The following is a 44,822-nucleotide window of genomic DNA, read 5'->3' on the forward strand; positions in this document are numbered from 1 at the left end:
GACGGTTTTGATCTAGACAGTCCAGATCATCGCAGGTGGGAGGCACCCTTCTTCCGCCGGAGCGTCAGGTCACGGCCTCAGCTGAACACATGAGGCCAAGGCTCCTGCCGGTCCCCGATCATCTGAGCGACTCCAGTGCCTGTCAGCTCGCCGTCAACCCGTTGACCGCGCTGCTCCTGGTGACTCGCGAACTCGACGTACAGCCGGGTGAATGGTTGTTGCAGACGGCCGCGGGCTCCACCGTCGGCCGGCTCGTCATTCAGCTGACCAGGCATCTGGGTATGCGCACGATCAATGTCGTGCGGCGGCGCGCTGCCGTCGAGGAGATCAAGGCGTTTGGTGGTGACGAGGTCATTTGCACTGAGGACGAGGACCTGTTGCAGCGTGTGGCCGAGATTGCAGGATCGGCCGGCGTGCGCAAGGCCATCGACTGTGTCGCGGGCCAGGTGGGTGCCCAGGTATCCCAGGCATTGGCTCCGGGAGGAGAGGTCGTGGTCTACGGCGCGCTCTCCACCCATCGGCAGACCGACCCGGCAGCGCTGACGATCCCGCTGCCGGCACGCTCGGTTATCTACGAGACCAAAGCCGTCCGTGGCTTCTGGCTGCACCGCTGGTTCGGCACTGCCTCACCTGCGGATGCGCTGCGCGCGCTGTCCCAGGTTCGCAGTCTCGTCGCTGAGGAAGTGCTGAGCATCCCCCAAGGCGAGCCGTTCCCGCTCGAACGCTTCGCTGAAGCGATCTCGTTCGCCGAAGCACCCGCACATGGCGCAAAACCGCTCTTCGTCTTCGAGGATGGCCGGGGAGTCAACCCGACCACGCCGTGACGTCGCCGTCGCTGGAGAGGTCGTGTGTCGGCCCTTCGGCGTCTTCATGGGTGTCGAAGGTCTCCCGAACTCCGTGGTGCGGACCGCTCGGCAGTGGCCGGCCGCGACAGCCAGTGACAGATCAACTACGAGGCCGACGGACGGTGAACGTCCAGGTCACGGACCCTCGGCCGAACGGGTTTCCCCCGAGGGCTGGCCGTCAGGCAAGATGGGGTGTATCTGCCCACTGCCGATTTCAAGCGTCCGGACGGTTTCTCTTGGCTGAGTTCATTTACACCATGCGCAAGACGCGCAAGGCGCACGGCGACAAGGTGATTCTCGACGACGTCACCCTCAACTTCCTGCCGGGTGCGAAGATCGGTGTGGTCGGTCCGAACGGTGCCGGTAAGTCCACCGTTCTCAAGATCATGGCGGGGCTCGAGCAGCCCTCCAACGGTGATGCGTACCTGTCGCCCGGTTTCAGCGTCGGCATGCTGCTCCAGGAGCCGCCGCTCGACGAGTCCAAGACGGTTCTGGAGAACGTCCAGGACGGCGCCGCCGAGATCATGGGCAAGCTCAAGCGCTTCAACGAGGTCGCCGAGCTGATGGCGACCGACTACTCGGACGCGCTGATGGAGGAGATGGGCAAGCTCCAGGACGACCTGGACCACGCCAACGCCTGGGATCTCGACGCCCAGCTGGAGCAGGCCATGGATGCGCTGGGCTGCCCGCCCGGTGACTGGCCGGTCACCAACCTCTCCGGTGGTGAGCGCCGCCGCGTCGCGCTCTGCAAGCTGCTGATCGAGGCCCCTGACCTCCTCCTCCTCGACGAGCCCACCAACCACCTGGACGCCGAGTCCGTGCAGTGGCTGGAGCAGCACCTCGCGAAGTACGCGGGCACCGTCGTCGCCGTCACCCACGACCGGTACTTCCTCGACAACGTCGCGCAGTGGATCCTCGAGCTCGACCGCGGTCGCGCGATCCCCTACGAGGGCAACTACTCCACGTACCTCGACAACAAGGCCTCCCGCCTCAAGGTCGAGGGCCAGAAGGACGCCAAGCGCGCCAAGCGGCTCAAGGAAGAGCTCGAGTGGGTGCGGTCCAACGCCAAGGGGCGCCAGGCCAAGTCCAAGGCGCGTCTGTCCCGCTACGAGGAGATGGCGGCCGAGGCCGACAAGATGCGGAAGCTGGACTTCGAGGAGATCCAGATCCCGCCGGGCCCGCGTCTGGGCTCCATCGTCGTCGAGGTCAACAACCTCTCCAAGGCCTTCGGCGAGAAGGTTCTCATCGATGATCTGAGCTTTACGCTGCCGCGTAACGGCATCGTCGGTGTCATCGGCCCGAACGGCGCCGGCAAGACCACGCTCTTCAAGATGATCCAGGGTCTGGAGACCCCGGACTCCGGCACGATCAAGGTCGGCGAGACCGTCAAGATCTCGTACGTCGACCAGAGCCGCGAGAACATCGACCCGAAGAAGTCGCTGTGGGCCGTCGTCAGCGACGAGCTGGACTACATCAATGTCGGGCAGGTCGAAATGCCTTCCCGCGCGTATGTCTCCGCCTTCGGCTTCAAGGGTCCCGACCAGCAGAAGCCGGCCGGTGTTCTCTCCGGCGGTGAGCGCAACCGCCTCAACCTGGCGCTGACCCTCAAGCAGGGCGGCAACCTGCTGCTCCTCGACGAGCCGACCAACGACCTGGATGTGGAGACTCTGTCTTCGCTCGAGAACGCGCTGCTCGAGTTCCCGGGCGCCGCTGTGGTCGTCTCCCACGACCGCTGGTTCCTGGACCGGGTCGCGACGCACATCCTCGCGTACGAGGGCGAATCCAAGTGGTTCTGGTTCGAGGGCAACTTCGAGTCGTACGAGAAGAACAAGGTCGAGCGACTCGGTGCGGACGCGGCTCGCCCGCACCGCGCGACCTACAAGAAGCTGACCCGGGGCTGATCTTGCGGCACATCTACCGCTGCCCGCTGCGCTGGGCGGACATGGACGCGTACGGCCACGTCAACAACGTGGTCTTCCTCCGGTACCTGGAGGAAGCCCGTATCGACTTCCTGTTCCGCCCGGAGAAGGACTTCAAGCAGGGGTCCGTGGTGGCACGCCATGAGATCGACTACAAGCGGCAGCTGGTCCACCGGCACACGCCTGTGGACATCGAGCTGTGGGTGACGCAGATAAGAGCGGCGTCGTTCACGATCGCCTACGAGGTCAAGGACCCTGACCAGATCTACGTCACGGCCTCGACGGTGATAGTGCCGTTCGACTTCGCCGAGCAGCGGCCGCGCCGGATCACCACCGAGGAGCGCGAGTTCCTGGAGGAGTACCGGGACGACGCGGACGAGGCCGTCGCGGCATGACCGCGCTGCACCTCGCCGACGAGGGGGAGGCGGCGGACCTCGCCGCCTTCCTCGCCCGGCTGATCCACTACGACCGCGCGGCCGCCGTACGCCTCCAGGCGTCCGGCACCGCGCTCGCGGTCTTCGGGCGGCCGCCGTCGTTCGAGGTCCTCGCGATCCGTACGGCACGACTCGCCAAGCCGTACGAGAACGGGCTCGACGTCACCCTCGACGTGACCGTCTCCGCCGGTGAGTTCCTGGAGTCCATCGACGAGCCGGCGGCCACGGTCGCCGTTCCCGAGGCCGTCACCGGGCCGCCCTGGGCGGGAGTTCTGCCTCCCCGCGGCGGCTGGCAGCAGGAGCCGGGGCTGCCGACGCCGGACGCCGTGCGCGCGATGGTCGCCGCTGCGGTGGCCGAATTCCGGTCCCGGACGCAGGAGTTGACGCCCGAGCGGCGTACCCGTGCCGAACTCGACCGTATCGGGCGGGAGATCTGGTCCCGGCCGATCGGTGACACCGGCCTGCCGGTACGGGCCGCGCACGCGGCACAGTCGCTCGGGTTCCTGCGTCCGGCGCGTCAAGCCGTTCCGGACGAGGGCCTGTTGGGGCTGTACACGTCCGGTGCGTGGCTGCGGCTGCGTACGCCCTATGGCTCGATCGCCGTACGCCGGGCGGGACTCGGAGCGCTGGACGTCAGCGTTCGCTGACGCCCAGCGGCCGAGGAGGGTGCGGGCTGCGCCGTACAGCGCGGCCCGCGTCTACACCAGGGGCCAGAGGGCGGCTGTCAGGCCGAAGCCCATCACGCCCATCGTCGTGGTGAGGACCGTCCAGGTGCGCAGGCCCGTCGCCACGTCCAGACCCGCGAGCTTGGTGAACATCCAGTAGCCCGCGTCATTGATGTGCGAGACGGAGAGTCCGCCCGCGCCCATCGCCAGTGCGACCAGGGAGAGCTGGCCCGTGGACAGGTGGGCGCGCTCCAGCAGCGGGGCGAGGATGCCCGCCGTGGTGATCAGAGCCACCGTCGTCGAACCCTGGGCCGCGCGCAGCGCGAGGGCCATCAGGAAGGCGAGGAAGAGGGCGGGCAGACCCGTCCGGTCCAGTACGTCGGCGATCGCGTCGCCGATGCCGCTCGCCACCAGCACCTTGCCGAAGACACCGCCCGCGCCCGCGACCAGGATCACCATGGCCACGGGCGGGAGGGCCGAGGTCATGACGTTCGCGATATGGGCGCGGTCCCAGCCGCGGCGGGCGCCGAGGACGTACGCGCACAGGGCCACGTCGATCAGCAGGGCCACCATCGGGGCGCCGAGGACCGTCAGGATGGCGCGGAGGGTGGAACCGTCGGCGAGGAGGTTCTCCCCGAGCGTGCCGACCAGGATCAACAGGATCGGGGTGACGATCAGAGTGAGGACCATGGCGAAGGAGGGCGGGGCGACGCCACCGTCCACGTCCACCGCCGCGGGGGCGGGAGCGGACTTGGTGAGTACGGCGGTGCCGTGTCCGTCGGGCGCCGACGCGTCGGGTGCGGACGCGTCCGGTGCCGCTCCGCCGGTGGGCGGCTCGTCCTCGCCGTACACCTCCGCGTACAGCGCGGGGTCCATCGGGTACTCGCGGCGGGTGATCCGACGCGAGACCAGGTAGCCGAGCAGGATCACGGCCGCGGTGAGCGGGATGCCCATGAGCAGGACCAGGCCCTGGTCGGCGCCGATGGCCTCGGTGACGGCGACCGCACCCGGGTGCGGGGGCAGGAAGGCGTGCACGGTGAGCATGGCGGCGCCCATCGGTAGCGCGTACACCAGGAGCGGCTTGCGGGAGGCGCGGGCGACGCCGTACGCGATCGGCATCAGGATGATCAGGCCGACCTCGAAGAACACCGGGATGCCGAGGACGAACCCGGCGACGGTGAGGGCGAGCGGGGTGCGCTTGGAGCCGAAGCGGTCGATGAGGGAGTGCGCGAACGCCTGGGCACCGCCGGAGAGTTCGATGATCCGGCCGATCATCGCGCCCAGGGCGATGATCGTCGCGATGTGGCCGAGCGTGGAGCCCATGCCGTCCTCGATGGTCTTCACCAGGTCGGCGGCCGGGATGCCGGCGGCGAGCGCGACGGCGATGGAGACGACGACCAGGGCCACGAAGGGCTGGACCTTGGCACGCAGGATGAGCAGGAGGAGCGTGGTGACGCCGCCGGCGGCGATCAGGAGGAGGGCGGTGTGGCTCATCGGACCTCTCCCGCTGGGGAGTGGGCGGACTTGGGGGAGAGGACCGTCACCACGGACGAGTCGTCGTGGGCGGCGAGGCCGGCGCGTTCACCGAGGAGGTAGAGCTGTTCGGCGGCGGCCGCGAGGGGGACGGGGACGTGGGCGTCCCTGGCGATGCCGGTGACGATGCCCATGTCCTTCACGAAGATGTCGAGGCGTGACTTCACCTCGGGGGCGACGTCGCTCTCGTACGTCTCGACCATGCGCGGGCCGCGGTCGCCGAACATGAACGAACCGGCGGCGCCGTGCCGCAGGCTCTCCACGACCGTGGCCGGGTCGAGGCCCAGGCCGCGGGCCAGCGCGATCGCTTCCCCGGCGGCGGCGATGTGGACGCCGGCGAGGAGTTGGTTGATCGCCTTGAGGGCCTGGCCGTCGCCCGGGCGGGGGCCGACGACGGTGAGCGTGGAGGCGAGCAGGTCCAGGACCGGGCGGGCGAGGTCCAGCGCCTTGTCCTCGGCGCCGACGACGATCAGCAGGTCGCCGTTGCCCGCGCGGACCGGGCCGCCGCTGACCGGGGCGTCCACGGTGAGGACGCCGAGCTCGGCCAGGCGCTCGGCGGTGGCGCGGGCCGCGTCCGGGCCGACCGTGCTGGTCAGGATGACGGTGCTGCCGGCGCGGAGGGTTTCGGCGGCGCCGTTCTCGCCGAAGAGGGCGCCGTCGACCTGGGACTGGTCGCGTACGGCGAGGAGGACGACGTCGGCGTTGCGGGCGGCCTCGGCGGGGGAGGACGCGTCCGTGCCACCCGCGGAGGCGATCAGGGCGCGGCGCTCGGCGGCTATGTCGTAGACGGAGAGCGGGAGGTGGGCGGCCAGGTGGCGGGCCATGGGGAGGCCCATGGCGCCGAGGCCGATCACTGCCGTGTGGGGACGGGGAAGGGGCTGGGGTGCGGCTGAGGGGGACATGCGGGTGCGCTCCTAGGGGCGAGCGGGTTCTTTGCGGGTGGTTCCGGGTGGGGAGCCCGGGGGTGGGGATGGGGGTGGGGATGCCGGGGGGCGAAGAACCCGCGGCTACGAGGGCGTGAGTTGGGTGATGATGCGCGTCGCCGCCTCCGTTACCGCGGCGCGTCCCGCCGACCAGACGCTGACCACGTCCGAACCCGGGAGTGCCGTGGGGAGTTGGGCACTCACCGCCTGGAGGTAGGCGCGGCGGAGTTCGGCGTTGACGTTGACCTTGGCCACGCCTCGGGCGAGGGCACCGAGGAGTTGTTGCTCGGGGAGGCCGCTGGCGCCGTGGAGGACCAGCGGGACCGGGAGGGCGGAGTGGATGGCGGACAGGCGGTCCAGGTCCAGGTGGACCGGGTTCGCCGTGAAGCCGTGGACGTTGCCGACCGCCACCGCCAGGGCGTCCACGCCGGTTTCGGCGACGAACTCGGCCGCTTGGGACGGGTCCGTCATCGCGGCGGCGGACGCGTCCGCGTTCGTCGAGACGTCCTCGTCGCCCGCCAGCGCGCCCAGCTCCGCCTCCACCCAGGCCCCGTGGTCGCGGGCCCGGCGTACGGCCTCGCGGGTCAGGGCGATGTTGTCGGCGAAGGGGAGGTGGGAGCCGTCGACCATGACCGAGGTGTAGCCCGCTTCCAGGCAGGCGGTGATCTCGTCGAGGTCGCGGCTGTGGTCGAGGTGGACGCCCAGGGGAGCCTCGGAGTGGGCCGCGGCGTCCAGGGCGAGGCGCATCAGGGGTTCGCGGCCCGCGTGCTTGAAGGGGCTGGAGCCGGCCTGGATCAGGACCGGGCGGTCCGGGCGGGCTTCCGCGGCGGCGACGATGCCCTGCACCGTTTCCAGGTTGTACGCGACGAAGCCGGCCAGCGCGTGCCCGTTCTCGTATGCCGTCGTCAGGGCCTTCAGGCCCTCGGTTCCGGTGAGCAGCATCAGGCGGCGCTCCTCAGCAGGGCGAGGGCGTCGGCGAGAGCGTGGTCGCCGCCGACGTTCCCGGCGAAGACGATGTACGGGATACCGGCGGCCGGGCCGTCGACGGGCTGCCACAGCGAGACGATGCCCGGCAGCAGGGTGCCGCGGGCCCAGGCGCGGCGGATCTCCAGACCGTGGGTGGCGGTGTCGCTGGAGGTGATGCCGCCCTTCGCGATGACGAAGGCCGGGCGGCGGGTCGCGTTGATGCGGCGTACTGCTTCGACGAGTGCGGCCGAGACGCTGCGCGAGATGGCGAGGCTCTCCTCGGGGTCGTCGGCGGTGACCACCGTGCGGGTGGTGCGGATGACGGTGTCAGCGCTCTCCAGGGCGGCGGCCGCGGCCGTGGCGATCTCGTCCAGGTGGGCGTCGCGGCGGGTGGCGTCGAGGAGCTGGGCCACGTCGAGTTCGAACTCCGCGAGATCGCCCTGCTGCGCGCGCAGGTGGTTCAGCTGGCGGGTGGTCAGGGAGACATGGGAGCCGACCACGATCAGACCGTGGGGGGCGTCGGCGCGCAGGGGGCGGAGTTCGGCGGCCGTGAGCGGGGGGTGGGCGGACTGGCCCGCTCGGGCTCGTACGAAGGAAGGGCCCACGCGGTAGAGGAGGCGCGCGCCTTGCTCCTCGGCCTCGGCGAGGGCCAGCGCGAGGACGCGGAGGTCGTCGTCGCAGAGGGCGTCGACCACGGCGGTGGCGCCGTCGCGGAGGGCGGTGAGCTGTTCGGCGACGTGGGTGGGGCCGCCGGTGCGCAGGTCGCCGAGGGTGATGCGGACGACCTTGTCGGCGGGGATGCGGCCGCCGGTCTTCTCCTCGACCCAGTCCGGGAGGGCGGAGGAGGTGTAGCCGAAGGTGGCGTCCTTCGCGAACTCGCTCTCGCCGACGGGGAGGAGACCGTCGGGGGTGCGCATCCAGTGGACCGAGTCGATGGTCAGACGGCCCGCCTCGATGTACGCGGGAACGAGGACGACTCCGTCGGGGGCGCCCGCGCCCACGCTCGTCAACTCCTCCGCCAGTACGTCGGTCTCGAGGGGGAAGTGACCGCGCAGGGTGGAGTCGCCGCGGGAGGCGATGGCGTACGGGACGCCCTCGGCCAGGGAGGCCTCGTGCAGGGCGCGGACGATGTCGCGGTTGCGGGCGGCGGCGTCTTCGGGGGAGAGGCTGCGGGTGTTGGTGAGCACGAAGAAGGCGGTGCTCTCCTGGCGGAGGGCCCAGCGGAGGTCTTCCGTGGTCCAGGTGGTGAGGACCGGGATGCCGGCGACCGTCTGGGTGCCGGTGGGGTCGTCGTCGAGGACGACCAGGCGGGGGGCGGTCGTTATGCGGGCGGCGACCTCGGTGGCCCCCACTGCCCTGACGGGCGGGAGGCCGGAGAGGACCTCTGACTCGGGGAGGGCATGGCGGGGTAGAGACATGGCGGTTCCTGGTGATGGGGGTACGTAAGTGGGCTGAGGTGGGGGGATCGGTGCCCCGGCAGTGCGGTCGGCGTGGTGGTGGGACGGCGAGCCCTCGTCCGGCGGGACGCCTGCCCACAGTTGTGCTTGTCGGCCGGGGCGGCCGGTGCCGGGGTCAGCTGTGGCCGGTGTCCTTCACCACGTGCGTGCGGTAGTCGTCCGCCGTCTGGTTCATGTGGGTGTCCATGGCGCGGCGGGCCTGGTCCGGGATGCCGGACTCCAGGGCGACGAGGACCTCCTCGTGATGCGCGATGGCGTTGATGCGGATCTGGGGGACCGCGGAGGTCTCGCGGCGGCCCTCGGCCAGGAGGGGGCCGAAGGGCTCGAAGAGGAGCGGCACGAAGAGGTTGCCGGTGGCGCGCATCACCGTGTCGTGGAAGTCGATGTCGGCCTGCACGAACTGTTCCGTGTCGCCCGCGTCGGCGGCGACCCGCATCGCGGCGAGGTGCTCGCGCAACTCGGTGAGGTCGGTGTCGCTCCGGCGGACGGCGGCGAGCTCGGCCGCGCCGTTCTCGATCAGGCGGCGGGCCTCGATGAGCCGCTCGGAGAGCGAGGCGCGGGAGGAGCGGGACGCGGCGCGCACCACGGCCTCCAGCGCGGTCCAGCGGTCCGGCGGGTTCACGTACGTGCCGCGGCCGCGGACCACCCGTACGACGTTCTGCGCGCGCAGCTGCTTCACCGCCTCGCGGACGGTCAGACGGCTCACGGACGAGCGCTCGGCGAGCTCGGCCTCCGGGGGGAGGACGGCGTCCGGCGGGTACGTGCCGTCGATGATCTCGCTGAGGAGACGTTCGGCGAGGTCTTCGGAGAGCGACATCGTTGGGCCTCCGCAGGCGGGAACGGGTCGGGCAGGGCGACCGTACGCTGACGGCCGGGGTGTCCGATGCGGGGTGCCGGGGAGGCTCCTCAACATCTGACGTCAGACATCTGATGTCTCGATGCGGGTAACCATGACACCGGGGTCGGGGTGCGTCAATACCCTTGCCGGATTACCGTTCGGTTACGAGAAGTGATCTTTGGGTGGATCGGCCGGCGGTTCTGCCGTCCGGCGAGGTGCCGATGTGGCGGCCGACAGGCGTCAGCCGGCCGTGTTCACCATCGAAGCCGCCGCGTACGTCAGGTAGTTCCACAGCGTGTGCTCGTGCTCCTCGGAGAGCTCGAGCTCGTCGACGGCGACGCGCATGTGCTTCAGCCAGGCGTCGTGCGCCGCCTGGTCCACGGCGAAGGGGGCGTGGCGCATCCGCAGCCGGGGGTGGCCGCGGTTCTCGCTGTACGTCGTCGGGCCGCCCCAGTACTGGATCAGGAACAGGGCGAAGCGCTCCTCGGCCGGGCCAAGGTCCTCTTCGGGATACATGGCTCGCAGCAGGGGGTCCTCGGCGACACCCTCGTAGAAACGGTGCACGAGGCGGCGGAAGGTCTCCTCGCCGCCGACCTGCTCGTAGAAGGTCTGCTCCTGAAGCGTGCCGCGCCGAATCTCTTTCACCTGTCCATGGTCTCAGACCGCGTTCCAGGAGCGGAGGCATTGGGCCTCCGCTCCCGCGATTGAGCGCTGTGCACTCGCCTCCGTGGCTGCATCGCAGCACAGTGGAGGTGTGACTCCGCTCCCCATGAAGGGGGCTTCCAACCCGGAGGTTGCGGTCCAGCCCGAACCGACCCGGAGGGGCGTGAGGAACGTAGCATGATGCGGGGAGACATGATGGGCGCTTTGTCGAAAGAGCCGGGTACGGTCGCCGACCTCGCCATGGCGGCGCGGGCCGCCCTGGTGGGCGAGATCGACAGGAGCGGGGCCTGGGACGCCGATCCGGCCTGGCGGGAGGCGTTCGAGGCGGTCCCACGCCACCTCTTCGTGCCGTACTACTACGTCGGGGTCATGGGAGGCTTCGAGCGCGTGTGGGGCCAGGACCCCGACCCGGGGCAGCGGGAGCGCTGGCTGCGCGGCGCCTATGTGGACGCCCCGCTGGCCACCCGGGTGCGCGACGGCGAGCTGGTCTCCTCCAGCAGCCAGCCGTCGCTGATGGCGAAGATGCTCACCGAGCTGGAGGTACGGGACGGGGACGCCGTCCTGGAGATCGGCGCCGGGACCGGCTACAACGCGGCGCTGCTCGCCCACCGCCTCGGCGACGGCCTGGTGACCACGGTCGACCTCGACCCGGAGATCACCGAGTCCGCGCGGCAGCATCTGGCCACCGCCGGTTACCACCCGGCCGTCGTCACCGGGGACGGCGCCCGTGGGGTCCCCGAGCGCGCCCCCTTCGACCGGATCATCGCGACCTGCCGGCTGCCCTCGATTCCGCGCCCCTGGCTGTCCCAGTGCCGCCCGGGCGCCCGCATCCTGGCGCCCATGGCCACCGGCCTGATAGCGCTGCACGTCCGGGACACCAGGCACGCCGAGGGACGCTTCCTGCACACGCCTGCCTATTTCGTGCCGCTGCGCGGCGACACCCGGCTCGAACCGGAGGCGCCGTACCTGGGCGCGCTGCCGCGCCGGGCCCGCGGCCACGAGCTGTTCCGCTTCCTGCTGGCCCTGACGGTGGACAGCGTCGATCCGTTCGAGGCGTACGCGCTGTGGGAGCGCGAGAACCGACCGGTGCGCGAGCGGTACGGGGTCACGGTCAGCGGCGCGGACGCGTGGGCGTGGCTGGACGACCCCGAAGGGCCGCACGTCTGGCCGCTGCCGTGACCCCCGAGGTCAGCCTCGTCGGATCGTGATCGTCGTCCAGGCGCCCACGTGCACCCGGTCGCCGTCCTGGAGCGGCACCGGCACGAAGGGCTGGATGGGCTCCTCCCCGCCGTTGACCGTCGTGCCGTTCGTGGAGTTCTGGTCGACGACCGCCCAGCTGCCGTCCGGCTGCTGGACCAGCATCGCGTGCTGGTGCGAGACGCCCGGGTCCTCCGGGGGCACCGAGAGGTCGATGTCCGGGGTGTCGCCGGTGGAGTGCCGACGGCGGCCGATGGTCATCTGGTTGCCGGTGAGCGGGCGCTGCTGCTCCGGGGAGTACGCGGGCAGGTTCAGGCCGGCGGCCTCCGGGCCCGAGCGCTGCATCATCGCCAGGAAGTACTCACGGTCGGGGGCGATCGTCGCCGTCCAGGACAGCGGCTGCTGCTGGCGATAGGCGGGGCCGGGGCCGGGCGGGGCCTGGGTCGAGCCGGGCTGCGGGTAGCCGTAGCCGCCGCCCTGACCCGCGCCGGGGCCGCCGGCGGTACTGCCCGGGCCGCCGGCCGGCGGGGAGATCACCCAGTCGTCGTCACCGCTGCCGAAGGACGGACCTCCGGGCTGCGGGCCGCCGGGCTGCGGGGGGCCTTGTGCGGGGAACGCGGGCGCGGCCGGCTGCTGCATGAAGGCCTGCGGGAGGCCGGGCGTGGGCCCGGGCGGCGGCGGAACCGGACGCGACGGATCTCCGCCGAAGCCGGGAGGACCCGAGGGGCCTCCAGGACGCGACGGGTCGCCGCCGAAGCCCGAGGGGCCGGAGGGGCCGGGCGTGCCGGGCGGCCCCGGACGCGACGGGTCGCCGCCGAAGCCGGAAGGACCCGAGGGGCCTCCAGGACGCGACGGATCTCCGCCGAAGCCCGAGGGGTCCTGCCCGTACGGCGGAATCGGTTCTGCGGGCCGATTCATCTGCGAGGGCCGCGAGCCCTGGTACTCGAACGGGTCGCGCCCGGGGCCGGTGGGCTGCCCCGGCGGGGGCTGCTGGAACCGCTGCGCCGGATGAGGCCCACCAGGACCACCAGGCCCACCAGGACCGCCGGGCCCACCAGGCCCACCAGGACCGCCGGGCCCACCAGGACCGCCGGGTCCGGGCGCCGGCGGGCGCGGGGCCGCCGGGGTGTACGAGGTCGCCGTGTTCGTCAGGAAGTTCCACCGGCACTCCTCGCAGAACGGCGCACCGCCCTCACGGGGCGTACGGCACTGCGGGCAGAGCTCCGGCTCGGCGGACAGACGTGGGCGCCCACCGGGGCCGGGCGGCGGCGGGGGCGAGCCGGGCGGCGGATAGCCGTAACCACCGGGCGGGGGCGGCGGAGGGGGCGGAGGCACGGCACCGGCCATGCGGTGACCGCAGACCTCGCACCAGTCGTCGGAACCCGACTGGTGTCCGTTCGGGCAGGTCGGCATGTCGGCGCTTCTCCCTCTCCCTTTCCGGCCGTTGTGACCGGGTTTATCCGGCTCCTCGTGGGAACCGGGCTCGCTACTTCTTTACACGAACAGTCTTTGTGGAGCGTGTCTCGAGGGTCATCTCATCAGCCTCTTCGACCCTCGCTTTCAATCGCACAGTACCTGTCGCGGCGTCGACCACGTCCACCACCTTGGCAAGCAGTTTCGCAGTATCGGCGTTGCCCGACGCGCTCGCGAGCTGAACGGCGCGGCCCAGCTTGGCCGTTGCGCCGTCGACATCTCCCGATTTACGCAGGTCAAGGCCCTGTTGGATGACCTGCGCCAGTTCCGCCTGGCCCGTGTAGTGCGCGACCTGCGCGTTGATCCGCGTCGAGGCCGCCATGTCGTCGGTCCACACCGCTCGCACAAGACCCTGGGCGCCGAGGTTGTGCGTGCTTCCGTCACCCTGCGGGATCACCAGCGAGACCCGGGCGGCCAGCATCTCCTGGCCGACGGAGCCCGTGGGGACCTCGACGCACACGTGGTAGTCGCGGGACTCGTCGCCCCAGGAACCGGTGGGGTAGTCGCCGGCGCGCGGTCCCGCCTCGGTGCGGCGGTCGGTCAGTTCCTCGACCGTGGGGGCCACTTGCTTGACGAACTTGATCTCCGTGCCGACGGGCGTCCACAGCCTGAGGGCGACGTCCGCCACCTCCTTGCCCATGGCCGTCTCCATCATCTGCGTGAAGTCGGCGGACAGGGCGGCCGGATCGGCGACGATGTCGGCGGTGCCGAGCAGCGCCGAAGCGATCCCGGTGACCTCCTTGACCTCCCAGTCCGTGCCGACACCGCGCGCGTCACAGGTGAAACGCCCGGCGCAGGAGTCGAGGGCGGCCTTCAGGTCCTCGGGCGACTCGTGTTCGTTGCGGCCGTCGGTGAGCAGGATGCCGTGCCGGATCGACACCTCCGCCGAGGACAGCAGCCGGTCGGCGAGGCGCAGCCAGGTGCCGATCGCCGTACCGCCGCCCGCACTCAGCTTGCGCAGGGCCTGCTTGGCCTGGTCACGGGTCGCCGCGTCGGCGACCGCGAGCCGTCCGCCACCCGGGTAGACCTCCTTGGCGACGTGCGTGCCGCCGATCACCGCGAAGTGCACCCCGTCACGGAGGGTGTCGATCGCCGCCGCCGTCGCGTCCCGGGCGTTGCGCATCTTGGTCGGCGGGTAGTCCATCGAGCCGGAGCAGTCGACCATGATCGCGACGGCCGCGTCCGGGCTCTGCCCCGCCGAGTACAGGTGGGGCGCGCCGACCGCGCTCCCCACGGTCCCGCCGCCGGTGGCGCTCACCGTGACGATCGCGCTGACCTCACGGCCGCCCTCGGGCAGGTACTGGTTCTGGTACACATCGACCGAGAACTGCGGCACGTTCGACTTCGAGAAATTGGCCATGCCTTCTTCGTCCCCCTCAAGGCCCCCGGTTCCACGGGGGTGATGACAGTATCCGGACCGGTCCCCTCCGGCCCGAGGCCGTCCCCGTTGCGCGGCCTCAGGCCGATCCTGCCCCCTGCGACGGGGCCGGGAACGGCACGACGGCCACTGTTACGTTGTCGTGGCCCCCGCCGTCCAGGGCGTGGCCGACCAACACCTGGGCGCTGTGCAGCGGTCGCGCGGCGGCGTCCAGGGGCACGACCTCGGCCATCTCCTCGGCCGCCTCCGCGTAGTTCCACAGCCCGTCGGTGCACACCACCACTACACCCGGCCGGTCCGGCTTGAAGGAAGCGGTGTGCGGCTCCAGTTCGTACGCGTCCGCGCCGAGCCAGCCCGTGATGGCGTGGGCGCGCTCGTCGGCGTACGCCTGCGCCTCGCTCATCAGGCCCGCGGCGACCATCTGCGCGGCCCACGAGTCGTCCTCGGTGAGCCGGGCCGACGGCGTGTCGCGGTCCACGGGCACCCAGTAGGCACGGCTGTCGCCGACCCAGCCGACGACCAGCAGGCTGGGGGTGACGACGGCGCCGACGAGGGTGCAGGCGGGTGCGTTCTGGTGCGGGGCGTGATCCTCCTGTGCGGGGGGCGCCTCGGCCAGCGAGTTGACGGCCTCGGCGGCCGCGACGATCGCCTCGTGCATGGCCTGCTGCGGGTGCGTGCCCAGCGGCAGCGCCGCCAGCAGAGACTCGCCGGCGGCCCGGGACGCTGCGAGCGAGGCCTCGTCCGGGCGGGTCGCCGAGGAGACACCGTCGCAGACGATCGCGACGACCGCGGGCGAGCCGTCGGGCAGCGCGGTCGAGGAGATGGCGAACGCGTCCTCGTTGCGATGGTGCCGCAGGCCCCGGTCGCTGACCGCGGCGACCGCGCCCAACTCCTGCTCCATGTGGTCGCGCTCGCGTGGCTGCGCGTGCCCGCAGTTCTCGCAGTAGCCGTCGCTGTCGACGCTGCCCGAACGGCAGGCGACGCACAACGGACCGCCCACGGCCGGCGCGTCGAGGTCGGCGGTGCGGGGATCGGTCGGGGGGTGGCCGGCCGGGGGAGCGAGCGGGTACTCGTCCGGCTCCGAAGGCCGGTCGAACCGTACGCCCGCGGACTCGCCCGGGGCGTGCGGGAGCTCGGTGCCGCCCGAGTCCGTGCCCCGGATGTCCGTGGCCCGGTGCACCGGCGCGGGCGTGTCGGAACTCGCCGGCTCCGGTGCGACGGGCCAGTCCACGGGCGCGGCGGCCGAAGGAGGGCGCGCCGACGCGCCGTTCATGGTGATCGTGGGCTGGTCCTGGGGCGGTGCGGGCACCGCCGACAGGTCATACCCGCACGCACCGCAGAAACGGTCACCCGCCTCCAGCGGCTCCTCGCAACTGGGGCACCGCGAAAGGGCCGTCGGCTGGGGCATCTGGGACATCAATCACACCCACGTCCGGGGGCGGTAACGGTTTGCACGTTCCACCAGGTCGATCCTCTCCTCGCCGCCCTGGGCGAGCCGGGCCAGCGTGCGGTACGAGCGCTCCAGACCGAAGCGGAGACCGCGCTCGTCCAGCTCACTGCCGAGCAGCACCCGTCCGCCCCCGGATTGCGGGGCGGAACCCTGGCTACCGGAGAGTACCCAGTCCAGGGCGCAGCCAAGGACCTCTGTGGACAATTCTCCTCGCCGGACCGCGTCCAGACCATAGCCGTCGAGGGCCTCGACCTGGGCGGCAGCCGCTGTCAGATCGTCCAGGAACGGCGCGGCCGCCGCCTCCTCGGCCGACCGCCGCCGCAGCCGCGCCCGCACGGCCGCGACGCGCGCCGCGGTGTAGTGGATCGACGCCTCCGGTACGGATTCCAGTGTGCGTACGGCGCCACGGCGGTCGCCCGCCGCGAGCTGGACGCGCGCCAGGCCGAAGGCCGAGCTCACATGGCTGGGGTCGGTCGCCCACACCAGGCGGTAGTACTCGGCGGCGTTGTCCAGCTGTCCGAGCACCTCGGCGCACAGGCCGAGGGCCAGCTTCGGCGAGGGTTCGCCGGGGAAGGCGTCGTAGATCGCGTCGAAGGACAGCGCCGCGATCTCGTGCTCCCCGGTGGCCAGGGCCGCCACGCCCCGGTACCAGACCACCCGCCAGTCGTCGGGATGGTCCGCCTCCAGGGCCTCGAGCGCTCTGGTCGCACTGTCCAGCTCACCCATCTCCAGACGGGCCCGCAGCTCGCGCAGCCGCAGCTCCAGGGAGCCGGTGGGCGCCGCGTGCAGCGCGGTGATCAGCTCCGCGGGCGCGGACGCCATGAGCCCGGCGAGGAAGCCGGCGTTCGGGTCGCCCGGATCCACGTGGGGGACGGGCAGCGCGAGCGCCGTAACGGCGGCCTGAACAGGCTTGACCAACCCTCCGAAGCGACCGGCTCCGCCGGCCGGCAACGCGGCGCCTCCGGCGCCGTCAGCCCCGACGGCCCCGGACGCGGACCCGTGGGCCCTGGACAGGACCCCGCGTCGCCGCTCTGCCGCCGCCGGAACACCCCGAGCCCCCAACCGCGACACATCCCCGTCCAGCTCCCCGAACAGCTCCGTGTCCACGACCTTGAGCTCGGGTCCGAACAGGGTGGACAGGGCCGGTCGGGCCCGCCCCGTCTGCAGCGAGACGACCTCGCGCAGCACGCCGGTGAGCTGCTCCGCCATCTCCTGGGCGGAGGCGAAACGGCGGGCGGGGTCGGGGTCGGTGGCGCGGACCAGGAGCCGGTAGAAGGACTCGTACTGGCGGAAGACCTCGATGTTGTCGGGGTCGGGCAGGGAGTCCACGAAGACGTTCGTGTAGCCCTGGAAGTCGAAGGTGAGGACGGCCAGCGTGCGGGCGACCGTGTAGAGGTCGCTCGCCACCGACGGGCCGACCTCGGCCACCTCCGGCGCCTGGTAGCCCACCGTGCCGTAGATGGCCGACTCCTCGTCGTCCATCCTGCGCACCGCGCCCATGTCGATCAGCTTGAGCTGGTCCTCGGTCTGGATCGCGTTGTCGACCTTGAAGTCGCAGTACAACAGATTGCGGCTGTGCAGATGCCCGAGGGCCTCCAGCGCCTCGATGCCGTACGCGCAGGCCTGCTCGACCGGCAGCGGGTCGCGCGTCCCGTCCGCCGTCCGGCGCTCGTTGGCGATCTCCTTCAGCGACTTGCCGCCGACGTACTCCATGACGATGTACCCGTCCAGCGAACCCGTCCGCTGGTCCAGGTGTTCCACGAAGTTGTAGATCCGCACGATGTTGGCGTGCTCGATCTCCGCCAGGAAGCGCCGCTCGGAGATCGCGGCCGCCATCGCGTCCTGGTCACCGGTGTCGAGCAGACCCTTGAGGACCACCCAGCGGTCGGAGACCGCGCGGTCCACGGCGAGGTAGACCCAGCCGAGGCCGCCGTGCGCGAGGCAGCCCACCACCTCGTACTGACCGTGCACGATGTCGCCCGTGCCGAGCTTCGGCACGAACGAGTACGGGTGGCCGCACTTCGTGCAGAACCCCTCGGTGCGACCGATCCGCTCACCGCGCGAACGCCCCACCGGAGCCCCGCAGTCGGAGCGCGAGCAGAACCGCTTGCGCTCGGGCACCTCCGGGTTCTCCAGCACCATCGCGCGCGGGTCGGGCCGCGGCACGTCCGGCACCTCCACCAGACCGGCGCCGAGCCGGCCGCGCCCGGTGGAACCGGCCGCCGAACCGGAGCTGCGCACCGACACCGAGCGGCCGGTCGACGTGCCCGACAGCGAGCGCGAGAGGCGCCCGGAGACCGAGCGCCGCGATTGCGAGGAGCGCGAGGACGTACGGGAACTCGCGCGGGAGCTACTGCTGCTGGACCCGCGTGAGCCCCTGCCGCCCGCCGTGATCCCGGTCGGGGGCGAACTCAACGCGCCGTTCGCCGAGACGACCGGCGCCAGGCCGCAGGTGTCGCAGTACAGCTCGCCGCCGCCCACGTCCTCGTACGACCCCGAGCAACCGGGCCGCTGACACTTCTGCTGCTGACCCACAGGCTGCTGACTCACGCTGCATCACCTTTAACGCTCATGCGTCGGGCCCCCTCCGGTCCGTCCGGTCACGGGGCCCGCTCTGCTCGGGCACCCGCGGGTTCAGCAGGTCGGCGACCGCCCGCTGATAGCGCAGTACCGCCTCCTCCGCGACCCGTAGATCGCAGGGCGCGCTCCACAACATGCGCCGCGCCGCGTCGTAGCGCTCGATGAGGAGCGGGTCCTCCGCGAGGCCGTGCCGGGCGACTTTCGCCTTGTACGCGTCGAGGCGGCCGCGCAGCTCCGCGCGGACCGCCAGGGGCTGGGTGACCGCGGTCAACGAGTCGCGGGCGCGCAGCAGTTCGTCCTCGGCCTTCTCCTCCAGCGCCTCCAGGAGCGGCGACAGGCGGTGCCACTGGGCGTGTCTGCGGTACTCCGCGGCCGTCGCCAACTGCTCCTGCAACGCCGTCGGCGGCCCGCTGACGGCCGGCACCTCCGACGCGGCGATCTTCGCCAGCACCTCACCACGGGCGCTCCGCGCCTCCGCGAGCGTGCGGTCCGCGCGGCTCAGCACGTCCCGCAGCGCGACGAGCCGCGCCTCCGCGTCCTGCCGCACGGTCAGCACCGCGTCGATCTCCCGGCGTACGTCCTCCAGGGCGCGCGCCTCGCGGTCGTACGTCGTCGTGTCCGGGCGCCCGCCGCCAGGGGCCGAACTCCCCTGCGCGGGCACCCAGAAGGCCAGCGGGTCGGACACCACGCGCTCGCGCAGCGTGGTCAGCGTCCGGGTGATCCGCTCCAGGTCGTCGCCCGACGGGTGCTCACCGGGGCGGACGCCGACGGAGTGCGCGAGCCGACGGGTGCGCTGGAGCTCCGCGGCCAGTAAATCGATCCGGGCGGGCAGCGCGGACCAGACGGCGTCCGCGACGACGACCATGTCCAGCGAGGACGCGTACAGCTCGTTCATGCGCTCCACCAGCGCGGACAGCGAGAACCGCTCGCTGAGCCTGCCCGTGCCGGTGAGCGTCGGCGCGTTCGCCGCGGCCGTGGTCGAACCGGCGACCGTGACGCTCTCGCCGCGCAGCAGCTCGGTCAGCTCGACCAGGTCCTCACGGCTCGACCAGCGCCGGCGCGAACGGATGTCGCGGGCGCCGCGCAGGGCGTCCGTGTACGCGTCGAAGTACGCCCACAGCAGCGTGATCGACGCGTCCGCGGTCTCCCAGCGCTCCTTGGTCGTACCCGTGAGCTCGGCGCCTTCGAGGAGTCTGCGGCCCGCGTGGTCCTGCAGGGCGAGGAGCGAGGACTCGATGGCCTCGTGCTCCGCGCCGAGCCGCGCCAGCGCACGGTCCACCTCGTCCCGGTCCATCACCGGCCCGGGGGGTCCCGTGACGCCCATCGATCACCTCTCGCTCTCGGTCGTTCCCCGCGCTCCTGTCCGGCGCGCCGGGGTAACACTCCAGTCGTATCAAGCCAGTCGTATCAGGTCGGTCGCTTCCGCCGCTCTGCTCGTCCTAGGTCGTGGGCGGCTTCGACGACGGCGAGTCCGCGCCCAGCGTGGCGGACAGCCACTCGTCGTACGAGTCCTGCCAGCCGCCGCTCTGGCGGTAGTCCACGAGCACCTGGTTGACCCGGCGTACCAGATCGTCGGCGCCCAACTTCATCGCCACGCCGTAGTACTCGGTCGTGAAGGTCTTGCCCTTCAGCTCGACCGTCGGGTCCTGCGCGGCCTGGCTCGCGGCGAGCGCGCCGTCCGTCACCACCGCGTCGACCTGACCCAGCTGGAGGCGCACCAGGCAGTCGAGTTGGTTGGGCACCGTGGTGGAGATGTCGGCGGAGGAGGCGAGCTTGCCCGCCTTCTTGTCGGCGTCCAGCTTGTCGTAGGCGGTGGAACCCGACGCCGAGCAGATCTTCTTCTTCGCCAGCGTCCCGTCGTACCCCTTGATGTCGGAGGTCTTGGGGGCCAGCACCTGCTGTCCGGTCTGGAAGTAGGGGGCGGAGAACGCGACTTCCTCGAGGCGGGCACAGGTGATCGTCATGGTGCGCACCACCATGTCGACCTGGCCGGCCTTGATCGCGGGGATGCGCTGGTTGGTGGGGATGGCGTGGAACCGCACGGCGGCCGGGTCGCCGAGGATCTCCTTCGCGATCTCGTGCGCGAAATCGATGTCGAAGCCCTCGAGGTCGCTGCTCTTCTCGGTGTTGTTCGGATCGCGGTAGCCCCAGCGGTAACTGTTCTGGTCGACGCCGACCGACAGATAGCCGCGCTCCTTGATGGCCGTGATCGTCTTGCCGCTCTCGTCACCGGACGGGGCGGGGCTCTGGTCCTGCGGGGCGGTGCACGTGTCGTCGGCCTTCACCTGCGTGCCCTGGGCGACTCCCTGGCCGCCGACGCCCGCACTGCCGTCCTCCTGGACGGTGCACACCGGCAGCAGCAGGGCGAACACCGCGGTGACGGCCAGGACGACGCCCATCGCTCCCACGCCGCCCCAGCCCCGCAGGCTCGCCCTCAGACGTCGTGCGCTCATCGCCCATCCCCCTCTCACCGGTACTCCGAAAGCCTGCGCCCGATGCCCAGCAGCGCGCCCGCGCCGGCCAGCACCGCGAGGACCGCCGCGCCCACCGAGAGGCCGGTCATCGCGTCCAGGCCGGCGGTCGCCGCCTGCTTGAACTCGCTCTCCTCGTGCCTCAGCGCCGCCGCCAGGTTCGTGTCGACGCCGTCGAAGCACTCGCCCGTCGCACCCTTGGCACCGATCACCTTGTCCAACGCGCCCTGGTAGTCGCCGTCGTCGTCGGCCTCGCGAGCCTCCAGATGACGGGCCTTCCAGACCTTCATGTCGCCGGTCGCCGCCGTCACGGCCTGCTCGCCCGCCTTGTCGTCGGCGAGGTCCGCCGCCAGGGCCAGGCCCTTGGCCAGCGTCTTCATGTCCTGCTGGTAGTCGTAGTCGTAGAGGTCCATGACCTCGGTCTCGGACACCTTCTTGGTCTCCGCGCCACGGTTGACCAGCGTCAGGTTCTCGTTGCCCCGCGCCTTCACGGACGCGATCCGGGCGTCGTGCAGCACGTTCAGCGAGCGGACCCCGTGTTCGTACGACGCGTTGAGGCCCGCCCGGGCCACGCTGTGTCCGACGACGAGCCAGAGCAGTACGACCGTGGCGGCGGCCGTGGCCGCGACCAGACCCTGGTTCAGCACCCGGTTCGTCCGCCGGTAGTGGCGCCGCTGGGCCCAGGCGAGGCCGCCGAGGGCGAGCACGCCCAGCGCGATCGCGACCCACGGGTAGGGCTTGGCGTCCGCGTAGTCCGCGCTCAGCCGCTGGTTCTCCCGCTTGTAGAGGTCCTCCGCCGCGGGGAGCATCTCCTTTTGCATCTTGTCGTTCGCGTACCGCAGATACGCGCCGCCGAGGGGGTAGCCCTGCCGGTTGTTGGCGCGGGCCCGCTCGATCAGGCCCTTGTACTCCGGCAGCAGTTTGTTGAGCTTGGCGATGGTGTCCGCGGAGGGGGAACCCGGGTCGGAGTTGGCCGCGGCGGTGATCAGGCCCTGGGCGGCCGCCCGGATGTTGCCCTCGTACCGGTCGCGGGAGGCCGCGGTCTCCTGGCCGCCAGCGAGGAAGCCGCTGGAGGCCGCGGTGTTGGCGTCGGCGAGTGAGCGGTAGATGTCCGCGGCGCCCGCGCTCAGCGGCTGGCTGCTGTGCAGCACGTCGTCCGCGGCGGTCGAACGCTCCGTCATCTGCCAGGCGGTGACCGCGCCGAACGCGACGACCAGCAGGGCGAGGACGGCGCCGATGATCCTCAGCCGGCCCGGTTCCGTGGTCGCCGCGGCGCGCAGTTGGTCCACGCCCTCCGACCACGCCGTGCGGCGGGCGGGCGTGGTGTCGGGAGCGGGGGGTGTGCCCTGCGGGCCCTGCGGTGCGGGAGGCCCGGACTGCGGTGGCACGGCCGGCATCGTGGGCGTGGGCGTGGGTGTGCCGGACTGCCCCGGTGGTGCGGCGTTGCCCTTCGGCGTGTGTGTCACTTGACCTCCCCCATGGTCGTCTTTCGGTCACCTCGTCCGCGTGCGTGGGACGCACGAAGAGAGGTGCACGGCCGCAAGTATCGCCGCCGGGACTGACATCCGAACAGGTCTTGACTGGATCTTGTGCCGAATACCGCGCGGAGCGCTCCGCGTGTCCTGACCATGAATACGCGATCGGTATCTGTTCGGTTCCCTTTCGACTGGTCTGGTCGGGCCTGATCCCGACCGGGTTTTCGCCCCCGCCGCCCCTACCCTCCCCCAAGCTCTCGACTTCGCTCGAGCAGGGGGGACCCCCATCATCCCCGGGGGCTCCGCCCCCAGACCCCCGGCAGGTGGTTGTTTGGGTGCGGGAGGGTGGGGGCTGGGCGCGCCCACGCGGCGGAGCCGCACAATGTCACAGCCCCGCGCCCCTGGGTATCTCAGCCTGTCCGGCGTTTGAGGACCAGGCCGTTCAGGCCGAACGGGGGGCTGGGGGCGGAGCCCCCAGGAACGGGATGGGACGGGTAGGGGCGGCGGGGGCGAGGGAAACTGCTCAGCCCCCCTCGTGGAACGCCCGCACGCGCGCGTGGACGTCGTCCGGGGCGCGGACGTGGTCCAGGCCCAGCAGGGCGGCCCCAAGGACGGGACGGGCGACGACCACTTGAGGGACCGCTTTCGGCGCACGGTCGGCGAGGAGCTCGCGGATGCGGTCGTCGAGTTGGGGGTGGCGCGCGGCGAGGATGCCACCGCCGAGGAGGACCGGGGTCTCCTGGTCCAACAGATCCAGCCGCGTCAGCGCGACCGTGGCCATCGCGACCACCTCGTCCGCGAGCCGGTCGACGAGGGCGCGGGCCACCGGGTCACCGTCCGACGCCGTGGCGAACAGCACCGGCGTCAACTCGTGCCGCCGGGCCTGCTCGATGTGCTCCAGGTGCAGCGCCTCGATCAGCGCGTACATGGAGGTGAGGCCGAAGTGGGCGGGGAGGGTGCGGGCCAGGGCGGTGGGGCCGCCCCGTCCGTCCTCGGCCCGCGCCGCGTGCCACAGCGCCTCCTCCGCCAGGCCCCAACCACCGCCCCAGTCCCCGGAGATACGGCCGAGCGCGGGGAAGCGGGCGGTGCGTCCGTCGGAGCGCATGCCGACGCAGTTGATGCCGGCGCCGCAGACGACGGCGACCCCGCACGGCTCCGCGATCCCGGCGCGCAGAATCGCGAACGTGTCGTTGCGCACCTCGACACTCGTGCCCCACGCGCGCGCGTGCAGCGCCGCCGCCAACTGTTCCTCCTCCACGGGGAAATCGGCGTTGGCGAGGCAGGCCGAGACATGGGCGACCGAGCCGACCCCCGCCTTCGCGAAGGCCCGGGCGACCGCCTCGGCCAACGTGTCCACGGCCCGATCGACGCCGTCCACCGGCGGCCGGAAGCCCCCGCCGCGCGCCGTACCGGTCACTTCGCCGTCGGCCGCGACGACCGCCACGTCGGTCTTGCTGTTCCCCGCGTCGATGGCGAGCACCAGACCCGCGGGGCCGGACCCGGCTGCCGTTTCGGCGCCGGATCCCGATGAGGTCATGCCCACGCGAGGTGCTCCCGGTTGTGCGCGATCAGCTGGTCGGTGAGGGCATCGGCGTAGGCGTGCTGGCCGATCAGGGGGTGGGAGAGGAGGGCGCGGAACACCCGTTCACGGCCGCCACGCAGCGCGGCCTCCAGCGCCAGGTCCTCGTACGCCGTCACGCCTGCCATCAGCCCCGCGAACAGTGGGTCCACGGGCGGCACCGGCAGTGGCGTCGGCTCGTGCGAACCGACCGCCGCCTGCACCTCGATCACGGCGTCGTCCGGCAGGAACGGCAACGTGCCCTTGTTGTAGGTGTTCACCACCTGGTAGGGGCTCCCGCCTCCGCCGAGCAGCGCGGCCGCGAGATCGACGGCCGCTTCCGAGTAGTAGGCGCCGCCGCGCTTGGCGAGCAGTTCCGGCTTCTCGTCGAGGGCGGGGTCGGCGTACATCGTCAGCAGTTCCCGTTCCATCGCGGCGACCTCGGCGGCCCGGGACGGCTTGGTCCCCAGTTCTCGGACGACCTCGTCGTGCGCGTAGAAGTACCGCAGGTAGTAGGACGGGACCACGCCGAGGCGGTCGATGACGGCGCGCGGCAGGCGCACGTCGTCGGCGATGGCGTCCCCGTGCTCGGCGAGCAGTTTCGGCAGGACGTTCTCGCCCTCGGGGCCGCCGAGTCGTACGCCGGTCTCCCAGCTGAGGTGGTTGAGGCCCATGTGGTCCAGGTGGACATCGGCGGGCACGACCCCGAGCAGCGCGGCGAACTTCCGTTGGAAGCCGATCGCCACGTTGCACAGCCCGACGGCCTTGTGCCCGGCCTGGAGCAGGGCGCGGGTGACGATGCCGACCGGGTTGGTGAAGTCGATGATCCAGGCGTGAGGGTTGGTGCGGCGGACGCGTTCGGCGATGTCCAGCACCACCGGTACCGTGCGCAGCGCCTTGGCGAGGCCGCCCGCGCCCGTGGTCTCCTGCCCGACGCAGCCGCACTCCAGCGGCCAGGTCTCGTCCTGCTGCCGGGCCGCCTGGCCGCCGACGCGCAGCTGGAGCAGTACGGCGTCGGCGCCCTCGACGCCCGCGTCCAGGTCGTCGGTGGTGACGATCCGTCCGGGGTGCCCCTGCCGGGCGAAGATCCGCCGGGCCAGCCCGCCCACCAGCTCCAGGCGTTCGGCGGCCGGATCGACGAGGACGAGTTCCTCGATGGACAGGGTGTCCCGCAACCGGGCGAATCCGTCGATGAGTTCGGGGGTGTAGGTCGACCCTCCGCCGACCACGGTGAGTTTCATATGGGTCAACCCTTCACTCCGGTGAGTGTGACGCCCTCGACGAACGCCTTCTGCGCGAAGAAGAACACGAGGATCACGGGGGCCATGACCAGCACGGTCGCGGCCATGGTGAGATTCCAGTCGGTGTGGTGCGCGCCCTTGAACGACTCCAGGCCGTAGGAGAGGGTCCAGGCGCCGGGATTCTCCGACGCGTAGATCTGGGGTCCGAAGTAGTCGTTCCAGGCGTAGAAGAACTGGAAAAGGGCCACGGCCGCGATGCCGGGCCTCGCCATCGGGAGTACGACCTTCAGCAGCGTCCGCAGGTCCCCGCAGCCGTCGACCTTCGCCGCGTCCAGGTATTCGTTCGGGATGGTCATCAGGAACTGGCGGAGCAGGAAGATGGAGAAGGCCTCGCCGAACGCCATCGGGATGATCAGTGGCCAGAGGGTGCCGGACAGGCCCAGCTGCTTCGCCCAGAAGAGGTACATCGGGATGATCACGACCTGCGGCGGCAGCATCATCATCGAGATGACCAGCATCAGTGACAGGTTCCGGCCGCGGAAGCGGAACTTGGCGAGCGCGTAGGCGACGGGGATCGACGACAAGACCGTCAGGGCGGTACTCGCGCCGGCGTACAGCAGCGTGTTCTTCCACCAGGTCAGGAAGCCGGGTGTGTCGAAGACCTTCCGGTAGTTGGCCCACTCCCAGGTGCGCGGGATCAGATCGCGGCTGAGTGCCTGCGAGTCGCTCATCAGGGAGGTCAGCAGGACGAACACGAAGGGGAGGACGAAGAAGAGGGCGGCCGCGACGCCGAGCGCGTGGATCGCGACCCATTCCAGGAGGGCTTTGCGGTGGGCGGTGCGTGCGCTGTCCGAGGAGGTCCGCACCTGTACCGGCTTGTCGAGTACTTGAGTCATCGTCAGTCACCTGCCTGGATGAGACCGCCCCGGCGCCGCATCAGGAACGCGGTGAACACCATGGACAGGGCGAACAGCACGAGCGCGACCACACAGGCGGAGCCGTAGTCGAAGCGCTGGAAGCCGAGGTTGTAGACGAGTTGGGGGAGGGTGAGGGTGGACTTGTCGGGGTAGCCGGGCTCGAACTGTGTACCGGCGCCCTGGATGACTCCCGACGCGACTTTCCCGGCGACCAGTGGCTGGGTGTAGCACTGCATGGCCTGGATCACGCCGGTGACCACGGCGAACATCACGATCGGCGAGATGTTCGGCAGGGTGACGTACCGGAAGCGTTGCCAGGCCGAGGCGCCGTCCAGCTCCGCTGCCTCGTACTGCTCGGTCGGTACGTCGAGCAGCGCGGCCATGAAGATGACCATCAGGTCGCCGATGCCCCACAGGGCCAGCAGGGTCAGCGCCGGCTTGGACCAGGTGGGGTCGTTGAACCAGCCGGGTGCCGGGACGCCGACCTTCTCCAGGATCGAATTGACGGGTCCTGTACCGGGGTTGAGGAGGAAGGCGAAGGCCATCGTCGCGGCGACGGGCGGGGCGAGGTAGGGGAGATAGAAGAGGGTGCGGAAGACCCCCGTGCCCGTCTTTATCTTCGTGATCAGCAGTCCCACGCCGAGTCCGAAGACGACCCGCAGGCTCACCATCACCAGAACCAGCCACAGAGTGTTGCGCAGCGCCGGCCAGAACAGTGGGTAGTGCTCGAAGACGTACGTCCAGTTCTTCGTTCCGCTCCAGGTCGGCGGCTGGAAACCGTCGTAGTGCATGAAGGAGAAATAGACGGTCGAGAGCAGCGGGTAGGCGAAGAAGACCGTGAATCCGATCAACCAGGGCGACATGAAGGCGAGTGTCCGAAGCGCCGAGCGGCGGCGCTTGGCGCGCAGGGTGTACGCGGTGCTCATGGCGGTGGGCTACTTCGCCTGCGCGATGTCCGTGTCGATCTGTGCGGCGGCTTTCTTCAGCCCCGCCTTCAGATCCTTTTCCTTGCCGCTCTCGTAGTCGTATCCGAGTTGCTGGATCGTCACGAGGTACGTACCGCCGTTGATCGACGCGGGAGTCGTCGTCGAATTCGGGTCGGAGGCGATGTCCAGGAAGGTCTTGAAGCGCGGGTCGTAGTTCAGCTTCGGTGACTTGAGCGCCGCGAGCGTGGACGGGACATTGTGAATGGCGTTGGCGAAACCGACGACGGCGTCGGTGTCCGTCGTCATGTATTTCACCAGTTCCCAGGCCGCGTTCTGCTTCTTGCTGGTGGCCGCGATGCCCGCGATGGTGCCGGTGATGTAGCCCTTGCCGTACTGGTCCGCCTGGTCGTCGGGCACGGGCAGCGGGGCGACGCCGATCTCGAAGTCGGTCCCCGCCTCCTCGGCCATGCCGAGCCGCCACTCGCCGTCCATCTGCATGGCGACCTGACCGGTGTGGAAGGGGTGCTTGGGACCCCATTCGTCGCCGAGCTTGGAGCGGTACGTCTCCAGCTTGCGGTAGCCGCCGAGTTCGTCGACGAGTTTCTTCTGGAGGGTGAATCCCGCTTCGAAGGCGGGGTCGTCGGCGAGGTTCGACTTGCCGTTCTTGTCGAAGTACGTCGGTGAGAACTGGCCGAAGTAGTGGTCGGTGGTGGACTCCCAGCCGTGGTAGTTCGGCATGAATCCGAGCTGGGAGTAGCTGTTGCCCTTGGTGATCGTCAACTTCTTCGCGGCGGTCTCGAATTCGGACCAGGTCTTCGGGGGGCTGGTGATCCCGGCCTTCTTGAAGGCGGTCTTGTTGTAGTAGAGCCCGTACGCGTCACCGAGCAGCGGCACCGAGCAGCGGTCTCCTTCGAACTGGGTGTATTCGTTCATCGCCTTCGGGAAGGTCGTCTCCGGGTCGATATCCGCCTTCTCGAAGAAGGGGTTGAGATCGACGAGGGCGCCGGAGGAACAGAACCTGCCCACGTTGTTGGTGGTGAAGGAGGAGATGACATCGGGTGCCTTGTCGCCGCCCGCGCGCAACGCCTGATTGATCTTGTCGTCGGTCATGTTGGCGACGATGTTGACGTGAATGTTGGGGTGCGCCTTCTCGAATCCGGCGATCAGTGACTTCACGGCTTTGGTCTCGCTGGGCGCGCTCCAGGCGTGCCAGAAGTTGATCGTCGTGTCCTTGGAGGCGTCGTCGTCCGCACCGGAGGAGGACTGGCCGGTACAGGCGGTGGCGAGGAGGGCTATGGAGGCGGAGGCGGCGAGCGCTGTGGCCACCTTCTGGGGCATTCCGGGCATGACGGGGTCTCCCTTGGACAGGCGGGACTCAGGCGAAGGGGGTGAGGACGGATTGAGGAGAAGGGCAAGGGGGAGGGGAGGGGGACTTCAGCGGGAGGTGTCGAAGGCCTCGTCGCGGGTGGCTGCCAGCGCACTCTCCAACGCGCCGCGTAGCACGGGGTGTTCGTGTACGTCGCCGACCACGAGGCGCGGCCGGGACGCGGCCAGCTCCTCCAACTCGGCCTGGACCAGGGCGCGCAACGGTTCGCCGCCCGCGGTGAGCGAGGTGCCGCTGAGCACGACGAGTTCGGGGTCGAGCACCGAGACGAGGGAGGCGAGACCGGTGGCGAGGCCGGTCGCGTAGGTCTCCAGGAGCTTGCGGTGCGGGCCTTCGTTGCGGGCGGCGGCCTGGGCGACGAGGGCGGCGGCGACCTCGGCGTGGGGCCCGGTGGGCAGGGGCTTGATGCCCAGTTCGCGGGCGAGTTTGGGGATGGCCTGGGAGCCGGCGAGCTCCTGGTAGCCACCGCTGTTGGCCCGGGTCACCTGCCGTACGAGGGGTGTGCCGGGCACCGGCAGGAATCCGACCTCACCGGCGCCGCCGGTCCAGCCGCGGTGCAGGCGTCCGCCGAGCACGAGGGCGGCACCGAGACCGCCCTCGTTCCACAGCAGCACGAAGTCGTCGTGCCCGCGCGCCGCGCCGAGCCGCTGCTCGGCGAGGGCCACGAGGTTGACGTCGTTCTCGTACTCGACCGGCATGGGCAGGGCCGCCGCGAGCTCGTCGAGGAGGCTCGGGGAGTGCCAGCCGGGCAGGTGCGAGGCGTAGCGCAGCCGCCCGGTGTTGGGATCGAAGGCGCCGGGCGTCCCGACGACGAGCCGATGGATGTCGCCCCTGGTCAGCCCTGCCGCCTTCACCGCGCCGTCGAGGGCGTCGGTGACCTGGCGTACGACGGGCTGTGCGGGGCGTCGCCCTGGTGTGGGCAGCTCGTACTCACCCACGGTCCGCCCCGTCACATCGGCGACGGCGGCGAGGATGCGCTCGGGAGTGACGTCCAGGCCGGCCGCGTGGGCGGCGCCCGGATCGACCTCGTACAGCTGGGCGTTGGGGCCCGGACGCCCCTCGCTGGTGCCGGTCGCGAGCACGAGCCCGGCGGCTTCCAGGCGGGCGAGGAGCTGGGAGGCGGTGGGCTTGGACAGCCCGGTGAGCTTCCCGATCCGGGTTCTTGAGAGGGGGCCGTGGGCGAGGAGGAGGTCCAGGGCGGCGCGGTCGTTCATGGCGCGCAGGACGCGGGGGGTGCCGGGTGTGCCGGCTCCTGGAGTGCTGCCGGTTCCCGGGGTGCCGATTCCCGGAGTGCCCGTTCCCGGCGTTCCGGCGGATCCTGCCATGGGTGTCTGCACCTGCCTCTCGACCGCCCAGCTTTTCAGTGTGGCTGCCGGGGAGTCCACCGCGATCACTGTTAGGAAGGTTTCCTATTGATGGAGGAACGTAGGCCGGGGTTGGCGGGGGCGTCAATGGGAGGCGGGGCAGGCAATCAACTCGTAACCTGGGCGCGCGCGAGGGCCGGTCAAGCCCTGGCGGCCGGCTTCGTGCCGGGGCGCCCGGTCGAGTGGTGGGGGAAGAACTCGGCCCCCGCAGCGACGAATGTGCGTGCTGCGGGGGCCACTTGAGGCCTGAGAGCGGCCTCGGGATTGTTTACTTCACGTCGACGTAGTCGCCCGTGGCGGCCTTCGCGCCCGTGGTGGACGTACCGGCGAAGTTGTAGCGGTAGGTGCCGTCGGCGGAGGCCTTGACGGTGGTGGAGAGGGCGCCGGAGGTGCCGGAGGTCACCGTCTTGACCGTGGTGTACGCCGTGGCGTTCTTGGCCTTGAACTGAAGCGTGACCTTCTGGTCCTTGTAGCCGGAGTAGGTGCCCGTCGCCCAGTTGGCGCGGGTCAGCGTGCCCTTGACGGTGAGGGTCTGGCCCTTCTTCACCGGCTCCGGGGTGGCGTTGACCGTGAGCTTGGCGGCGCGCTTGATCTGGGCGGTGCCGAGTCCGCCCCACAGGTCGTAGCTGTAGTCGAGGCTGATGTGGTCGTCGGAGTCGTCGACGTCCTGCTCCATGCGACCGTAGAAGCCGGCGACCTTCCAGGTGGTGGCGTCCGCCGCCTCGTACAGGTATTCCTGCGGGTCGAGGGCGATGACCTCCGTGCAGGACTCCGTCACCGTGGTGTCGGTCGTCGCCGTCGCGGTGCAGGTCGGGGCGTCCACGGGCTCCATCTCGTTCTGCATCCTCGAGAGGGAGGCGCCGCGGTAGAGGGCGATGCCCACGGCCGTCGTCTTGTAGTCGACGACGAGGTCGGCAGGGCGGGTCAGGGTGTACGTGATCGGGATGTTCACCGTGGCGGTGGTGCCGACGACGATCGCCTTGCCGCTGTTCACCACCACGTTGGAGAAGGTGAGGTCCGGCGTGGTGGCCGACGCGGACGGCACGGCCAGGGCGGACAGAGCCAGGGCACCGGACACGACGGTGCCTATGGCGAACTTGCGCATGAATTCCCCACATTCGAAGCGGGCCCCTGGGCGTTGAGCTCCAGAACAAGGGCGCGCTGTTGGGGTGACAGTAGACGGTTGCGGATGTGGCTGGAATGCGGGGGGCATGTGAAGGGGATTAATTCTGCTGCCGGGGTGGCGGTGCGCCAGGAGCGTGGTCCACGCCCATCACGGCTTCGTCACGATCGGTCGGCGTGCGGGTGGGGCAGGGGGGCAGGCTTTGTGACGATCCGTCCTGGTGGGGACGGTGGCGTGGCCGCGCCGCGTGACGGTGACCGGGCAGCTTTTCCGTCATCTTCACAGGATCGGGTTCCTATGATCCGCCGCATGAAGGTGAACCGTTTGGTATGGGGCGGTGATGGCGAGAACCGTTCGGTTCCGAGGGGGAGCTCCAAGGTGACTTCCGCATCGTCCTGCGCCTCGCTGTCCTGCGAGGCCTACGACATGGCCCGTCCCGAGGGGGACGGGGAGGGCGGGGATTCGTGATGGCGCACCTGAGACTGCTGATGGGTTGCTGGCGGTCGGCCGTGGTTCTGTGCGGCCCCCTGGTGGGCACCCAGTTGATCATCGCGCTCTGGCAGGACGGGTTCTCGTGGGCGAGCCTGGGCGAGGACGTGGGCTCCAGTCTGCTGGCGTGGGGAGTCGTCAGTCTCGTATGGGCGGCGCTGGGATGGCTGTCACTGAGGAGGCGGGCCCGTGGCGCGGGTCTCGAGTTCTCTGCCCAAGTGCTGAAGGAGAGGCAGACGCATCTGCTGCGTCCGGCGGCTGTGGCGGACGGGTGGCTGGAGCGGGTCCGCAGTGAACTGACCGCCTCGGAGCGGGTGTTCCTCGTTGCCGAGAAGGGCCAGGAGGAGATCCGGTTCAGGTGGCGGCCGGGCCGTTCCGAGTCGTCCGTCTGGGGGTCGCTCGTCTTCGACGCGGGTTCGGGCACCGTCCTGCTCGACCTCAGGGACGGAGAGGGCAACTGGGGGGTGGCGGGACTGCGCAGGGGAGCGTCCTTCGTCGCCGTGTGCCAGATCGCCCGGGTGGGGGGACTGGTGGGCGCGGTGTCCACACCGGGGGAACTGGAGAACTCACGTGGATGACCTGTCGTGGTACGGCGTTCGCTGCGTGTTCCGCCATCGTGACCTGGGTGTCTATGAGGAGCGCGTGACGCTGTGGACCGCCGGCTCGCCGGACGAGGCGATCGGCCGTGCGGAGGCCGAGGCGCTGGAGTACTGCGCGGCACTGGAGGACACCGAGTACACCGGCTTCGCCGAGTCGTTCCGGATGGACGGGGTGCCGGGGGAGGGGGCAGAGGTCTTCTCCCTCATGCGGGAGAGCGACCTGCCTGCCGACTCTTACGTGGGGAAGTTCTTCGCGACGGGGCGCGAGCGGATCAGCTGACGTCCGAGTGCGGGAGGACCCGCGCGGCGAAGTACGCCCAGGCGGTCGGGGTGAGGCGGAGTATCGGGCCGTCGGGTGTCTTGGAGTCGCGGATGGCTATGGTGCCGGGGATGTTGCGGGCGACTTCGACGCATTCGCCAGCGGTGCTGCTGTAGGTGGATTTGACGAAGTCGAACTTGTTCATGGGTCAGATCTCCTGGCGGATGGCGTCGATCAGCAGGGCTGAGTCGTGCTGGGCGAGGCTCAGCCGCGCCGTACGTTCGAAGAACGTGCTGTACGCGGCGCTCTCGGCCTCGTTTTCCATCCATACAGTAGATGCGATGGTGTCAGCATGGACCACGTCCACGGCCTCGGCTTCGGCGAACGAGACGATGGTGAACGGGCCTGGGATGCAAGGGTGTCCGCCCGCGTGGAACGGCAGTACTTGCAGGCGTACGTTCGGCAATTTGGTCACCTCCAGCAGTCGCTCCAGTTGGGCGCGCATCGTGCTGGGGCCGCCGATCAACTGCCGTAGTGCTGCTTCCCAGGTGACGGCGTAGACCTGGAGCGGGCGCTCGTCGTGCAGACGTGCTTGGCGGCGCATACGGATCTCGACGAGTCGCTCGATCTCGTCGGGGTCCTCCCAAACGCCCACGCCTTCGGTGACTGCCAGCGCGCGGGCGTACTCCGCGGTCTGGAACAGGCCGGGAACAAGGGAAAGTTGCCAGGTACGCACTCGGCTCGCGGCGTCCTCGAGTGCGATGTACTCGGACAGTGTGCCCGGATGAGGCGAGTGCTGCCACCATCCCTTGGCCTTGCGCCGTTCGCGGTCCAGCCTGGCCAAGTCCAGGAGCCGCGCCACTGCTTTGCGGTCCTCGGCGCCGTAGAACTCGCACAGCACCCGGATGTCCGGGTCCCGCATCGGCACCCAGCCGCGCTCCATCTTCACGATCTTGGTGCCGGTCGCGTTGATGGACTCGGCGGCCTGCTGCTGGGTTTTGCCTGCCGCGTCACGCAAACGCAGGAGTTCGCCACCGAGTCTGCGGCCAAGGACAGTTGACGCCCGGTTGCTTGCGGGTTGGGTCGATCGCTTCACGGTCACAGTCTGTCCCGCAAGGGTCACAGAGTCGACCACCTCCACTCTTTGGGGAATAACTTCCCCGAACCGATTGCCCCCGAGAAGAACAGGCCGCTACTTTCAGTGCGCAATGGATTACGCAGCGGATCCGCTTGGTGATCCCGATCGCACAGAGAGGTGCGTGTCCCTATGGCCGATGCCCCACCCGTCCTCCACGAGGACCGTCTCAACTACACCCCGCTCGCTGGCAGTGTCACCCTCGGCCGCCACAGAGCCGCACGGCTCGTCACGGAGTGGGGGCACCCCGCCCTCGCCGGAGACGTCGCCCTCGTCGTTTCCGAGCTGATGACCAACGCCCTGCTGCATGGCAGTCTCCGGGACCGACTCATTGGCGTACGCATCACGGCCACCGAATCCGTACTCCGGGCCGAGGTGAGTGACCCGCGCGGAGAGCGGCTGCCGTGCCCGCGGGCAGCGGAGGGCACCGATCAGTTCGGGCGGGGACTGTTAATCGTCGGGGTGCTGGCCCATCGCTGGGGGTGCGAGCCTCGGAGCGTCGGCAAGACGGTGTACGCGGAGTGGGATCTGCTCGCGGGTGCGGAGGAGCGACGGGAATGGCGCTAGCGTGGGCACGTGCCGTGAGGGCGCTGGACGAGCGGAAGGGACGGCCGATGACCATGCCGTACGCGGACGGGGACGGTCCGCTCATTCCCCGGCCCGAGCTCACACTCCCGGCACTGCGCCAGGCTGTGGCGACTGTCGCGCCGTCCCGGCTCCCCGAATTTTTCGAGGACCTCCAGAAGGCTTTCGTCCGGGCGGGCGACGAGGACAGCGTCGTACCGATCCGGATGTTCTACCGGGAATGGGGTGTTGTCGTCGAGATCGAGCGGCACCCGGAGACCGCACGCCGTCTGCACGCGGCGGAGCGGGCGATCAGTAGCCCGGATCCGGCCGCACGGGACCGTGCGATTCGCGAAGCCGGCGAGATCGTGCGCGCCGCGCATCGTGAGGTTGCCGGTGGCTGACTGGCACTGGGAGCCGTTCCAGGACGATCTGCTGGACGGGTTCCCGGAGGCGGCGCGGGCCGAGGCTGAGCGCTTGGCCAATGAGATCGCCGTACGTGAGTCCATGGTCTTCCTGGAGGGAGCCGCCTACACCGGCCCGGGGCCGGGCGTGCGGACCGAGAGCAGGGGACTGCTCATGCTCACGTATCTGACGGACGTGCGGGGCGAGCGGATCGTGGTGGTGCAGGTGAGCTGGTTCGGGTGACGGCTTCCAGCCGTATGACGAGAAGCCGCCGGGAGGCGACTGGACGGTTACTCCTCCGCCTCCAGGAAGGCAGCCGTCTCGAGCGTCGGGTACGGGACGGGCAGCGGCAACGGCTTGCCCAGGTCGACCTTGATCTCGGAGTCGTAGTACGCCTCGGTCGGGTCGTCGCCGGGGGTGATCGGTTCGGTGTAGCAGTGGGCTGTTTTCGCGCGGCGGTTGATCAGGACGTAGACGGGGACGCCGGCGGCGGCGTAGGTGCGGAGCTTGGGGCCGGTGTCCGTCCAGTGATGGGTGGAGGTGACCTCGCCGACCAAGGCGATCATGTCGATGGGATACCAACCCTTGTAGGTCTTTCGGTAAGACTTGTCGGCTTCGGTCGGGTCGCGGTGGAGGACGTAGAAGTCCGGGATGAGCAGAGCCGTGGTGTCGGCGTCCTCATCGGCGGCTCGGTAGCCGTTGCCCGTCCCTGTGTGGACGCATCCTGCGGCGTGAAGCTGGTAGCTCAGTTCGCCGGCTCCGTGGTTGTGTCCGTCATCCGCCAGTCGCGGCACGACGACCGTCTCCTCGACGTACTCGGGTCGAATCGGTGCCGCGCTCGCTTCCTCGAAGGCGATCAGCAGGTCGATGGGGTCTTGCAGGGGATCCGTGCCCGGTTTCGCGATGACGATGGTGCTCATCAAGGTTCTCCTCGTCGTGCTGGTGCGAGGCGCTCGCCTCGGGTGCCTCGGAAGAACCATGGGGCGGTCGGACGGCGCGCCTCGCCCGAAGGCCGGAGCTCTCACTCGAACGAGCGTGCTGAACCGTTCCGTTCCTCCCCGCACACGCCAAGAGGCGGCCCCCGGATCCCCGGGTGCCGCCTCCCTCGTGAGCCGTCCTACTTCGTCGTACTCGGCGGAGTCAGGGGCGAAGCCGCCGCCGACTGGGGTGAGGAGGTGTTGGCGAAGGCCGACGGGGCCGACATGCCCGCGGTCGGGTCCGCGGCCGGCTCGTCCGCCGACTGGGCCGGGATTCCGCCGACGATGCGGATGCCCTCCGCGTCGAAGGCGTACTTGATGCGCCAGCGCAGCTCACGCTCGACCAGCAGGGACTTGCCGGGCATCGTCTTTGCCGAGACGCGCACGACCATCGAGTCGAGGAGGACGCTGTCGAGGCCGAGGATCTCGATCGGGCCCCAGAGGCGCTCGTTCCAGGGCTCTTCCTTGCTCATTCGCCCGGCGACCTCGTTGATGGTGGCCTTCACCTTGTCCAGGTCCTCGGACGGGCGGACGGTCACGTCGACCCCGGCGGTGGACCAGCCCTGGGAGAGGTTGCCGATCCGCTTGACCTCGCCGTTGCGGACGTACCAGATCTCGCCGTTGTCGCCACGGAGCTTGGTGACGCGCAGGCCCACCTCGATCACCTCGCCGGAGGCGACGCCCGCGTCGATCGAGTCGCCGACGCCGTACTGGTCCTCAAGGATCATGAAGACGCCGGAGAGGAAGTCCGTGACCAGGTTGCGGGCGCCGAAACCGATCGCGACGCCCGCGACACCGGCGGAGGCCAGCAGCGGGGCCAGGTCGATCTCGAACGTGCCGAGGACCATCAGCGAGGCCGTGCCCATGATCAGGAAGGAGGCGACCGAGCGCAGGACCGAACCGATGGCCTGGGAGCGCTGGCGGCGGCGCTCCACGTTCACCAGCAGACCGCCGAGCGCGGTGCCGTCGACCGCCTGGGCCGTGCGGTTCATCCGTTCTATGAGCTTGGTGATCGCCCGCCGGACCGCCACTCTCAGTACCGCCGCGATCACCAGGATCAGCAGCACGCGCAGGCCGATCGCCAGCCACGTGGACCAGTTCTGCTCGACCCAGCTCGCGGCGTTGTTCGCGCTTTCCTGGGCGTCCTGAAGCGAGGGGACCGAAGGGTCGGTCGCCGAGGGGGACGGCGACGGGGTTGACCCTGCGGCCCGCAGGACGGTCGAGAACACGGCAGGTACCTCCAGGCGTAGCGGTCCGCCCGAGGCATGGGGACATGTGAGGGCACCAACGGGCAGAACCACCACACTAACGGGGCATCGTGTGTGGATCGTTGCAATGTTCGAGGGAGAGACCGTACTCACGTGGGGATGAAGGGGGTGTGGTCGAAAACACTCCCAGCCCGTTACCGGGACATGGTGGCGCTTCCACCAGGCAAGAGGAGAGACTGGCTGCAGATCGTCCCGGCGCGAGCCACGCGCCGCCGGCGTACAAGGAGGCATCCGTGCCGCATGTCCTGGTCCTCAATGCGTCGTACGAGCCACTCGGCGTCGTACCGCTCCGCCGCGCGCTCGTCCTCGTCCTGGAGAACAAGGCAGTCTCCTTGGAGGAATCCGGCGCCTTCATGCATAGCGCGACCGTTACTGTCCCCGCACCCAGCGTGGTCCGGCTGAAGAGGTTCGTACGGGTCCCTTATCGGGGGCCCGTTCCGCTGACCCGACGGGCACTCTTCGCCCGCGACGGCGGCCGGTGCATGTATTGCGGTGGCGTCGCAACCAGCGTCGACCACGTCATCCCGCGCAGTCGCGGGGGTCAGCACGCCTGGGACAACGTGGTGGCGTCATGCCGCCGCTGCAACCACACCAAGGCCGACCGTCACCTGGTCGAGATCGGCTGGCGCCTGCGCCATAAACCCGCCCCGCCGACGGGGCTCGCCTGGCGCATCATCGGAACGGGGCATAGGGACCCGCGCTGGCTGCCGTACTTGCAGCCGTACGGCGCGGAGGATGCGATGGCCCGGATCGACGGCATTTCTGCCTGACGATCCGGGCCTTCGTGTTGCGTCGTACGGCCCACCTGACGTGGTGTGTCGTACGGCCCCGCCACCCCGTTCCGGCTCCCCAGGAGGACCCCCGTGCCTCCCGGGGAGCCGGTCGTGCCCGCAGGTCAGGTGTAGCGCAGCTCCGCCGGGTGGACGGAGCGCCGCAGCAGCGGCAGCGAGCTGGCCGCGGCCAGCAGACAGGCCGCGTAGACGGCCACGGGCACCAGCAGCGGGAGCAGCGGCACCGATCCGCCGCCGTCGGCGAACGAGGCGTAGCCGGTGCTGATGGCCAGTCCTCCGACGCCGGCCAGCGCGACGGCGGGAGCAAGCGGCAGGGCGGTCTCCAGGAGCAGCGCCCGGCCCAGTACGGCGTGCGGCACCCCGGCGGCGGCCTGCGCGGCCAGCCCCCGGCGGCGGGTGGCCAGGGACTCGGCGGTGCCCACGGCGAGGCCGGAGAGGGTGATCGCGAGGGCGACCAGGATGGCGGCGCCGGTGAGGCCGACGCCGGTGGTGTAGAAGGACATGTTCTCGGCGCGGGACTCGGGACTGCGTCCGTACAGTTCGTCGAGCAGTACCTGCTGGATGCCCACGAAGCCGGTTCCCACGACGGTCACCAGCAGCACCGCCGCGTGGGTGCGGGCGGCGGCCCACGGATCGTCGCGCAGGCGTTCCGCCGCGATCAGCGTCGCCGGGTTTCCGGTGCGGGCCGCGAGGGAGCGGCCCGTGAGCCGGGCGGTGGCGCCGGTCAGCCATACGGCGCCCATGCCGGTGAGGATCACCACGGTGAAGACGAGCAGCGGAGCCGTGGTGTACCCGCGGAGGCTGTCCCTGGTCATGAGGAGCCCCATGACCAGGATCACCAGTACCGCCCCCAGGAACGCGGGGCCCGGTCCCCGGCCGCCGCTCGGGCGCACCCGCCGCACCCAGCCCAGCGGCGAGGCGACCACGCGGCGCAGCGCGAGCGTGCTCACCAGCGCACCCAGCACGGGAACGGCGACCGCGATCAGCGCGAACCCGGCCCAGACGATGCCGGGCGGGCGCTGCCACTCACGCAGCAGGAGCAGGGCGGAGAAGACCGTGGCGACCGCCGAGCCCGCGAGGCAGGCGAGCCCCGCCTCCAGCGCGGCGATCCGCCGCACCTGGCCCACCGAGGCCCCCGCCAGCCGCAGCCCGGCCAGCCGTCGATCGCGGTGCACGGCACCGATGCGGGCGCACTGCCCGAGGAAGCCCAGCACCGGGACCAGCAGGAGCAGCAGCGTGAGGACGATGCCCGAGCGCTCGCCCGGCTGCTCCAGCAGGCCGGCGGCGAGGGACACGTGGTACTGCCCCTGGAGCGAGGCGACCGCGACCGCCGCCAGGCCGAAGCCGGTGGCGAGCCCCGCGCCCACCGCCGTCAGCGTGACCCGCCACCACTCCCGCCGGTCGGAACCGCGGGTCAGCAACAGTGCGAGCCGGAGTTCGGTCTTCATCGGGACGCCTCCACGGAGGTCTCGGCCGCAAGGGCGTCCGCCGCGTCGTCGACCACGACCCCGTCCCGCAGCGCCACCTCGCGGTCCGCGTACGCCGCTACCCGGGCGTCATGGGTGATCAGCAGCACGGAGATGCCGGACTCGCGGGCGGTATGCGCCAGAGCGGTCATGACCTGCTCGCCGGCGAGCGAGTCCAGCGCGCCGGTCGGTTCGTCCGCGAAGACGACTTTCGGGCCGGTCACCAGCGCCCGCGCCAGCGACACCCGCTGGGCCTGGCCGCCGCTCATCTCGCCGGGCCGCAACGACTCCTGCCCGCGTACGCCGAACCGCTCCAGCCACTCGCCCGCGCGCTCCTGGGCGGCGGGGCGCGAGGCCCCCGCGAGCAGCAGGGGCAGCGCCACGTTGTCGAGCGCGGTCAGCTCCGGGATCAGCTGCCCGAACTGGAAGACCACGCCGAAGTCGGTACGGCGCAGCGCGCTGAGCTGATTCTCGGGAAGCCTGTCGAGGCGTTCGCCCCGGTAGTCCACCGAGCCTTCGTCGGGGTGGACGATGCCTGCCAGACAGTGCAGCAGCGTGGACTTGCCGCTGCCGCTGGCCCCGGTGACAGCCAGGATCTCGCCCGTGCGCAGTTCCAGTGAGGCGCCGCGCAGCGCCGGGGTGGAGCCGTGCGTCTTGACGAGGTCGCGGGCTGTCAGCACTGGACTGCCGGCACCGCTGGTGGTGCTGCTGGTACTGCTGCTCATGCTGCGTCGACCTCCGCGGTCAGAGTGGTGAGCCGGGCCGCGGTGGTGTCCATCCAGCGGAGATCGGCGTCGAGGTGGGTGAGGGCGTAGTCGGCGGACAGTACGGTCGCGAGATCGGCGCCGGGGGCCGTCTTCACCGCGGTCAGCTCGCGCATCCGCGCCATGTGCGCGGCGCGTTGCGCCCGCAGATAGCCGGCGGCGTCCGTCGAGGCGAGGATTCCGACGACGACCTTGGCGAAGATCTCGTTCGCCACGAAGGGTGCCGGTGGAGTGATCTCCCCGGTCCATCGGGCCAGTTCACGGGTTCCGTCGCCGGTGGAGCGGTACATCGTGCGCTCCGGACCGCCGTCCGAGTCGGTTCCCTCGACTTCGGCGAGACCGTCGCGGACCAAGCGCTGCAAGGTCGTGTAGACCTGCCCGTAGGCCAGCGGTCGTGCTTGCGGGAAGCGTTCGTCGTGCCGTCGCTTGAGGTCATAGCCGTGGTTCGGACCTCCGGCGAGCAGCCCCAACAGGATGTGACGGGTGCTCATGAAGATCAGTATGCACTGGATATATGTACTGAGTGAATAGTGAGCCGGGAAATCTCTGAAAATGCCGCGGCGGCCGGGGAGCCCGGGGTCTCGTCACCGGCGGAGACGGGACCGGAAGCGTGATCGGAAGTGTGACCGGAGGAGTGACCGGAAGTGTGACCACAAGCACGTTGTTCGTCCGTGTACGTCTGCCGTCGCGCCCGTTGGGTAGGGCTGCGGTAACCCGCTTCCAGCCGTACGACGACAAGGAGACCCCCGTGGCCGCATCGGCACACCTTCTGCTCTCGGCCCTTTCCAAACCCCCGGCGGAGCCTTCCGCCGTGCCCGATGTCTGTATCTTCGGCAGCTACAGCGCGGAGGGCGCCTGCGCCGAGCCGCCGCTGACCAGCGAACCTCCCCTCCCCGACGCCGAGCCGCTGACCAGCGAGCCACCGCTGGCCGACGCCGCGCACCTGACCAGCGAGCCCAGTTCCGCCGGTGCCGGCGCGGACGTGTCGGGGGTCTAGATGGCATCTCGCCCGTCCGACGGCCCTCGGGACACACCGCTGTCCCGGCTCGCCGAGCTGCACGGCGTCGCCACCTCCTACAGCCCCTCCCCGGACCGTACGGTCGCTGCCGCCGACGGCGCGGTCGTCGCGGCCCTGGCTGCGCTCGGCGTCGACGCGAGCACGCCGGACGCCGTTGGCGTGGCCCTCGCCGCCCGGGAGAGCGAGACGCGGGAGCGGCTGCTGTCGCCGACGGTGGTGTGCTGGGGCGGCAGCACGCCCGCCGAACTGGCCGCGCTGCCGGACGGCACCCGCCTGCGCATCACCACCGAACAGGGCGAGACCCGCGCCTCGGCCGAACAACTCCCGCCCGGCGTACACGCGTTGCACGCCACCGCCCCCGACGGCCGCACCGCCGACGTCCACCTCGTCGCCGCCCCCGCCCGGCTGCCCGCGCCGCCCGGACGCACGTACGGACTCCTCGTCCAGCTCTACTCGCTCCTGTCCCACCGCTCCTGGGGCATGGGCGACCTCGGTGACCTCGCCGAGCTGACCGCCTGGGCGGGCCGCGCCCTCGGCGCCGGATTCGTGCAGGTCAACCCCTTGCACGCGGCCGTACTCGGCGCCCCCACCGACCCCTCCCCGTACCGGCCCTCCTCCCGCCGCTTCCCCGACCCGGTGCATCTGCGGGTCGAGGACATTCCCGAGTTCGCCTACGTCGACGACCCGGGCCGGGTGCGGGCGCTGCTGGAGCGTGCCGCGCGACTGCGTGAGTCCGTGCTGGACAAGGGCGCGTTGATCGACCGCGACGCCGTGTGGGAGCTCAAGCGCGAGGCGTTGGAACTGGTGCGCGCGGTGCCGCTCGGGCCAGGGCGGCGGGCCGCGTACGCCGATTTCCTCGCGCAGGAGGGCGAGGCGCTGGAGGACCATGTCACCTGGTGCGCGCTCGCCGAGGTGTACGGCTCCGAGTGGCAGCGCTGGCCCGCGGGCCTGCGCGACCCCCGCTCGCCCGAAACCGCCCGTGCCCGGGGCGAGTTGATGGACCGCGTCGACTTCCACAGTCGGCTCGCCTGGCTCACCGACGCCCAGCTCGCCACCGCGCAGAGATCCGCGCGTGACGCGGGGATGGCGGTGGGGCTCGTGCACGATCTCGCGGTCGGGGTGCACCCGGGCGGGGCCGACGCCTGGGCGCAGCAGGAGTACTTCGCGGCGGGCATGTCGGTGGGCGCGCCCCCGGACGCCTTCAACGCGCGCGGTCAGGACTGGGGCCTGCCGCCCTGGCGCCCGGACCGGCTGGCCGCCTCGGGCTACGCGCCCTACCGCCACCTCCTGCGCGCCCTCTTCCGCTACGCGGGCGCCCTGCGCATCGACCACGTCATGGGTCTGTTCCGGCTCTGGTGGGTCCCGCAGGGGCAGCCGCCCACGGAGGGGACGTACGTCCGTTACGACGCCGAGGCGATGCTCGCGATCCTGACCCTGGAGGCCTCGCGGGCAGGGGCCCTGGTGATCGGCGAGGACCTCGGCACCGTGGAGCCGGGGGTGCGCGAGACGCTGCAGGAGCGCGGGGTGCTCGGCACGTCGGTGCTGTGGTTCGAACGTGACTGGGACGGCGACGGACTGCCCCTTCCCCCCGAGCGCTGGCGTGCCGACTGCCTGGCCACCGCCACCACCCACGACCTGCCACCCACCGCGTCCCGGTTCAGCGGCGACCACGTCGAACTCCGCGACCGGCTCGGCCTGTTGACCGGTTCCCTGGAGGAGGAGCGGGCCGCGGCCGCGGCGGAGACGGGGGAGTGGCTGGCGGTGTTCGCCCGGCTCGGGCTGCTGCACGGTGCGGGCCGCGGGGGCGGTGGTGGCTCGGCGGTGCTGGAGGAGGCCGAGATCCAGGCCGTGCACCGGTTCCTGCTGCGTACGCCCGCCCGCATGATCGGCGTCTGGCTCCCGGACGCGGTCGGCGACCGCCGCCCGCAGAACCTGCCGGGCACCTGGGACCAGTATCCGAACTGGCGGCTGCCCATCGCCGACGCGGACGGTCGCCCGGTGACGCTGGAGGAACTGGCCGCGTCACCGCGGCTGCATGCGCTGATCGAGGTGCTGCGGGCGCGGGTGCGGGCGCGTGCGGGTGATGGAGGGGGCGGTGGCGGGGGCGGTGGCGGTGGTCGCGCGGCGCGCTGACGTCGGTGTAGGGCACCTCGTGATGCGTCCGTACGGCACCCCGGGCGCGCGGCTCGTTTAGGTGTTCGCTACGTTTGCACCGTGGACAAGAAGAACGCCCTGCGCGCCGGCGCCCTGGCTTCCGGTACGACGCTGATGATGCTGCTCATGTCGTCCCCCGCGCTCGCGGTGACGCCCGACGACGGTGACGACCCCGGTCCGGGCCTGAGCGTGATCGACACGCTCGGTCTCTACGTCGCCGCGCCGATCGTGCTGTTCCTGGTCATCGCGGGTCTCGTGATGGTCCTCGACAAGTCCGACAAGCAGCTCGGCCAGAAGCGGGGCTGATCCCGGAGGGCTCATTCCGGCCCTCTCCTCCATCGCTCCGTCGAGGGAGTCCGCGCATCCACCGGGTGCGCGGGCTCCCTCGACGTGTTTTCCTGGGTGCCTCCGACAGGTGCTCGGCGCTGTGAGATACGACGGTGAGAGCTCCGGTCGACGTCAGGAGCCGGCGTCAGCTCCGGCTCCGACGAGCAACTCGCGCAACAGGGCGGCCAGTTGGTCGGCCTGCTTCTCGTCCAGGTGGGCCAGGGCCGCCGTCTGGACGGCGAGTCCCGCACCGACCGCCTCGTCGATGAGCCGCAGCCCCTTGTCGGTGAGCGTCACCTGGAGTCCGCGCCGGTCGTGCGGGTCGGGGGACCGCCGCAGCAGCCCCGCGCGCTCCAGCTTGTCCAGGCGCCCGGTCATCCCGCCGGTGGTGAGCATCAGCGTCGCCGAGAGCTGCCGGGGCGAGAGCGCGTACGGGGCATCCGAGCGGCGCAGGGTCGCCAGCACGTCGAACTCCCCGCGCGAGATGCCGTACGGCGCGTACGCCTTCTCCATCCGGTCGCCCATCGTGCGGGCAAGCCGGTAGATCCGTCCGAAGACCTCCATCGCGGCGGTGTCGAGGTCCGGCCGCACGGTGGCCCACTGCTCGATGATCGCGTCGACGGGGTCCTTCGGGGTGCTCGTGCTCATGGGGGTGAGTATCCGCCCGTGGTCGGGTAGCTCGCAAGAAAGTAGCTTGATGGGAAGTGGGTGAGTGCTAAGCGACTTAGTTATAAGTAGCTTGCTGCTAAGTTAGTTTTCATGGCTGTCAATCGACCCACCCTCATAGCCCTCACCGCGCTGGCCCCCATCTCCTGGGGCAGCACCTACGCCGTCACCAGCGAGTTCCTCCCCGCCGACCGGCCCCTGTTCACCGGGGTGATGCGCGCCCTGCCCGCCGGGCTGTTGCTCCTCGTGTTGGCCCGGGTGCTGCCGCGCGGCGCCTGGTGGTGGAAGGCGACGACGCTGGGCGCGCTGAACATCGGCGCCTTCTTCCCGCTGCTGTTCCTCTCCGCGTACCGGCTGCCCGGCGGCCTGGCGGCGGTCGTCGGCTCGGTCGGGCCGCTGTTCGTCGCGGGGCTCGCGGCGCTGCTGCTCGGCGACCGCCCGACCCTCCGTACGCTCCTCACCGGCATCGCCGCGGCCCTCGGCGTCAGCCTCGTCGTCCTGAAGGCGGCGGACGCGCTCGATCCGGTGGGCGTCCTCGCCGCGCTCGCCGCGACCGCGTCGATGTCCGCCGGTACGGTGCTCACCAAACGGTGGGGGCGGCCGGACGGGGTCGGTCCGCTGGCGCTGACCGCCTGGCAGCTGACGGCCGGTGGGCTGCTGATCGTGCCGGTCGCCGTCCTCGTCGAGGGCACGCCGCCCGCGCTGGACGGCCGGGCGGTCGGCGGGTATCTGTACCTCGCGCTGGCGAACACGGCGGTCGCGTACTGGCTCTGGTTCCGCGGTATCGGGCAGCTCGCCGCGACACAGGTCACCTTCCTCGGCCCGCTGTCGCCGCTGACCGCGGCCGTCATCGGGTGGGCGGCGCTGGGGCAGGCGCTGACGCCGGTACAGGTGGCGGGGATGGTGGTGGCGTTCGGGGCGACGGTGGTCGGGCAGCTTGGGGCGGCTGGGGCGTCCGTGCGGGGCGCTGCCGCGGGGGCGGTGCGTGTGACGGCTCCGGTTCTGCGGAGGTAGGGGGTGGGCGCCTGTGGGGTGGTTTGTTCGCCCCCGCCGCCCCTACCCGTCCCATCCCTGGGGGCTCCGCCCCCAGACCCCCGCCAGGGGCGCTGCGCCCCCTGGACCCCCGCCAGGGGCTCCGCCCCCAGGCCCCCGCCAGGGGC

General features: G+C 70.8%; 43 protein-coding genes. 15 read left to right on the forward strand and 28 right to left on the reverse strand.

Features of this window, described 5'->3' with window-relative positions:
* Window positions 1-161 precede the first annotated feature (161 nt).
* From AB0D57_RS34350 to AB0D57_RS34365, 4 genes are all read left to right on the forward strand, one after another.
* Window positions 162-824, forward strand: a complete 663-nt coding sequence (locus tag AB0D57_RS34350; protein WP_362082212.1) for a zinc-binding dehydrogenase — start codon at window positions 162-164, stop codon at window positions 822-824.
* Between the two features lie 257 nt (window positions 825-1,081).
* A complete protein-coding gene (ettA, locus tag AB0D57_RS34355) occupies window positions 1,082-2,746 on the forward strand; it encodes an energy-dependent translational throttle protein EttA (RefSeq protein ID WP_362082215.1) in 1,665 nt (554 codons plus the stop codon).
* Between the two features lie 2 nt (window positions 2,747-2,748).
* Entirely contained in the window at window positions 2,749-3,159 is a 411-nt protein-coding gene (locus AB0D57_RS34360) for a thioesterase family protein (protein ID WP_362082218.1), read from the forward strand.
* Window positions 3,156-3,845: a hypothetical protein gene (locus AB0D57_RS34365; RefSeq protein WP_362082222.1), complete on the forward strand. Its 690-nt coding sequence runs from the start codon at window positions 3,156-3,158 to the stop codon at window positions 3,843-3,845. The genes AB0D57_RS34360 and AB0D57_RS34365 overlap by 4 nt, the downstream gene beginning before the upstream one ends.
* Window positions 3,846-3,896: 51 nt before the next feature.
* Here AB0D57_RS34365 and AB0D57_RS34370 read toward each other — a convergent pair whose 3' ends face one another.
* The 6 genes from AB0D57_RS34370 to AB0D57_RS34395 all read right to left on the reverse strand — a co-directional run bounded on the left by AB0D57_RS34370 (window position 3,897) and on the right by AB0D57_RS34395 (window position 10,225).
* Window positions 3,897-5,357 carry an SLC13 family permease gene (locus tag AB0D57_RS34370; protein WP_362082225.1) on the reverse strand — a complete coding sequence of 487 codons (1,461 nt, stop codon included), beginning with the start codon at window positions 5,355-5,357 and terminating at the stop codon, window positions 3,897-3,899.
* Complete coding sequence (locus AB0D57_RS34375) at window positions 5,354-6,298, reverse strand: NAD(P)-dependent oxidoreductase (protein WP_362082228.1); 945 nt, start codon at window positions 6,296-6,298, stop codon at window positions 5,354-5,356. Before AB0D57_RS34375 ends, AB0D57_RS34370 begins: the two co-directional genes overlap by 4 nt.
* A 105-nt stretch (window positions 6,299-6,403) precedes the next feature.
* On the reverse strand, window positions 6,404-7,261 hold the full coding sequence (locus AB0D57_RS34380; RefSeq protein ID WP_362082231.1) for a class II fructose-bisphosphate aldolase: 858 nt from the start codon (window positions 7,259-7,261) through the stop codon (window positions 6,404-6,406).
* Window positions 7,261-8,703, reverse strand: coding sequence for a four-carbon acid sugar kinase family protein (locus AB0D57_RS34385; RefSeq protein ID WP_362082235.1), 1,443 nt, complete (start codon window positions 8,701-8,703; stop codon window positions 7,261-7,263). Before AB0D57_RS34385 ends, AB0D57_RS34380 begins: the two co-directional genes overlap by 1 nt.
* Window positions 8,704-8,857: 154 nt before the next feature.
* On the reverse strand, window positions 8,858-9,559 hold the full coding sequence (locus AB0D57_RS34390) for a FadR/GntR family transcriptional regulator (RefSeq protein ID WP_362082238.1): 702 nt from the start codon (window positions 9,557-9,559) through the stop codon (window positions 8,858-8,860).
* A gap of 261 nt (window positions 9,560-9,820) precedes the next feature.
* Window positions 9,821-10,225: a globin gene (locus AB0D57_RS34395; protein WP_362082241.1), complete on the reverse strand. Its 405-nt coding sequence runs from the start codon at window positions 10,223-10,225 to the stop codon at window positions 9,821-9,823.
* Between the two features lie 213 nt (window positions 10,226-10,438).
* Between AB0D57_RS34395 and AB0D57_RS34400 the strand changes: the two genes are divergently transcribed.
* Entirely contained in the window at window positions 10,439-11,422 is a 984-nt protein-coding gene (locus AB0D57_RS34400) for a methyltransferase domain-containing protein (protein ID WP_362082332.1), read from the forward strand.
* 9 nt (window positions 11,423-11,431) lie between these two features.
* On the opposite strand, the gene AB0D57_RS34405 is transcribed toward AB0D57_RS34400, so the two are convergent.
* From AB0D57_RS34405 to AB0D57_RS34470, 14 genes are all read right to left on the reverse strand, one after another.
* Complete coding sequence (locus AB0D57_RS34405; protein WP_362082244.1) at window positions 11,432-12,853, reverse strand: FHA domain-containing protein; 1,422 nt, start codon at window positions 12,851-12,853, stop codon at window positions 11,432-11,434.
* Between the two features lie 73 nt (window positions 12,854-12,926).
* Complete coding sequence (locus AB0D57_RS34410; RefSeq protein WP_362082247.1) at window positions 12,927-14,273, reverse strand: VWA domain-containing protein; 1,347 nt, start codon at window positions 14,271-14,273, stop codon at window positions 12,927-12,929.
* Window positions 14,274-14,370: 97 nt separating this feature from the next.
* Window positions 14,371-15,711 (reverse strand): PP2C family serine/threonine-protein phosphatase, encoded by a 1,341-nt coding sequence (locus AB0D57_RS34415; protein ID WP_362082250.1) that lies wholly within the window; start codon window positions 15,709-15,711, stop codon window positions 14,371-14,373.
* Window positions 15,712-18,276 (reverse strand): tetratricopeptide repeat protein, encoded by a 2,565-nt coding sequence (locus AB0D57_RS34420; RefSeq protein ID WP_362082335.1) that lies wholly within the window; start codon window positions 18,274-18,276, stop codon window positions 15,712-15,714.
* 34 nt (window positions 18,277-18,310) lie between these two features.
* A complete protein-coding gene (locus AB0D57_RS34425; RefSeq protein WP_362082253.1) occupies window positions 18,311-19,645 on the reverse strand; it encodes a hypothetical protein in 1,335 nt (444 codons plus the stop codon).
* A 115-nt stretch (window positions 19,646-19,760) separates the two neighbouring features.
* On the reverse strand, window positions 19,761-20,774 hold the full coding sequence (locus AB0D57_RS34430) for a glutamate ABC transporter substrate-binding protein (RefSeq protein ID WP_362082256.1): 1,014 nt from the start codon (window positions 20,772-20,774) through the stop codon (window positions 19,761-19,763).
* A 14-nt stretch (window positions 20,775-20,788) separates the two neighbouring features.
* On the reverse strand, window positions 20,789-22,258 hold the full coding sequence (locus AB0D57_RS34435; RefSeq protein ID WP_362082259.1) for a hypothetical protein: 1,470 nt from the start codon (window positions 22,256-22,258) through the stop codon (window positions 20,789-20,791).
* 532 nt (window positions 22,259-22,790) lie between these two features.
* The gene (locus tag AB0D57_RS34440) at window positions 22,791-23,804 is read right to left on the reverse strand and encodes a BadF/BadG/BcrA/BcrD ATPase family protein (RefSeq protein WP_362082262.1); all 1,014 of its coding nucleotides are present in this window, start codon (window positions 23,802-23,804) and stop codon (window positions 22,791-22,793) included.
* Window positions 23,801-25,066, reverse strand: coding sequence for a 6-phospho-beta-glucosidase (locus tag AB0D57_RS34445; protein ID WP_362082265.1), 1,266 nt, complete (start codon window positions 25,064-25,066; stop codon window positions 23,801-23,803). Before AB0D57_RS34445 ends, AB0D57_RS34440 begins: the two co-directional genes overlap by 4 nt.
* 5 nt (window positions 25,067-25,071) lie before the next feature.
* Window positions 25,072-25,962, reverse strand: coding sequence for a carbohydrate ABC transporter permease (locus AB0D57_RS34450; RefSeq protein ID WP_362082268.1), 891 nt, complete (start codon window positions 25,960-25,962; stop codon window positions 25,072-25,074).
* 2 nt (window positions 25,963-25,964) lie between these two features.
* Window positions 25,965-26,909: a sugar ABC transporter permease gene (locus tag AB0D57_RS34455; protein WP_362082271.1), complete on the reverse strand. Its 945-nt coding sequence runs from the start codon at window positions 26,907-26,909 to the stop codon at window positions 25,965-25,967.
* Between the two features lie 9 nt (window positions 26,910-26,918).
* Window positions 26,919-28,256, reverse strand: a complete 1,338-nt coding sequence (locus tag AB0D57_RS34460; RefSeq protein ID WP_362082274.1) for an ABC transporter substrate-binding protein — start codon at window positions 28,254-28,256, stop codon at window positions 26,919-26,921.
* Window positions 28,257-28,343: 87 nt separating this feature from the next.
* Complete coding sequence (locus tag AB0D57_RS34465) at window positions 28,344-29,507, reverse strand: ROK family transcriptional regulator (protein WP_362082338.1); 1,164 nt, start codon at window positions 29,505-29,507, stop codon at window positions 28,344-28,346.
* Window positions 29,508-29,925: 418 nt separating this feature from the next.
* A complete protein-coding gene (locus AB0D57_RS34470; protein ID WP_362082277.1) occupies window positions 29,926-30,762 on the reverse strand; it encodes a hypothetical protein in 837 nt (278 codons plus the stop codon).
* A 485-nt stretch (window positions 30,763-31,247) separates the two neighbouring features.
* Here AB0D57_RS34470 and AB0D57_RS34475 point away from each other — a divergent pair, with 485 nt between their 5' ends.
* Both AB0D57_RS34475 and AB0D57_RS34480 read left to right on the forward strand, forming a co-directional pair.
* Window positions 31,248-31,847: a hypothetical protein gene (locus AB0D57_RS34475; RefSeq protein ID WP_362082280.1), complete on the forward strand. Its 600-nt coding sequence runs from the start codon at window positions 31,248-31,250 to the stop codon at window positions 31,845-31,847.
* Window positions 31,840-32,148 (forward strand): hypothetical protein, encoded by a 309-nt coding sequence (locus AB0D57_RS34480; protein WP_362082283.1) that lies wholly within the window; start codon window positions 31,840-31,842, stop codon window positions 32,146-32,148. Before AB0D57_RS34475 ends, AB0D57_RS34480 begins: the two co-directional genes overlap by 8 nt.
* Here the strand turns inward: AB0D57_RS34480 and AB0D57_RS34485 are convergent.
* Both AB0D57_RS34485 and AB0D57_RS34490 read right to left on the reverse strand, forming a co-directional pair.
* Window positions 32,141-32,332, reverse strand: coding sequence for a DUF397 domain-containing protein (locus AB0D57_RS34485; protein ID WP_362082286.1), 192 nt, complete (start codon window positions 32,330-32,332; stop codon window positions 32,141-32,143). The two genes, AB0D57_RS34480 and AB0D57_RS34485, sit on opposite strands and share 8 nt — an antisense overlap.
* Before the next feature lie 3 nt (window positions 32,333-32,335).
* The gene (locus AB0D57_RS34490) at window positions 32,336-33,223 is read right to left on the reverse strand and encodes a helix-turn-helix transcriptional regulator (RefSeq protein WP_362082289.1); all 888 of its coding nucleotides are present in this window, start codon (window positions 33,221-33,223) and stop codon (window positions 32,336-32,338) included.
* Window positions 33,224-33,394: 171 nt separating this feature from the next.
* Here AB0D57_RS34490 and AB0D57_RS34495 point away from each other — a divergent pair, with 171 nt between their 5' ends.
* The 3 genes from AB0D57_RS34495 to AB0D57_RS34505 are packed head-to-tail and all read left to right on the forward strand — an operon-like array spanning window position 33,395 to window position 34,474.
* Window positions 33,395-33,829: an ATP-binding protein gene (locus tag AB0D57_RS34495; RefSeq protein ID WP_362082292.1), complete on the forward strand. Its 435-nt coding sequence runs from the start codon at window positions 33,395-33,397 to the stop codon at window positions 33,827-33,829.
* Window positions 33,820-34,230, forward strand: coding sequence for a hypothetical protein (locus AB0D57_RS34500; RefSeq protein ID WP_362082295.1), 411 nt, complete (start codon window positions 33,820-33,822; stop codon window positions 34,228-34,230). The genes AB0D57_RS34495 and AB0D57_RS34500 overlap by 10 nt, the downstream gene beginning before the upstream one ends.
* On the forward strand, window positions 34,223-34,474 hold the full coding sequence (locus AB0D57_RS34505; protein ID WP_362082298.1) for a hypothetical protein: 252 nt from the start codon (window positions 34,223-34,225) through the stop codon (window positions 34,472-34,474). Before AB0D57_RS34500 ends, AB0D57_RS34505 begins: the two co-directional genes overlap by 8 nt.
* Window positions 34,475-34,521: 47 nt before the next feature.
* Here AB0D57_RS34505 and AB0D57_RS34510 read toward each other — a convergent pair whose 3' ends face one another.
* Both AB0D57_RS34510 and AB0D57_RS34515 read right to left on the reverse strand, forming a co-directional pair.
* Entirely contained in the window at window positions 34,522-35,151 is a 630-nt protein-coding gene (locus AB0D57_RS34510) for a Uma2 family endonuclease (RefSeq protein ID WP_362082301.1), read from the reverse strand.
* Window positions 35,152-35,348: 197 nt separating this feature from the next.
* On the reverse strand, window positions 35,349-36,437 hold the full coding sequence (locus tag AB0D57_RS34515; RefSeq protein ID WP_362082304.1) for a mechanosensitive ion channel family protein: 1,089 nt from the start codon (window positions 36,435-36,437) through the stop codon (window positions 35,349-35,351).
* A gap of 272 nt (window positions 36,438-36,709) precedes the next feature.
* On the opposite strand from AB0D57_RS34515, the gene AB0D57_RS34520 reads away from it, so the two are divergent.
* On the forward strand, window positions 36,710-37,246 hold the full coding sequence (locus AB0D57_RS34520; RefSeq protein ID WP_266699227.1) for an HNH endonuclease: 537 nt from the start codon (window positions 36,710-36,712) through the stop codon (window positions 37,244-37,246).
* A gap of 125 nt (window positions 37,247-37,371) precedes the next feature.
* On the opposite strand, the gene AB0D57_RS34525 is transcribed toward AB0D57_RS34520, so the two are convergent.
* The 3 genes from AB0D57_RS34525 to AB0D57_RS34535 are packed head-to-tail and all read right to left on the reverse strand — an operon-like array spanning window position 37,372 to window position 39,988.
* Complete coding sequence (locus tag AB0D57_RS34525) at window positions 37,372-38,715, reverse strand: ABC transporter permease (RefSeq protein ID WP_362082308.1); 1,344 nt, start codon at window positions 38,713-38,715, stop codon at window positions 37,372-37,374.
* Entirely contained in the window at window positions 38,712-39,458 is a 747-nt protein-coding gene (locus AB0D57_RS34530) for an ABC transporter ATP-binding protein (protein ID WP_362082311.1), read from the reverse strand. Before AB0D57_RS34530 ends, AB0D57_RS34525 begins: the two co-directional genes overlap by 4 nt.
* Complete coding sequence (locus AB0D57_RS34535) at window positions 39,455-39,988, reverse strand: PadR family transcriptional regulator (RefSeq protein WP_362082314.1); 534 nt, start codon at window positions 39,986-39,988, stop codon at window positions 39,455-39,457. Before AB0D57_RS34535 ends, AB0D57_RS34530 begins: the two co-directional genes overlap by 4 nt.
* 257 nt (window positions 39,989-40,245) lie before the next feature.
* Here AB0D57_RS34535 and AB0D57_RS34540 point away from each other — a divergent pair, with 257 nt between their 5' ends.
* The 3 genes from AB0D57_RS34540 (at window position 40,246) to AB0D57_RS34550 (ending at window position 42,975) form a co-directional block, all read left to right on the forward strand.
* On the forward strand, window positions 40,246-40,494 hold the full coding sequence (locus AB0D57_RS34540; protein WP_362082317.1) for a hypothetical protein: 249 nt from the start codon (window positions 40,246-40,248) through the stop codon (window positions 40,492-40,494).
* Window positions 40,495-42,648, forward strand: coding sequence for a 4-alpha-glucanotransferase (gene malQ, locus AB0D57_RS34545; RefSeq protein WP_362082320.1), 2,154 nt, complete (start codon window positions 40,495-40,497; stop codon window positions 42,646-42,648).
* A gap of 81 nt (window positions 42,649-42,729) precedes the next feature.
* Window positions 42,730-42,975 carry a hypothetical protein gene (locus AB0D57_RS34550; protein WP_362082323.1) on the forward strand — a complete coding sequence of 82 codons (246 nt, stop codon included), beginning with the start codon at window positions 42,730-42,732 and terminating at the stop codon, window positions 42,973-42,975.
* A gap of 153 nt (window positions 42,976-43,128) precedes the next feature.
* Here the strand turns inward: AB0D57_RS34550 and AB0D57_RS34555 are convergent, their stop codons facing one another.
* Window positions 43,129-43,644 (reverse strand): MarR family transcriptional regulator, encoded by a 516-nt coding sequence (locus AB0D57_RS34555; RefSeq protein WP_362082326.1) that lies wholly within the window; start codon window positions 43,642-43,644, stop codon window positions 43,129-43,131.
* 111 nt (window positions 43,645-43,755) lie between these two features.
* On the opposite strand from AB0D57_RS34555, the gene AB0D57_RS34560 reads away from it, so the two are divergent.
* Entirely contained in the window at window positions 43,756-44,676 is a 921-nt protein-coding gene (locus tag AB0D57_RS34560; RefSeq protein WP_362082329.1) for an EamA family transporter, read from the forward strand.
* Window positions 44,677-44,822 lie beyond the last annotated feature (146 nt).

This window comes from Streptomyces sp. NPDC048275, from assembly GCF_040652275.1.
Taxonomy (GTDB): domain Bacteria; phylum Actinomycetota; class Actinomycetes; order Streptomycetales; family Streptomycetaceae; genus Streptomyces.

Excerpts from the sequence above, each read along its gene's own strand:
- AB0D57_RS34405 (WP_362082244.1), bottom strand. The coding sequence starts at position 12,853 with ATGCCGACCTGCCCGAACGGACACCAGTCGGGTTCCGACGACTGGTGC.
- AB0D57_RS34385 (WP_362082235.1), bottom strand. The coding sequence starts at position 8,703 with ATGTCTCTACCCCGCCATGCCCTCCCCGAGTCAGAGGTCCTCTCCGGC.
- AB0D57_RS34410 (WP_362082247.1), bottom strand. The coding sequence starts at position 14,273 with ATGGCCAATTTCTCGAAGTCGAACGTGCCGCAGTTCTCGGTCGATGTG.
- AB0D57_RS34460 (WP_362082274.1), bottom strand. The coding sequence starts at position 28,256 with ATGCCCGGAATGCCCCAGAAGGTGGCCACAGCGCTCGCCGCCTCCGCC.
- AB0D57_RS34425 (WP_362082253.1), bottom strand. The coding sequence starts at position 19,645 with ATGGGCGTCACGGGACCCCCCGGGCCGGTGATGGACCGGGACGAGGTG.
- AB0D57_RS34430 (WP_362082256.1), bottom strand. The coding sequence starts at position 20,774 with ATGAGCGCACGACGTCTGAGGGCGAGCCTGCGGGGCTGGGGCGGCGTG.
- AB0D57_RS34455 (WP_362082271.1), bottom strand. The coding sequence starts at position 26,909 with ATGAGCACCGCGTACACCCTGCGCGCCAAGCGCCGCCGCTCGGCGCTT.
- AB0D57_RS34485 (WP_362082286.1), bottom strand. The coding sequence starts at position 32,332 with ATGAACAAGTTCGACTTCGTCAAATCCACCTACAGCAGCACCGCTGGC.
- AB0D57_RS34525 (WP_362082308.1), bottom strand. The coding sequence starts at position 38,715 with ATGAAGACCGAACTCCGGCTCGCACTGTTGCTGACCCGCGGTTCCGAC.
- AB0D57_RS34365 (WP_362082222.1), top strand. The coding sequence starts at position 3,156 with ATGACCGCGCTGCACCTCGCCGACGAGGGGGAGGCGGCGGACCTCGCC.
- AB0D57_RS34445 (WP_362082265.1), bottom strand. The coding sequence starts at position 25,066 with ATGAAACTCACCGTGGTCGGCGGAGGGTCGACCTACACCCCCGAACTC.
- AB0D57_RS34530 (WP_362082311.1), bottom strand. The coding sequence starts at position 39,458 with ATGAGCAGCAGTACCAGCAGCACCACCAGCGGTGCCGGCAGTCCAGTG.
- AB0D57_RS34400 (WP_362082332.1), top strand. The coding sequence starts at position 10,439 with ATGGGCGCTTTGTCGAAAGAGCCGGGTACGGTCGCCGACCTCGCCATG.
- AB0D57_RS34560 (WP_362082329.1), top strand. The coding sequence starts at position 43,756 with ATGGCTGTCAATCGACCCACCCTCATAGCCCTCACCGCGCTGGCCCCC.
- AB0D57_RS34375 (WP_362082228.1), bottom strand. The coding sequence starts at position 6,298 with ATGTCCCCCTCAGCCGCACCCCAGCCCCTTCCCCGTCCCCACACGGCA.
- AB0D57_RS34465 (WP_362082338.1), bottom strand. The coding sequence starts at position 29,507 with ATGAACGACCGCGCCGCCCTGGACCTCCTCCTCGCCCACGGCCCCCTC.
- AB0D57_RS34510 (WP_362082301.1), bottom strand. The coding sequence starts at position 35,151 with ATGAGCACCATCGTCATCGCGAAACCGGGCACGGATCCCCTGCAAGAC.
- AB0D57_RS34495 (WP_362082292.1), top strand. The coding sequence starts at position 33,395 with ATGGCCGATGCCCCACCCGTCCTCCACGAGGACCGTCTCAACTACACC.
- AB0D57_RS34370 (WP_362082225.1), bottom strand. The coding sequence starts at position 5,357 with ATGAGCCACACCGCCCTCCTCCTGATCGCCGCCGGCGGCGTCACCACG.
- AB0D57_RS34535 (WP_362082314.1), bottom strand. The coding sequence starts at position 39,988 with ATGAGCACCCGTCACATCCTGTTGGGGCTGCTCGCCGGAGGTCCGAAC.
- AB0D57_RS34475 (WP_362082280.1), top strand. The coding sequence starts at position 31,248 with ATGGCGCACCTGAGACTGCTGATGGGTTGCTGGCGGTCGGCCGTGGTT.
- AB0D57_RS34470 (WP_362082277.1), bottom strand. The coding sequence starts at position 30,762 with ATGCGCAAGTTCGCCATAGGCACCGTCGTGTCCGGTGCCCTGGCTCTG.
- AB0D57_RS34555 (WP_362082326.1), bottom strand. The coding sequence starts at position 43,644 with ATGAGCACGAGCACCCCGAAGGACCCCGTCGACGCGATCATCGAGCAG.
- AB0D57_RS34450 (WP_362082268.1), bottom strand. The coding sequence starts at position 25,962 with ATGACTCAAGTACTCGACAAGCCGGTACAGGTGCGGACCTCCTCGGAC.
- malQ (WP_362082320.1), top strand. The coding sequence starts at position 40,495 with ATGGCATCTCGCCCGTCCGACGGCCCTCGGGACACACCGCTGTCCCGG.
- AB0D57_RS34380 (WP_362082231.1), bottom strand. The coding sequence starts at position 7,261 with ATGCTGCTCACCGGAACCGAGGGCCTGAAGGCCCTGACGACGGCATAC.
- AB0D57_RS34440 (WP_362082262.1), bottom strand. The coding sequence starts at position 23,804 with ATGACCTCATCGGGATCCGGCGCCGAAACGGCAGCCGGGTCCGGCCCC.
- AB0D57_RS34500 (WP_362082295.1), top strand. The coding sequence starts at position 33,820 with ATGGCGCTAGCGTGGGCACGTGCCGTGAGGGCGCTGGACGAGCGGAAG.
- AB0D57_RS34390 (WP_362082238.1), bottom strand. The coding sequence starts at position 9,559 with ATGTCGCTCTCCGAAGACCTCGCCGAACGTCTCCTCAGCGAGATCATC.